We start from the raw sequence: 53,954 nt of genomic DNA, 5'->3' as shown, positions 1-53,954 counted from the left end.
AAAGATCCAAATCAACCAATTCCGTTTTCAGGATTTTGCGCATGTGCAAAATTTCCTCGTCAACTTCTTTGGTTTCTTCTTTGGTTTGTGCTTCCAACATCATGTTTTCATCAGAAAACAACATAAAGTGCTGGATCAAAATTTTTGCAGCTTCTTTTAAGGCATCTTCCGGGTGGATAGAACCATCGGTTGCAATATCCAAAACCAATTTTTCGTAATCGGTTTTTTGTTCAACACGATAGTTTTCGATAACGTATTTTACGTTTTTTATCGGAGTGAAAATTGAATCCACTGCAATAACACCGACAACAGCGTCTGCATTTTTGTTCTCTTCACTTGGAACATAGCCTCTGCCTTTTGCAACTGTAAACTCAATTTCTAAAGTTACAGAAGAATCCATGTTGCAAATCACTAATTCAGGATTTAAAACACTGAAATTATTGGAAAACTTTGTAATGTCTCCTGCTTTAAAAGTGTCCTGGCCGTTGATGATGACAAATATTTTTTCGTTATCGCCAGAATCCCCGGTTTTTTTAAAACGTACTTGTTTTAAGTTTAGGATAATTTCGGTAACATCTTCAACAACACCTTTCATAGTTGAAAACTCATGGGTAACCCCGGAAAAACGAACGGAGGTAATTGCATAACCTTCTAACGAAGAAAGCAAAATACGACGTAAAGCATTACCGATAGTGATACCGAAACCTGGTTCTAAAGGACGAAATTCAAACGTGCCGTCAGAATCATTTGATTTCTGCATGATCACCTTATCTGGTTTTTGAAATGCTAATATGGCCATTATATACTATTAGTTATGTTTAAATGATTAAATTGAAAACGTAAAAACCGGCTAATTGCCGGTTATATTACATGATCATAATATTATTTAGAGTATAGCTCGACAATGAGGTTTTCCTTGATATTTTCAGGAATTTCATCGCGCTGCGGATAGTTGAGGAATTTCCCCGACAGGTTGTTTGGATCCCATTCCAACCAGCTAAACTTGTTTATCCTTCTTCCGGCTACTGTATTGGTAATAGCTTCTAAAGATTTAGATTTTTCGCGAACCGCAATTACATCGCCAGCCCTTAACGAGTAAGAAGGAATATTTACTGTTTCGTTGTTTACAGTGATATGTTTATGGCTAACCAACTGGCGGGCTGCAGAACGTGTTGGCGCAATACCTAAACGAAAAACTGCGTTGTCTAAACGTGCTTCTAATAATTTCAAAAGCATTTCACCGGTAACGCCAACGCTACTTGAAGCTTTGTGAAACAGGTTTTCAAACTGGCGTTCCAATACACCGTAAGTGTATTTAACTTTTTGTTTTTCCATCAACTGTACTGCATACTCGGATTGTTTGCCTCTTCTTTTAGAGGTTCCATGCATGCCAGGAGGATAATTCTTTTTTTCTAATGCTTTGTCAGGGCCAAAAATTGGTTCTCTGAATCTTCTTGCAATTTTGGACTTGGGTCCGGTATATCTGGCCATTTTTTGTTTTTTTAAAGTATCAGTATAAAAACAGTACTGAATCTTAGCTTTAAAATCGATTAATTAAACTCTTCTTCTTTTAGACGGGCGACAGCCGTTATGCGGCATCGGTGTAATGTCGCGGATGGTAGTTACTTCAATACCAGATGTTTGCAAAGTACGAATGGCAGACTCACGCCCTGCACCTGGGCCTTTTACAAAAACCTCTACTTTGCGCAAACCTAAATCATGTGCTGTTTTGGCACAATCTGCGGCTGCTTGTCCGGCTGCGTAAGGAGTATTCTTTTTAGAACCTTTAAAGCCCATCTTTCCTGCCGAAGACCAGGAAATAGCTTGTCCGTTATTGTTGGTTAACGTAACAATAATATTATTAAAAGTAGCATTGATATGCGCTTGGCCTACCGGCTCAATCACAACAATACGCTTTTTGGTAACTTTTTTAGTTTTAGCCATTTTATTGATTGATGATTAACAGCTCGTTCAATTAAACCAAAAAGCTGTTAACAATTAATGATTACTTAGTAACTTTTTTCTTGTTAGCTACAGTCTTACGTTTTCCTTTGCGGGTACGCGAATTGTTTTTGGTACGTTGTCCCCTTAATGGTAAACCTTTACGATGACGCGTTCCTCTGTAGCAGCCAATGTCCATTAAACGTTTGATGTTCAATTGAACTTCAGAACGTAATGAACCTTCAACTTTAATTTGGTCATTGATGATTCCACGAATAGCAGTTAGCTGCTCGTCAGACCAATCCTGAACTTTCACACTAAAATCAATGCCAGCTTGGGTCAAAATATTTTGAGCGGTAGATCTGCCGATTCCAAAAATATAAGTTAAACCAATCTCGCCTCTTTTGTTTCTTGGTAAATCAATACCTGCAATCCTTGCCATATTTTATTTAATATTTAGCCTGTTAAAAGAAGTATCCTTACTATTATTTACAGGAAGTTTAATTTATCCCTGACGTTGTTTAAACTTTGGGTTTTTCTTGTTGATAACGTAAAGCTTTCCTTTACGGCGTATGATCTTGCAATCTGCGCTTCTTTTTTTAATAGACGCCCTAACGTTCATTTTATTTGTATCTATAAGTGATCCTACCTTTTGTTAAATCATAAGGGCTCATTTCCAATTTAACCCGGTCGCCCGGTAAAATTTTGATATAATGCATTCGCATTTTACCAGATATGTGAGCAATTATTTCATGTCCATTCTCTAATTCTACGCGAAACATAGCATTAGATAATGCCTCTTTTATTACACCGTCTTGTTCAATCGAGGCTTGTTTAGCCATATTTTATTGATTTCTACTTCGTTGTCTATTTTTGAAGCGGGATGCAAAATTAACAATTTTTTATTAACTATTAATTTTTTCTTTTAAAACTTCTTCAATGTGTTCAAAAGAGGTTAAAATGTCTGCTTTGCCCTTTTTTACAGCAACTGTATGCTCATAATGGGCAGATGGTTTACCATCGGAAGTAGAAATTGTCCAACCATCGTCCCAAAACCTTACACCGGCACGTCCGGCATTTATCATGGGTTCAATGGCAATTACCATTCCTTCTTCCAGCTTAATTCCCGAACCTCTTTTGCCATAATTAGGAACGTCCGGCTTTTCGTGTAGTTTGGTTCCGACACCATGGCCAACTAATTCTTTTACCACTCCAAAATGAAATTTCTCGGCGTGTTCCTGAACTGCATAACCTACATCACCTATCCGCATTCCGGGTACTGCTTTTGATATACCTAATTCCAAACATTCCATTGTAACCTGCATCAATTTCTTGATCTCTTCACGTGGCTCGCCAACTGCAAAAGTATAAGCGGAATCACCGTAATATTTATTCATTACAACACCGCAATCAATAGAAATGATGTCGCCTGGAACCAACTCATATTTCCCAGGAAAACCATGTACTACTTGATTGTTTGGAGAAATACACAAAGAAAAAGGGAAACCATTGTAGTTTAGAAATGCAGGAACGCCACCGTTGTCTCTAATGAAAGTTTCGGCTCTTTTATTAAGTTCTATCGTTTTAACTCCTGGCTCAATCAGTTTGGCAATTTCTCCAAGCGTTTTAGAAACCAATTGGCAGCTTTGTCTGATTAGCTCAATCTCTTCTGCAGTTCTGTAATTAATCTTAGGCATTATATGCAATAACCAAAATCAAATTGTGGGTGGTGTTGTTCCGGCAGCAACAGGAATAGCAGTACGCCCTTTGATCCTGCCAGTTTTCATTAAGCCATCATAATGTCGCATCAATAAATGACTTTCGATTTGTTGCAAAGTATCTAAAACCACACCAACCAAGATGATCAGAGATGTCCCACCAAAAAATCGTGAAAACTGACTATTAACACCCAATTTTGATGCAATGGCAGGAATGATGGCTACAATGGCGAGAAAAATTGATCCTGGTAAAGTTATCCTTGAAATCACTGCATCAATGTATTCTGAAGTCATTAAACCTGGTTTTACACCTGGAATAAAACCTTGGTTCTTTTTCATGTCATCAGCCATTTGGTTAGGGTTAACCGTAATGGCTGTGTAGAAATAAGTGAAAAGGATAATCAAAATGGCAAAAATAATATTGTGGGTAAAAGAAGTATAGTCAGAAACTGCCATTAAAAAGCCATTAGATGCAGCGTTCGGAAAAAACGAAGCAACCGTAGCCGGAATAAACATCAAAGCTTGCGCAAAAATAATTGGCATAACGCCTGCTGCAGTAACTTTGAGCGGAATGTATTGGCGAACCCCACCATATTGCTTGTTGCCTACAATTCGTTTTGCGTATTGTACAGCAATTTTTCGTGTTCCCTGTACGATAAGGATCGTAAACATCACTACTGCAACCAATGCCACAATTTCAATTAAAAAGGCTATTGGCCCGCCGTTTCCGCTAATGCGGGAAGTAAATTCTGACAATATACCAAAAGGAAGTTGTGCAATAATACCAACCATAATGATCAGTGAAATTCCGTTTCCAATCCCTTTATCTGTAATTTTTTCGCCCAACCACATTACAAATAATGTACCTGCTGTTAATACAAAAACCGAAGAAATGGTAAACAAAGGTTCTCCGAACAGTTTAGCTTCAGGCGGAATCTGTGACTTAACATAACCTATTGCCTGAAGTGCAGTAATAAATATAGTTAAATAACGTGTCCACTGATTGATCTTGTTTCGGCCGCTTTCCCCCTCTTTTTGCAATTTTTGGAAATAAGGAACAGCTATACCCAACAATTGCATTACGATTGATGCAGAAATATAAGGCATTACACCTAAGGCAAAAATAGAAGACCTTGAAAAAGAGCCTCCCGCAAACATATTCAATAAACCTAAAACTCCTTCTCTTGTCTTCTGTGAATCAATTGCATTAGCATCAACCCCTGGAATAGTAATAAAAGAACCGATACGGTATATTAAAAGAAATAAGAGTGTGTTGATAATACGCACTCTTAAATCATCAATTTTCCAAATATTGGAAAGTGTGTTGAAGAATTTCTTCATTGAAATTTATAACTTAACGGTAGATCCACCCGCTGATTCTATTGCTTTTTGTGCTGTCGCTGTAAAAGCGTGTGCTTTCACTTCTAACTTAGCTTTTAACTCACCACGGCCTAAAATTTTTACCAAGTCGTTTCTGGATACTAATCCATGTGTTTTTAATGCATCGAAATCAACTGCAGATAAATTAAATTTTTCTACCAGTTCTTGCAAAACATCTAAGTTGATACCTACATATTCTTTACGGTTAGGATTTTTAAATCCAACTTTCGGAACACGGCGTTGCAAAGGCATCTGTCCGCCTTCGAAACCCACTTTTGATGAAGTACCGGAACGGGAACCTGCACCTTTATGTCCGCGGGTTGAAGTTCCGCCACGGCCAGAACCTGTACCTCTACCAATACGTTTTCTTGTTTTTGTAGAGCCTGTTGCTGGTTTTAAATTACTTAAATTCATTATGTTAAATATTTTCTACGGCTACCAAATGATTTACTGTACGAACCATACCAATGATGGCATCGTTGGCTTCTACCTCAACACTTTGGCTGATTTTTCTTAAACCCAAAGCCTTCATGGTCAGTTTTTGGCGTTCGCTTCTGTCGATAACGCTTTTTACCTGTGTTATTTTTATCTTAGCCATGTTATATTAACCGTTAAAAACTTTTCCTAAATCAATTCCGCGTTGTTGTGCTACCGTGTACGCATCACGTAATTGTGATAATGCCGAAACAGTAGCTTTTACCACGTTGTGTGGGTTTGAAGAACCTTTTGATTTTGCCAAAACGTTGTGCACACCTGCTGATTCTAAAACGGCACGCATGGCACCACCGGCAATTACACCCGTACCAACAGCAGCAGGTTTGATAAACACAAAACCACCGGAAAATTTACCGATTTGCTCATGCGGAATAGTGCTGTTGATGATCGGAACTTTCACCAGGTTCTTTTTAGCATCGTCAATGCCTTTAGCAATTGCTTCGGTTACTTCTTTTGCCTTGCCTAAACCATAACCAACCACACCGTTTTCATCTCCAACCACAACAATAGCCGAAAAACTGAAAGTACGTCCACCTTTGGTTACTTTGGCAACACGTTGGATGCTTACCAAACGATCTTTTAATTCAATCTCGCTTGATTTAACTCTTTTTATATTGATAGATGACATTTTGCTAATTGAATTAAAATATTAAACCGCCTTCACGTGCACCTTCTGCCAAAGATTTGATCCTTCCGTGATATAAATAACCGTTACGGTCAAAAACTACTTCTTTAATACCGGCAGCAATTGCTTTTTCTGCAACCAATTTTCCAACAGCAACTGATTGATCTGATTTTGATCCTTCGGCTGTAAATTCTTTGGACAAAGAGGAAGCAGAAACCAAAGTTTTTCCGGACAAGTCATCAATAACTTGTGCATAAATACCCTTGTTGCTTCTAAAAACAGATAAACGCGGACGTTCTGGAGAACCAGCCAAACGTTTTCTGATGCCTTTTTTTATTCTTTCTCTTCTTGATAATTTACCTAACATAACAATTATTTTTTTGATGCAGATTTACCCGCTTTTCTTCTTAATTGCTCACCAACAAACTTGATACCTTTACCTTTATATGGTTCTGGTGCCCGCAATGAACGTATTTTCGCTGCAACCTGTCCTAATAACTGCTTGTCAATAGATTCAAGTATAATTGTAGGGTTTTTTCCTTTTTCTGCAGTTGTGGTTACTTTAATTTCTTTCGGCAATTCAAACACATAATGGTGAGAGAAACCCAAAACCAAATCCAATGTATTTCCTGTATTGGTTGCTCTGTAACCAACACCAACCAACTCTTGCTCTAACTTGTAGCCTTCGGTAACACCAATGACCATATTATTAACCAAAGAACGGTACAAACCGTGCAATGCTTTATGACGTTTTTGCTCTGAAGGTCTTTTCACAACTAATTTGTCTTCTTCCTGCTCAATCGTGATATCACTGTCAACTTGTTGGGTTAAAGATCCTTTCGGTCCTTTAACGGTAACTAAATTATCTGGTGATACAGAAACGGTAACACTACCTGGTAATGTAACGGGCGCTTTTCCTATTCTCGACATTTTTAATTCCTCCGATTAATAAATGTAACATAAAACTTCGCCACCAATATTTTGCTGCTTTGCTTCTTTATCGGTCATTACACCTTTAGAAGTTGACAATATCGCGATACCTAAACCATTCAATACACGCGGCATGTTTTCTACGCCTGCATATCTACGTAGCCCTGGTCTGCTAATACGTGATAAATTACGGATCGCAGAGATTTTGGTAACTGGATTGTATTTTAAAGCTACTTTGATAATGCCTTGTGTAGCGGTATCGTCAAATTTGTAGTTGGCAATGTAGCCTTTATCAAAAAGTACTTTGGTGATTTCTTTTTTGATGTTTGATGCCGGGATCTCAACAACACGGTGGTTTGCTTTGATCGCGTTTCTTACTCGTGTAAGATAATCTGCAATTGGATCTGTATTCATTTACTGTTATAATTCTGATAATGGTATCGGCCAAGGCCTTCCTGCCGACCTGTTATCAATTCAAATTTTTATGTGGTAAAAGAAGCATTGTGCTCATTAACTTCGTTCCGAAGAATTTATGGTCAACTACCAGCTTGCTTTTTTTACCCCCGGAATTTTTCCGGCCAATGCCATTTCCCGGAAAGAAACCCTGGAAATACCGAACTGACGCATGTAACCACGTGGGCGGCCAGTTAATTTATCCCGATTGTGCTGACGAATAGGTGAAGCATTGCGTGGCAGTTTATCTAAACCTACATAATCACCGGCAGCTTTTAAGGCAGCCCTCTTTTCAGCATATTTGGCAACAGCCTTTGCACGTTTTACATCCCGTGCTTTTACACCTTCTTTAGCCATTATTGTTGTTGGTATTTTGGTTTTTAAATGGTAACCCAAATGATTTTAAAAGTTCTAATGCTTCCACATCATTTTTTGCAGAAGTAACAAAGGTAATATCCATACCCATAATCTTGTTGATCTTATCAATATTGATTTCCGGAAAGATGATTTGCTCGGTAATACCCAAAGTGTAATTACCTTTTCCATCAAAACCTTTATCGTTAATTCCTTTAAAATCGCGGATACGTGGTAAAGCTACGGAAATTAAACGATCTAAAAACTCATACATGTGATTATCACGCAAAGTAACACGCACGCCAACGGGCATACCTTTACGCAATTTAAAGTTAGAGATATCCTTTTTTGATTTGGATGAAACCGCTTGCTGGCCGGTAATCGTGGTCAATTCTGCAATGGCAGTATCAATCAACTTCTTATCTGTAGTAGCAGCGCCAACGCCTTGGTTGATCGCAATTTTTTCCAATTTTGGAACCTGCATCACACTTTTGTATTGGAATTTATCCTTTAACGAAGTGCGGATATCGTCTTTATATTGTGATTTTAATCTTGGTACGTATGCCATTATTTAATTTCCTCCCCAGATTTTTTTGACACCCTTACCAATTTACCCTGCTCGTCTCTTTTTCTTCCTGTACGGGTAGTGTTACCGGTTTTAGGATCAACCAAAGCCAAATTTGAAATATGGATAGGTGCTTCTTTTTTAACTATTCCTCCGTTAGGGTTAGCTGCATTTGGTTTGGTATGTTTGGTAACCATATTTACACCTTCAACCAAAGCCCTGCTTTCGCTCAATATCACCTCGGTTATTTTTCCCTGAGATCCTTTTGAATCACCTGCTATTACTTTTACCAGATCACCTTTGCGGAGTTTAAATTTGATCTGGGAATTACTTTTCTTTTCCATGTTATAATACTTCTGGTGCTAATGATACAATCTTCATGAATTGTTTTTCCCGAAGTTCCCTGGCCACCGGGCCAAATATACGGGTTCCCCTTGGCTCATCCTGATTATTCAGAAGAACAGCAGCATTATCATCGAAACGAATGTAAGAACCGTCTTTTCTTCTTACTTCTTTACTGGTCCTAACCACAACTGCTTTAGAAACTGTACCTTTTTTAACGTTGCCCGATGGCAGAGCGCTTTTTACAGTTACCACAATTTTATCGCCTAAAGAAGCATATCTTTTGCCCGTGCCGCCCAATACCCGAATTACGAGTACCTCTTTGGCCCCGCTGTTATCGGCAACGTTTAATCTTGATTCCTGCTGTACCATTACTTAGCTTTTTCTACAATTTGAACTAATCTCCAATTTTTGTTCTTGCTAAGAGGGCGGGTTTCCATAATGGTAACTGTATCTCCTATACCGCAAGTGTTTGCTTCATCATGAGCCATGAATTTGGTCGTTTTCTTTACAAACTTACCGTAAATCGGGTGTTTCACCTTACGCTCAACGGAAACCACAATTGATTTATCCATCTTGTTGGATACCACCAATCCCGTTCTTGTTTTTCTTAAATTTCTTTCCATTTTAATTCGAATGATTAAATTGTTTCAGAAGTTGGAACCGATTTGCGTTTGGTAATTTCAGTATTTAAACGAGCTATATCTTTCTTGATTTTTGCAATACGGGAAGGATTTTCAATAGCAGAAACGGTGTGCGCAAATTTTAATTTAGTCAGGGTAGATTTTTCTTCTGCCAAACGGGCAGTAAGTTCTTCTGTTGACAGTTCTAAAATTTCTGAATTCTTCATCTTGTTTTTATTTCGCCCGAAGAGCCTGTGCTTTCAGGATTCGGTTTGTTAATTAATTATTCTGCTTCTACGTAATCCCGTCTTACCACAAACTTCGTTTGCACTGGTAATTTTTGTGCGGCAAGGCGCATGGCTTCTTTAGCTGTTTCAAGGGATACACCTTCTGCTTCAAAGATGATCCTTCCTGGGTTAACAACAGCCACCCAATATTCTGGCGCGCCTTTACCTTTACCCATACGTACTTCGGCTGGTTTTTTGGTTACTGGCTTATCAGGGAAAATCCGAATCCAAACCTGTCCTTCACGTTTCATAAAACGGGTAACAGCGATACGGGCAGATTCTATTTGACGACTGGTGATCCAGGCAGGCTCCAAAGACTTGATTCCGAATGAACCGAATGAAAGTTCGGCGCCACGGGTGGCCACACCTTTCATCCTGCCTTTTTGCATTTTCCTAAATTTCGTTCTTTTGGGCTGTAGCATTACTTTAAACTTTTACTGTGATACAAAACTTATCTCGTTTTGAATATAATTATCTTCTTTTTGCGCCAGGTGCACCTCCGCCGCCTCTCTGATTGGAGTTGTTACCACCGCCTCTCGGGCCGTTGTTGTTTCCTCCGCCAGATCTTCTGTCGTTGTTATTGTTGTTTCTACGATCCCCGCCGCCGCCGCCCGCATTCCTTCTGTCGCCACCACGCTCACGGTCGCCATAAGCAGCAGCACCTTCCGGACGTCCTCCTTTGGTATTCGTGTTGGTGTTAGCGCCGATGTTTGGAGATAGATCGCGTTTACCGTAAACCTCGCCTTTGCAAATCCAAACCTTAACCCCTATTTTACCATAAGTAGTCAAAGCTTCTGCCAATGCATAATCAATATCGGCACGGAAAGTATGCAAAGGGATCCTTCCTTCTTTATATTGTTCGGTACGTGCCATTTCAGCACCGCCTAAACGACCGGAACACATAATTTTGATACCTTCTGCCCCCATTCGCATGGTAGAAGCAATGGTAGTTTTCATGGCCCGACGGAAAGAAATACGTGCCTCTAATTGCTTGGCCACACCTTCTGCCACTAATTGTGCATCCAGCTCCGGACGTTTAATTTCAAAAATATTGATTTGGATGTCCTTTTTAGTCAGCTTTTTAAGCTCTTCTTTAATCTTGTCAACTTCCTGTCCGCCTTTACCAATTACGATGCCTGGACGAGCAGTGTGAATAGTAACCGTGATCCGTTTTAAAGTACGCTCGATCACTACTTTGGCTACGCCGCCTTTCGCAATACGTACAGATAAATATTTACGGATTTTTTCATCTTCCACTAATTTGTCGGAGTAATTATTGCCACCGAACCAGTTAGAATCCCATCCTCTGATGATCCCTAACCTGTTGCCTATTGGATGTGCTTTTTGTCCCATTACAAATTATATGTTATCATTTTTAGAATCTACTATTAACGTTACATGGTTAGAACGTTTTCTAATCCGGTAACCTCTGCCTTGAGGTGCCGGGCGCAATCTTTTTAACTGACGACCGCCACCCACTGAAATTTCCTTTACAAAAAGAGCACTGTCCTCAACGCGTTTGCCTTCGTTCTTTAACTCCCAATTTTTGATGGCAGACAACAAAAGTTTCTCAACCCTGATTGCTGCTTCTTTATTGGTATATTTTAAAATGTATAAAGCTTTCTCTACGTTTTCTCCTCTGATCAGGTCAACCACCAAACGCATCTTGCGCGGTGAGGTTGGACAGTTTTGTAGCTTAGCAGCAGAAGCTCCGCCTTGTTGAGCTTTTTCTTGCTCTTTGCGTTGTCTGACTAATACAGACTTTTTAATTTTTGTTGTTGCTTCCATTACCGCTTATTTTTTCTTTTCAGAGTGACCCCTGAAAGTACGTGTGGGAGAAAATTCCCCTAACTTGTGTCCAACCATATTTTCTGTTACATAAACCGGTATAAACTTGTTACCGTTATGTACCGCGAACGTATGACCAACGAAATCCGGAGAAATCATGGAACGACGCGACCAGGTTTTGACTACTGATTTTTTGTTTGAATCATTCAGGGTCAGAACTTTTCTTTCCAGGTTATGATCAATATAAGGTCCTTTTTTAATTGAACGTGCCATTATTTTTTCTTTCTTTCGACGATGTAACGATCAGATGATTTCTTTTTATCACGGGTTTTAAAGCCTTTAGCCAACAAACCTTTACGAGAGCGGGGATGGCCTCCGGAAGCCCTACCTTCACCACCACCCATCGGGTGATCTACCGGGTTCATGGCAACACCACGAACTCTTGGCCTGCGGCCTAACCAACGTTTGCGGCCGGCTTTTCCTAATACTTCGTTTGCCTTCTCAGAATTGGAAACCGTTCCAATAGTGGCTAAACAAGTAGCCAGAATCATCCGTGTTTCTCCCGAAGGCAATTTGATAATTGCATATTTACCATCCCGTGCAGATAATTGTGCATACGTTCCGGCTGACCTTGCAATGATACCGCCCTGGCCAGGGTTCATTTCGATATTGTGAATAATTGAACCTAAAGGAATGCTTTTTAAAGGTAAAGTATTGCCAACTTCTGGTGGAACTGCATCTCCTGAAAGAACAGTTTGTCCAACCTTAATGCCTTCCGGCGCCAGCATGTATCTTTTTTCTCCATCAACATAATTTAGCAAAACAATACGTGCTGATCTATTCGGGTCATATTCGATTGTAGCTACCGTAGCCGGGATATCAAATTTATTACGCTTGAAATCAATTAACCTATATGATTTTTTATGTCCGCCGCCAACATTTCTGATAGTCATTTTACCAGAGTGGTTACGACCACCTGATTTTTTATGTGAAACAACCAATGATTTTTCAGGAACATTCGTAGTAATATCCGAATAATCGCCTCCAACTCTGAATCGGGTACCAGGTGTAACCGGTTTAAATCTTTTAACTGCCATTTTCTTAATTAGATATTAGTACTGTAAAAATCAATTGTTTCGCCATCTTTCAAGGTAACAACAGCTTTTTTATACTTTGAAGGCCTGCCGGAAACAGAACCTGCTTTTGTATTGCGGCTTTTCAGTTTACCCTCGTAACGCATCGTGTTTACAGCTTCTACATTTACGCCGTACATGGCTTCAATTGCTCCTTTTATCTGTATTTTATTGGATTTAGGATCAACAATGAAAGCATAACGGTTTAACTTTTCTGTTAACTTGGTTACTTTTTCCGTAAGCAAAGGTTTCTTTAGGATTTCCATATTACTTAGCTAATGCTTCCTCCAAAGTTTTAACAGAACTCGCAGTCAACAAAAGCCTGCCTGCGTTTAACACATCATAAGTGTTTAACTGATCGGCTGTGATTACTTTTGCTTTTTTGATATTTCTGCTTGATAAATAAATGTTGTTGTTAGCTGACGGAAGAACCAGTAAAGTTTTTTCGTCAGTAAAATTTAAACCGGCAACTAAATTGATGTAGTTTTTGGTCTTGATCGAATCAAAGTTGAAATCTTCCAACACCACAATGTGGTTGTCTTGCGCTTTGTATGACAAAGCAGATTTACGGGCCAGTGATTTTAATTTCTTGTTCAGCTTAAAACTGTAATCGCGCGGCTGCGGACCAAATACACGGCCACCACCATTAAACAAAGGCGATTTGATACTACCGGCACGTGCGCCGCCGGTTCCTTTTTGTTTATGAATTTTACGGGTAGAACCTGCAATTTCGTTGCGCTGTTTAGCTTTATGTGTTCCCTGGCGTTGATTGGCCAGGTATTGTTTTACGTCTAAATAAATGGCATGATCATTAGGTTCAACGCCAAATACCGAATCAGGAAGCTGCACCCGGGCACCAGTTTCTTGTCCTGAAACATTTAATACAACTACTTCCATTATTTGTCGATAATTACAAATGAACCCTTAGCACCAGGTATTGAACCTTTTACCACCAATAAATTCTGTTCGTTATAAACCTTTAATACTTCCAGGTTTTGAACTTTCACACGGCTGTTACCGGTTTGACCCGCCATACGCATGCCTTTAAATACACGTGAAGGCCAAGAAGAAGCACCTAATGAACCAGGAGCCCTCAAACGGTTGTGCTGGCCATGCGTTTGCATACCCACACCACCAAAACCATGACGTTTTACAACCCCTTGAAAACCTTTACCTTTGGATGTTCCTACAACATCTACAAAGTCTCCGGCTGCAAATAGCTCAACAGTAATGGTATCACCTAATGATTTTTGATCCGGAAAAGTTTTGAATTCAACCAGTTTTTTCTTTGGCGTGGTTCCTGCCTTAGAAAAATGGCCTTTTAACGGCCCGGAAGTATTTTTTTCCTTCTTTTCTGCGTATGCCAACTGAACAGCAGCATATCCGTCTGTTTCTACAGACTTAACCTGTGTAACTACACAGGGGCCAGCTTCGATTACGGTACAAGGAATGTTTTTCCCTGTTTCATCGAAAATGCTGGTCATTCCTACTTTTTTACCAATAATTCCTGACATTTTCTTAATTAATTTGTTGTTGTCCATCGAAGCAGTAGGGCTTCGTTCAAGACATTCTTCCCCTTTTCGGGACGGCAAAGATAGGAATGTTTGATTAATTATCAAATAGTTACAAAAGAAATTTTTAAGGGTTTATAAACTTTTTTTAGGACGATAAAAACAGTATCAATTTTAGAGCTTTTTTAAATTTCATCCGACTTATTTTATATGCTTCTTTTATCACCTAAAAATCATTGACACAATGTACTTTTTGTACCAGGACGATATCCAAAAACAAAATTTACAGGCATAAAAGAAGCATCACAAACTTTATGACAGAATCTAAACGTGTCCTCAATCTTTCATTAACCTTTTTATCAATTCTGCACTTTGCTGGCGGCCGTGCTCCAACCTGTCTTTAAAAAAGTTTTGGGTGTGGTTGAAATGCAGTTTGTAACCATCCATGTCGCTGTAATTTACAATGGCCGACCAATCGCGCACGGCAGAATGAAACTCCAAATCATCGCCGCGGATACTTTTATCGTACAAAGCTGTTTCGATGGATTCTTCCAGCAAATCTTCATTCTTAAATAAATATTCGGCAATGCCCAAACGCAAACGAAAAGGCGGCGTTTGGCAAATTAAATTATCGTAAGGGTTTACCTGCAATTTGTTCCAGGCATCAACCATGCTTAACAAACTTAAATGGGAGTTTGGTTTCCGAAGATGGGAATTGACAGACAGCGAAAACTCTTTCATAATGCTGTCGTCCAGTAAAATGGGTGTCTGGCTTTCGTGGAAAACAAAATCGCGCGCTTTATACAAACGCTTACGCAGCTCTTTTTCATCTTCCTGGATCATCAGCTTGAATAACTCGGATTCAGAAACCGCATATTGCTTTACCTGCTGCTTGGCGTAAGGGTTTAAAATGGCTGCGCCGGCATAAACGTGTGCTTTGTAACTGAAAATACGCAGCATGATCAGGATTTTTACATTATCAATCCCGCCAATGTAAGCAGCATTTTCCCAGGGATAGAAACCTGCCGTGGCACAAGCTGTTCCCATACTTTCAAAACCAACATGGGTAACAGCTTGGGTGTCGGCAACGATTTTATCATGCTGATGGTAATCTTCCATTTCTACCAGGTTTACTTCCAAAAGCAGCAGCACATCCACCAATGTTTGATATGTTTTTTGATCACAGCGGTGCGGAATCACGACCAGCTTTTGTCCCTTTGGTATAAAACCCGGCCCATGTAGTGCGTGAATGGTAATAATTTGGGCATCTGAAGGCAAAAACTCTTCAAAAGCAGCAACCTCCGGGTGCTTTACCGATGTTTGGCCTGCTACAATTGCACCAGTTTTTGCATAAGGCGCGTAACGCGCCACCACTTCTTTGATTTTTTCTGCTTCTACAGAAAAGATCAGCAGATCGCTTTTTTGTGCGGTTTCCCTTCCGTCTATAAGCACTTCAATTTGGTGCGGGTTTAATTCTTCGCACAAACGTTCAAAATTGTGCGGCAAATCAGTTCCGCAAACTTCTAAACCCTGCTGTGCAAAAGCTTTTGCATACAATTTGCCCATATCGCCTAAACCTATAAATCCGATTACCATGCGGCTAAGTTAATTACGTTTAAGTTATTTTAATGCCGATGTTAATATTCGTTTGCATTGAATACTATATTTTTGTTATAATGGCATTGTTTAATTTGAAAATGTTTACCCAAACCAAAGCTTCTTTTATGCACTTAAAATCAGGGCTCCGTTTATTGCAGGTAATTCTGTTATCTACTATACTTTCAACTACTTACGCACAAGATTCGGCAAGGGCCAAACCAAAAGTGCCGGTGGCTGCAAAAGCGTATTTGCAAAAAACCAACCCGACAAATCCGGCACAACCTTCTGCCACTGCGCCAATAGGTGTAAGTTTGGACAAAAGTTTAAAAGGGCAATATAATTTTATTTCGGGCAAAGTTTATCGTTATCAGCAACCGATGATTGACGCTTTTTATAAAAGCGTGCAGGATAGTTTGCGCATCCAGCGCAACAGTTTAGCTGCTTTACAACACAAACTATCGGCACAAAGCAAAACTTTGAATGATTTGCAAACGGATGTAAATACTAAAGAACAAAGCCTAAACGCTACCAATGCACAAATCAACAGTATTAGTTTTTTAGGGATGCCGGTTGCCAAAACCACTTACAATACCATTATGTGGGGTTTGGTGATTGCACTTGGCGCTTTGGCGGCTACCGTCATTTTCCTTTCGGCAAGTGCAAGGCGTGAGGCACATTACCGCACCAAATTGTACAACGAACTGGAGGAAGAATACAAAGGCTATAAAACCAAAGCCAACGACAAAGAGAAAAAACTGTCGCGCGATTTGCAAACGGTTAGAAACAAACTGGAAGAAATTACCGGAAACCCGGAATATTGATGATGCTTCTTTTATCGGGTAAAAATTGGTGTTGAAACAAAAAAGATCGCCTCCTTTCGGGAACGATCTTTTTTTATGGATAAAAGAAGTATGAGATGACTTTTTAATAATTTGGTTTGAAAGAAACAATTGCTTCCTGAGAAAGAACACTTCCTGAGAAAAAACAATTGTGTATTCTTTTATTTAGAAATAGATAAGCTTTTCTTAAACTCTTCCAAAGAAACCGTTCGGCCAGCTTTGATATCTTCCTGGCCTCTTTTAATACCTTCTAAAACATGAACTGGTAAAGTATCATCTTTTTCATAGGAGATATTTAAAGATTTGAAAAAGTCCAAAACAAGTTTTTTTTGCTCTTCTGTTGGATGTACAATGTAGGTTTCCATCATAACAAATATATTAAAATCATGACACAAAGTGAATACTTCTTTTATCGGCATAAAATCAGCATAAAACAAAAAAGATCGTTTCCTTTTCGGGAACGATCTTTTTTATGGATAAAAGAAGTACTTATACTTTGATCTCTACTTCAACACCGCTTGGCAATTCTAATTTCATCAACGCATCCACTGTTTTGGAGTTGGAGCTGTAAATATCAAGCAAGCGTTTGTAAGAGCATAATTGAAATTGCTCGCGTGCTTTTTTATTCACGTGTGGCGAACGCAAAACAGTGAAAATTCTTTTTTCAGTTGGCAAAGGCAGCGGTCCGCTTACAACAGCACCGGTTGGCTTTACAGTTTTTACAATTTTCTCGGCAGATTTATCTACCAAGTTGTAATCGTAAGATTTTAATTTGATTCTGATTCTTTGGCTCATTTTTGTTTTTTTGTTTTGAATGATTTCACCGATTTAAGATGATTTCACTGATTTTATTGCCGTCCTAAGAGCTATTTATTAGGAACGGTTGTTTTGATTACTTTTAGAATTACACTGATAATCTGTGAAATCACATAAACTATCAGTGCAATCAGTTTTAATTTTTATGCGTGAACTTTTCCTTTTGATTTGGCAATAACTTCGTCTTGCACGTTGCGCGGCGCTGGTTCGTAGTGGTCAAACTCCATCGTAGAAGTTGCACGGCCGGAAGTGATGGTACGCAATTGCGTTACATAACCAAACATTTCTGAAAGCGGAACAGTTGCTTTGATAACCTGTGCACCTGCACGGGAATCCATACCTAACAGCTGGCCACGACGACGGTTCATATCACCAATTACATCACCCATGTTTTCTTCCGGAGTTAAAATTTCGATCTTCATGATCGGCTCCATCAAAACCGGTTTACATTTTGGCAATGCTTCGCGATAAGCAGAACGTGCACAAATTTCAAACGATAAAGCATCCGAATCAACTGCGTGGAAAGAACCGTCAATTAAACGGACTTTCATATCCTGCAACGGATAACCTGCCAAAACACCATTTGTCATTGCAGCAGCAAAACCTTTTTCTACGGATGGGATAAATTCACGCGGGATAGAACCGCCTGAAATTTCATTCACAAACTGTAAACCTGTTTTACCTTCATCGTTTGGAGAGATGATGATTTGTATATCAGCAAACTTACCACGGCCACCAGTTTGTTTCTTGTAAGTTTCGCGGTGCTGGGTTGTACCCGTGATCGCTTCTTTGTAAGAAACCTGCGGCGCACCTTGGTTAACTTCAACTTTAAACTCGCGTTTTAAACGGTCCATAATGATATCCAAGTGAAGCTCGCCCATTCCTGAAATAACGGTTTGGCCTGTTTCTTCATCGGTATTAACACGGAAAGTCGGATCTTCTTCGGCCAGTTTACCTAAAGCCATACCTAATTTATCTACATCGGCCTGTGTTTTAGGCTCGATAGCTAAACCGATAACCGGCTCAGGGAAGTTCATAGATTCCAGAACGATCGGGTTTTTCTCATCACAAAGTGTATCACCTGTTTTGATATCTTTAAAACCAACAACCGCAGCAATATCACCGGCACCTACGTTCGGGATTGGGTTTTGCTTGTTGGCGTGCATTTGGAAGATACGCGAAATACGCTCTTTATTTTCTGAACGTGCGTTGTACACATACGAACCTGCTTCCAGATTACCTGCGTAAACGCGGATAAAGCACAAACGGCCTACGAAAGGATCGGTTGCAATTTTAAACGCCAAAGCTGCAAAAGGCTCTTTTTCATCTGGTTTTACCAAAACTTCTGCACCTGTGTTTGGATTTGTACCTACAACACCTTTAGAGTCCAAAGGCGAAGGCAACAATTCCATCACATAATCCAGCATTGTTTGTACACCTTTATTTTTGAAAGATGAACCGCAAGTCATCGGAACAATTTTACCAGACAAAGTAGCCTGACGTAAAGCATCTAAAACTTCGCGTTCGGTAATACTTGCCGGATCATCAAAGAATTTCTCCATCAATGTATCGTCGAATTCTGCAACAGCTTCCAGTAATTTCTCTCTCCATTCGGTTGCTTCTTCTACCAAATCAGCCGGGATTGGCACTTCGGTAAAAGTCATTCCTTTATCGTGCTCGTTCCAAACAATACCACGGAAGTTGATCAAATCAACCACACCTTGGAATCCTTCTTCGGCACCAATCGGGATTTGTAAGGGAACTGCGTGGCTGCCCAACATAGTACGAACTTGCTTTACAACTTTTAAGAAGTCGGCACCGGAACGGTCCATTTTGTTAACGAAACCGATACGCGGCACATTGTAATTGTTAGCCAGGCGCCAGTTGGTTTCTGATTGCGGTTCTACACCATCAACAGCAGAAAACAAAAACACCAAACCATCCAATACGCGCAAAGAACGATTTACCTCAACGGTAAAATCTACGTGCCCCGGTGTATCAATGATGTTGATATGGTAAGTGTTGTTGCGGTATTTCCAGTTTACGGTGGTAGCTGCCGAAGTTATGGTGATACCACGCTCCTGCTCTTGTGCCATCCAGTCCATCGTTGCAGCACCTTCATGCACTTCACCGATTTTGTGGCTTACGCCCGAGTAGTACAGGATACGCTCGGTAGTAGTGGTTTTACCGGCATCAATGTGGGCGGCAATCCCAATATTTCTTGTATATTTAAGATCTCTTGACATTTTTTCTATTTGATTTCTCTGATTTTATAAAAGATTACACCGATTATTCTAAATCAAACAATCGGTGTAATCTTTTATCAATCTGTGTAATCTAATTTAATTAAAATCTGAAATGAGAGAACGCTTTGTTGGCTTCGGCCATTTTGTGCGTATCTTCTTTCTTTTTCACGGCTGCGCCTTCGCCTTTTGCAGCAGAAATGATCTCGCCGGCCAGTTTCTCCATCATCGTTTTTTCTCCGCGACGACGGGAATAGCTGATCAGCCATTTCATGCCTAAAGCAATTTTACGCTCCGGGCGAACTTCTGTAGGCACCTGGAAGTTGGCGCCACCAACACGGCGGGATTTCACTTCAACAGCAGGCATTACATTGTTCAATGCTTTTTTCCAAGTATCCAAACCGCTTTCGCTTGTCCGTTTTTCTACCAGTTCTACGGCATCATAAAAAATAGTATAAGCGGTAGATTTTTTACCGTCATACATCATGTTATTTACAAACCTGGTAACCAAAGTATCATTGAACTTTGGATCAGGAAGGATGATTCTCTTTTTTGGTTTTGACTTTCTCATTGCTTAAATCCTCCTATTCTTATTTCTTTTTCTTAGCTGGTGCACCTTTTGCCGCTACCGCTGGCTGACCTGGTTTAGGGCGTTTCGTTCCGTATTTGGAACGACGTTGGTTACGGCCTGCAACACCTGAAGTATCAAGCGCGCCACGGATAATGTGATAACGAACGCCTGGTAAATCTTTTACCCGGCCACCGCGGATCAAAACGATCGAGTGTTCCTGTAAATTGTGGCCTTCGCCGGGGATATACGCATTCACCTCTTTGCCGTTGGTTAAACGGACACGGGCAACTTTACGCATGGCTGAGTTTGGTTTTTTAGGGGTAGTGGTGTACACACGTGTGCACACACCTCTTCGCTGTGGACAGCTGTCCAACGCTGGCGACTTACTCTTGTCAACCATAGCTACTCTACCTTTTCTAACTAATTGCTGAATAGTAGGCATTTTTGCTTTTAAATGTTTACAGTATTTTCCTTATATTAAAAGGACTGCAAAAGTAGCAACTTTAATTTTGATAATCAAGCGGTTGGAGGAAAAAGATTTTTGGGTGGTAAAAGAAGTATGACGATGGCAATCCTTAAAACAATTTATAGTTCGTACTTGACTCTGATATAAATTATAAATCATCCAAGTTTCTTTTTGCATTACATCTAACCAAAAACATTTATAAAACTTCTTGTTTTCATTATAAAAACCAGCACACCAATTTTTAATGGATAAAAACAGCATTACTGATTATTCAAGTCTTTTGAGCATTATCAAACCGTTTAGCAATTTTACTTAGCCTATCCAATTGAACCCAAACTAACAATCAATTAAAGTATAAGTTAAAAGAGTTGGCTAAGACTCAAAACAGGATCAAGTATCATCTTGTTAATAATTTACAAAAGAAAAGAAGCGTTTTACCATAATGCTTCTGTTACCATACAATTTTTGCTAAACCTTATGCTAACCATAATCCCCAACAAAGAAGAATTTGTATTAGAAGTTCACCAGCGTTTATCTGAAGTTTATGGCAGTCAGATCAAATATTTTCACGATTTGGACCCGTTGAGCGAATTGGTATCGGCACTGTTATCGCACCGAACTAAAAATAAGGATTCGGCTTTGGCTTTTAACAACTTGCGCAACATTTTTGGCTCTTGGGAAAACGTACGCGATGCAGCAACCAATGAGGTACAAACTGCCATCAATCCTTGCACCTGGCCGGAGCAAAAGGCACCGCGGTTACAACAAATTTTAAGTTTGATAGCCGAACGTTGCGGTACGCTATCTTTAGATTTTTTGTCGGAAATGGATGTTGCCGCTGCCCGAAAATGGTTGGAAGAGTTGCCCGGCGTTGGCCCGAAAACCAGTGCTGCCGTGATGTCTTTCAGTAATTTGCGTGCGAAAGCTTTGCCGGTTGATTCGCACCATTTCCGTGTTGCCGTGCGTTTGGGAATTATTGATGCCAAAATTGGGGAAGCTAAAGCAAACCGCGTATTAGAAAACTTGTTGCCGCCAGGTTTTACCGCCCAGGAAATGTACGACAACCACCAGGTGATGATGCGGCACGGGCAAAAAACATGCTTCCATTTTAAACCGGATTGCAAGAATTGCGTGTTGTTGGATCTTTGCCCAACCGGACAAAGTTTGGTTCATCAATAAATTGTTTAAGCTTTTGCCATACTTCTTTTACCGGCTAAAAGTTAGTGCGTTAGCATTTAGAAAGGTTTCTATAAAATTCTTTGTAAATTTACTTATCAAATATCAATCAAAATGGATTTAAACCACAATTACACGGTAGAAGAAGTTTTAGAAATTGCACTGACTTTAAAACCAGAAGACAGGAAAAAAGTGCAAGAAGAAATTCAGAAATCGCTGTTAAATGAAAAAGAAATATTAGATAAAATTTCTCCTTTTCATCAAAAATACGAAGCAACTTATAAAACGCTTGCCTAATGCGCTTGCTTACTAAAGAAGAAATAGCTTTCTCAATAAAAACAATATTGCAAGATTTGGAGGAAATTATGTTCCTGCATACAATTATTTGCATGAAAGTTTTTTAGAATATTTGGTTGACATTGTTGATGCAGTACTGTTTGGAGAACCAATGTGCCCGGAAATACATCACAAAGCTGGCTTATATCTTTTCAATATTATATCAAACCATATATTTACAGATGGCAATAAACGCACAGGTCTTGATGCTTGCCTTTTATTTCTTGAATTTAACGGCTATCAATTAAACGATGCTGTTACCAACCAAATCCTGACCGACTTTATAATTTCTGTCGCTTCGGGAGAACATACTTTAGAAACCGTACAAACCTGGCTAATGTTAAATTCTGTTAAAAAATAATTCGGTTATAAAGCGTCAACTTCAATAACAGCTAAACGTACAAACCCTACCAGCTACACAATCAAACATTTTTGTAGTTTAGCAAGTTAAAACATCATTTTAAACACTCAAATTATTAGCCCATGAAATTTAAACGATCAATACCGGCACTGCTTTTGGTTGCCGTACTGGCCCAAAGTTGTGTCAGCACAAAAAAGTACCAGCAACTGCAAACCAGCTACAACCAATTAGACAGCAACACGCGCAACCTGAACGGCAAGTATTTATTAAGCGAACGCAATGTAGCCGTGCTGACCAACCGCGTTGCAAGTTTGGAAGAACAGTTAGCTTCTGAAAGGGCAAATTCCAAATCCCTGCAAGATGCTTTAACCAAAGCCTTAAACGCCAGCAGCCAAGGGAATGTAAACGTTTCTAAATTGGTTGATGAGATCAACAGCTCAAACAAATACATCCAGCAATTGATCAATACCAAAAACAAAAGCGATTCGCTTAATTTGGTTTTGACCAACAATTTAACACGTTCTTTAAGCCAACAGGAAATGAAAGACGTGGATGTGCAGGTGTTGAAAGGCGTGGTTTATATTTCGCTTTCGGACAATATGCTGTACAAATCCGGCAGTTATGAGATTTCGGATAAATCAGGCGAAACCTTGAGCAAGATTGCCAAGATCATTATGGACTACAACAACTATGATGTGTTGATTGAAGGCAATACCGACAATGTGCCAATTACGGCAAAAAACATCCGCAACAATTGGGACTTGAGTACTTTACGCGCTTCTTCTGTTGTGCAGGCTTTGCAAAATACTTACAACGTTGACCCAAAACGTTTGACTGCTGGCGGCCGTGGCCAATACAACCCAATTGCAGACAACAGCACCGAAGCCGGCAGGATTAAAAACAGGCGCACGCAAATTATCATCACACCAAAATTAGACCAGTTTATGGATTTGATTGGCAAAGCGCCGGAGAAAACGAAATAAATTAAACTGAAAATCATATTTTACAAAAGGCTGTTCTTAACCAATGGGCAGCCTTTTTTATAGTTTAATTTTTAGTAGGTTTACTAATCAAACTATCAAAAAATGGAATCACAACATAACTATACTGTAGAAGAAGTTTTGGAGATTGTAAACACAATGGCTCCAAAAGACAGGGAAACCATAAAGACTGCACTTTTGCTGGAAGAAGCTGAATTTGAACGTTTAGTAAAAGAAGATTTTGCTAAATACGAAGCTACTTTTAAAGCTCTCGCGTAATGCTTTATTTAAGTAAAAAGCAAATTACCACAATTAACAGGCTAACACTTTCATCTCATGGTGGCAACTTTGTTCCACCATATAATTTGTTAAACGAACCTGCTCTTGATTATTTAGTTGATGCTGTATTTGCAGAAATATTTGAGCAACCACTTTATCCTTCTATTCATGATAAAGCAGGATTATATATGTTCAATATTATTGCTAATCACATTTTTTCTGATGGAAATAAACGCACCGGCCTTGAAGCCGGTTTACTTTTTTTAAAGCTTAACGGCTATCAACTTAACAGCCAGATAAACGATGAAATTTTAACTGATTTTATTCTTTCGGTAGCTTCGGGAAACCAAGCATTGGAAACCGTGCAAAATTGGTTGAAGCTAAATTCTGTTAAAAAATAAGAAAGTTGTTTTTTCAGCTTAAACATCCGCTACAAAACCAACATTCTCACCTTCTTCAAAAACAACATACGCACGCCTCCAGGGCTCGTCGCCCAGCATTTGCCAGGTATGGCCGCTGCCTTTGGTATCCATTGCAAGCAAAACTTCGCCTGCTTTCAACACAAATTTTTTGCCGCTAAAAACAGTAAATTCTAACGAACCTGTTAAGGTAAGCACGAATTGGGTTTTGGGCGCAGGGTGCCAATCATAATATTGCCTGGCGGCAGTTTCTTTAAAATGAATGGCAATGGCTTTGCTGCTAAAGTTTTCGGCAACATGGCCAGAAACAATATGCGAATGCCCGTCTGCACCAGTTATCAATTGGTAAGCTTTGATCATGTTTTGCTGAATTTATGCCGATAAAAGAAGCATCAACTTATACCCTTTTAAAAGTCATGGTTTTACCGATGAATTTAAAGTGCCAGTAGCCGGTAACTTTCAAAACGCCTTCGTTGGTGATGCTGGCCGCCGAACTCCAGGTCCGCCCGTTTTTGGCATCGTAGATCATGCCGTTTTCCCAAGAATTGGTTTGCGGGTTGTACGCTAAATTGTCCACCACTTCCATTCCGAGCAGTTTCCGGTTTCGTAATGCGGAATTCGGGTTTTTGTAATCAATCCTGGAGTTCATCGGTTTGGATTTATCGTCCGAATCATCAAACCAAATCAATTTGGCCGCGTACTTGTCGCCATTTTTATAAACCTGCACCATTACGTTTTTTTCTTCGGACATCCATTTGCCCAAAATCCTGTCCTGTACAGCAACGCCGGTAGTTAATATTTGTGCCGAAGACTGGTTTGCCATGCCTAAACTCAGCAGCAATATAAAACAGGAAAAAACAACCGGCCGAAGTAAAATTTGCTGTGCTTCTTTTATCATATAAAATTTTGTGTTTCGCACTATAACGAGGTACAGCGTATTACCTTATCCGATATTTTTTATTGGGCAGATAAATTTTGCAGGCCACGCTTTTCGGGCGGCAAGGCCATAAATTTTTTATACGAGTCGTTGAGGTATAAAGTAAGCGAAGAACGAGGCGTTTTCTTCAAAAAAGCAAGCGTTGGGCGGTACAGCGACATAAAATTTTCCAAATCCTGGCCTTTTAGCGGCACCACGCTGCTCACATAAGCGGCATTAAAAATCGAATCTATTTGCCGTTCTTCTGTTTCCCGTTCAAAATAACGTTTCAAACGGCGTGCGTCTTTGGCCTCTTTTCCAAAAATACGCGACGGGGAAAGGGCAAATTTGCTTTTTTCGTACACATCGGGATATTCTTCGCGCGGGTTAAAAGAACGCGATGAAGTAATATTGACCGTATTTAAAGTGATGTTGCGGAACGAAAGTTCGATGTGTTTCGGGCTTAGATCAACCAGGTACAACGTATCCGAAACGTAGCCCGGCGAAGAAAAAATCAGCGTATGGTTGATCACGGTACGGATGCTGAAGTTGCCGGAATTATCGGTCAGCGCAACTTCTTTTGAATTGATGTCGCGCACAAAAACATTTGACAGTTTTCGCGAAGATTTTCCTTCGTAAACCGTTCCCCTTAAAATATTTTGGGCTTGTACGCTTCCGGTAATCACCAAAAACAGGATTAAAAATATGCGGCTGCTCATGTACCAATAACCCAAATTTTTATTAAAAGTTGTGTTAAATTTTATGGTGATAAAAGAAGCATCAACCGGGCATCAAAAAAAAGAAGCTTTGGTTTCCCAATGCTTCTTTTATCAATACTTTTTTATGCCAATTATTTTTTCCAAACGTTATTGTCTTCGTTAAAATCAGGCAAAACTTTATCAGGGTCAGAAGTTACCGATTCAATTTTTTCGGTGGACGGATAACGGAAAGTCCAAGTTGTGTTACGCATCCAAATCTCAACCGGCAGTTTGATGCGGTCGGTTTTGCCGCTTTCGGTTTTCACTTCCAAAATCATTGGCATTGGCATTTTTTCCAGGTTATCAACCGTAATTAATGCGCCTTTTGCCGGGTCGTTGTCCACATATTTTACATCGCGCACGGCCTGGTCTAAACGCCAGTTGTTTTGAAACCAGCCGCGCCAAAACCAGTTCAGGCTTTCGCCTGAAACATTTTCCATCGTCCTGAAAAAATCATCAGGCGTTGGATGTTTAAAAGCCCAGCGGTTGATGTAGGTTTGGAAAGCGCGGTCAAAACGTTCCGGCCCTAAAATCTGTTCGCGCAGCAAAACCAACCCGGCACTTGGCTTAGAATAAAGCAAAATTCCATTGTTTCTTTCTTTTATCCCGTCAACCGGGCTTAAAATTGGCTCCAAGTTTGGCGATGTAAAAATAGCGCCAATGCGGTGCATGTCCGGTGGGTTGGCCGGTTTGTACTCGCCGTTGTTAAAATTAGCGGTAGAAAGCGTGTTGATAAACGTGTTAAAACCTTCGTCCATCCAGCCGTACAAACGCTCGTTCGAGCCAACAATCATCGGGAACCAGTTGTGGCCAAACTCATGGTCGTTTACGCCCCAAAGCGAACGGCCTTTTGCTTTGTACCCGCAAAAAACAATGCCCGGATATTCCATCCCGCCAACAATACCGGCAACGGTTGTGGCCGACGGATAAGTAAACTCGTACCATTTGGCCGAGTTAAACTCGATGGATTTTTTGGTGTATTCGGTTGACCTTCCCCAGGCATCATCGCCCACGCTTTCTACCGGATAAGCAGAAATAGATAGCGCTTTACGGCCGCTTGGCAAATTCATTTTGGCCGCATCCACTATAAAAGCTGCCGAAGATGCCCAGGAAGCATCGCGTGCATTTTTGAGTTTGAAATGCCAGGTTAAGGTTTGTTTTCCGGCCAGGCGGGAGGCTTTGTTGGTTACTTCGTCTGCCGTGCGGATCATTACCGTTTTATCGCTTTTTGCGGCTGCTGCCCAGCGTTTTAACTGCTCGGCCGTATAAACCTGCTGCGGGTTTTGCAACTCGCCCGAAGAAACCACGATATGGTTTGCAGGCGCGGTAATGTTGATATCGAAATCGCCGTATTCTAAGTAAAACTCGCCCGGGCCTGTGTATGGCAGCATATTCCAACCGGAAACATCGTCGTACACATACATCCGCGGGTACCATTGCCCAATGGTATAAATTTTGCCGTTTTTGGTGTCGAGATAACCCGTCCGGTCTGAGCCATAATTGGGTTCGATAAAACTGTATTCGATCTTTAATTTTACCTGGCCGCCGCCTGCATTTAAGTTTTGCGGGAGAAAAACCTGCATCCGCGTATCGTTAATCATAAACTTAACGTCGGTTTCGGTAGCTTTTCCTTTTCCGGCAGATACTGTTTTTACCGACTTAATTTTATACCCGGCGTCAAAAACCTGGCCGCGGCCACCGTTTCGGCTACCCGTTGTCGGGATGATGGCCGAACCGCGCGAATCCTGGCGGAACAAGTTTTGGTCCAACTGCATCCACAGAAAACCCAATTTATCCGGGCTGTTGTTGGTGTAAGTCAAAATTTCCGTTCCGGTGATCTCGTTCGTTTGATCATTTAACGAAGCAGAAAGCTGATAATCAGCGCGGTTTTGCCAGTATTTTGGCCCCGGCTGCCCGCCTGCCGAACGGTATTCGTTGCCGTTTTTCGTGTAGAAAAACGGCGCAAAAGCATCGTGGTAATTGTAGTTGGTTTGGATTTGCGGCTCCTGGATGCGGTTAAAATCAGGCCGGCCGGTTCTTGCGGCAGCGGCAGGTGTTGTTGCCGGTGGCGTGGTTTGTGCCGAAGCCAGGTCAGCAAAAAACAGCAGGCTAAAAGCAAAAGCAGGTAAAAAGTTTAGTTTCATTTGATTAATGGTAATTTCTGTGCCTAAATTAAAGCATAATTCAGCATAAAAACAGAAAAGCAATGGAGAAGTAAGGTGATTGTTACCAAAACCTTGTACAGAAACGAAACCGCACTAACTTTTGCCCGATAAAAGAAGCATCCGATACCGGTCTTCCTCAAAACCCAAAACCAGTTGATGCTGAAATTCCAAAATCGGCCTTTTGATCATACTGTTTTTATCGTGCAAAAGTTGGAGTGCTTCTTTTTCGCCAGTGATGGTGGCTTTGGTTTCCGGAGTTAGTTGTTTCCAGGTTAAACCTTGTTTGTTCAGCAGTTTTTCGTAACCAACTTTGGAGCTCCATTCCTGCAATTTCTCCGCAGCAACGCCTTCCTTTTTAAAATCATGAAAAATAAATCCGATCTGGTTTTCTTTCAGCCAGTCCAATGCTTTTTTTACCGTGTTGCAATTTTTGATACCGTAAATATCCATCGGGCAAAATTAATTATTCCCGCCTGTACTTTTGCCGCCGCCTTTGGTATCATCGTTGTTGATGCTGCGCTGATTCTTTTTGATATCGCCGTTAAGCTTTCCAAACTTGTAACTCAAACTGATGCGGTAATTGCTGTACCGGTTTTGATTGTGCGAAACCTGGTAATAATCTGGCGTAGCGGTATATTGCGTAAATTGGAAACGTTCTTTAAAAGGACTATTTGCCGCAATTGCAAGCGTTAGTTTCTTCTTCAACATTTCTTTGGAAGCACTGTACGAGGTAAAAATAAAACGGCTCGATTTCCCCTGCAAAAGTACATCGCCGCTATAATAACCGGCATCAAAACCAAAACGGTAACCATTGTTTAACTTGTAACCCAAATTGGCAAAAGCATTGCCCGTAACACCTTGGTTTTTATACAATTGCCCGTTGTAACTTCCTTCGAGCCAAATCTGGTTTAGTTGGGAATTGACACTTAATGACAAGTTTTTAAAGAAAGTATAATTTGCGCTTAAATTAAGGCCCAAACTTTTATTAGAACCTAAATTTTGATACGTAGATGTGGTAACGGTATCCTGTTTACCAGCCGTATTGGTTGCCAAACTAATGTTGCTTACGTTTTGAATGGAGTTGTTGGAAAACGCATAACTTGTGCCAATATTGATGGAACCTTTTGCAAAATTACTGTACGTTAGTTCGAAAGTATGGTTCAGTTCGGGCTGCAAGTTGGGGTTGCCGGTGCTGATAAATTTGGGGTTGGATTGATCAACAAAAGGGTTCAACTGCCAAATCCCCGGCCGTTGGATACGTTCGGTAAAGCCAAAGTTTAGGCTGCTGGTTTTGAAACTCCGCAGCAAAGAAACCGACGGGATAAAGTTGTTGTAATCCTGTTTGATGGCGCTCCCGACAGAAGTAAAATCAGCATTAACTGTAGTTCGCTCCAAACGCAAACCCGCTTTGGCCGTCCATTTTATTAATTTTAATTGATAAGAATTGTAAAAGCTATAAACATTTTGCTGATAGCTAAAATCGTTGGTTTGCCGCGGGTTAACTTCGTACAAACCCGTTGTATTATTTAAGTTTTCACTGGTAAAAGCACTGTAATTATCGCGCAAGATGGCTTTTCCGCCTGCTTCAATGTTGAACTTTTTAACCGGATGTACATAATCCAACTGATACGTTTGCACATTGCTGCCCGCATTGTTATGTTGCTGATAATTGGGCAAAGGATAATTGACGGCATCGGAAATATGCACATCGTTAAACTGCGTACTTGGCGAATGGCTGTACTTGTAAGAAAAAGTAAGCAGCCGGTTTTTATCTTTTTTAAAGCCCAATTGATAGTTAAGTGCGGCATCCAAACCCGTCCAGGTGTTGTTGCCATCGTTGATAAAATGGTAAAACTGCGTTAAATCGCCCAAACCATTGCGCTGTGCCGATTGCTGGTCGGCGCCTTGCTTAAACTTGCCTTTGTTATAATCTATCGAGCCGGTAATTAGGTTCAATGTATCAATTTCGTAACTCAGTTCTGCATTCAAATAAGTGTAATTGCCGCCAAAAGTATTGGTTCCGTTTTGGGCCAAAACAGATTGGTCGCGGGTAAAAGTTTGCGTGTTATCAAAAGGGTTAACTTGCCTTTGCTGCTGGCCAATTCCCGCATAACCCGAAACGCCAAATTTGCCTTGCTTAACCGTTCCGTTTAAATTTACGCCCGGCCCCCAAACTGTATTCTCCCGCAAATTGATGCTGCCGTTGTAACCCTGGTCCACATTTTTTTTGGTGATGATGTTGATGATCCCGGCCAAACCTTCGGCATCGTATTTTGCGGGCGGCGTGGTGATGACTTCAATCCGTTCGATATTGGCGGCAGGCATCGCCTTAAAAACATCCGAAGGGTTTTTGGCAACCAGCGACGATTCTTTATTGTTGATCAAAATTTTATAATTCCCGCTGCCTTTCAGTTTGATATTGTCCTGCGCATCCACCGAAAGCATCGGCACTTTGCGCAACATATCCAACGCCGTTAAAACCGTGCTTTCCGGATCGGCCTGCACATCATAAGCAATGCGGTCAACCTCGCGTTTCACAATCGGCCGCGCCGCCACCACCGAAACCTCTTTGAGTTGGTTGCTCGATGCCGATAAAGCGATCCTCCCCGCATCGGCCGTTTCTGATGCTTCTTTTACCGGTATAATTTTAGTGTTATAACCTACGTAAGCAATATTTAACTGGTAGGCCGCAGGTTTTAAGTTGAGGACCTGGAACGAGCCGTCTTCTTTCGTCAGCGTACTTTTAACTGCTTTACCTGCTGCATCTTTTAGGACCACGGTTACAAAACTTAAAGGTGTTTTTTTGGCCGAATCCACCACCATACCTTTTATTTTGTAAGAATTAGTTTGGGCCGATGCTGTAAAATGTAAAAAAATGCCAAGCACAAAGAGTAAAAGTAGAGATGGTTTCATTGGTAGGATTTAGGTTGATGCCGCAAGTTAAAGAAGATGTTTATAAGATAAATTTTTTTAACAAATTTTAACTATTTACTTAGTTAATTCTGTTACAGTTTTCAAACTTGCTCATTTACTGTAAGATGAAAAGTTGCTGTAAATGTTACAATCATTAAAACCTTATATTTTACGGTTTGAATTTGCAGATTAATGTTTATTCAGAACCTGATTACATTTATATCAGATCCTTCAATATACTCAAGGTTAATACCAATGCTTCTTTTACCCTATAAAAATTGGTGTTGCTTCAATTTAAAATCAAATGTTTACTAAATTTTAGGTGGTAAAAGAAGCATGTAAAATAAATAGGGCAAAATTTAAACACGCTCTCAGGCTATTGTTGTAATTTTAAGAAGCATCTTCCCCACTGGCAAAATTATTTTTTGCATGTTAGTAAATACTGTTGTCCGTATTGATTTTATGGTTTGCGGAGATAGATTTTCCCGTAAGTAGAAGTAAAATTATAAGCGGGGCCTTTACCGGGTTCTGCAGTAATGGAGTTAAAGAAATCACGCTCAGTATGATCCGTTAACTTTAGGTCGAGGTTAGAATAAATTTGCCCATAACTGGTGGTTGCCTGCAGCTTTCCGGTAAGGGCTGCCGTGATGGTGGCATCAATACCTCCATAAGTAGCATCAACAGTAAGGGGTGCATGGAAATCGCTCAATTCAACAATACCGTAAACGGACTTCATATTTGTTATGGCACCACGAGGTATCTTAATATCTAAATGAATGTCTAAATCCAGCCCTTCATAACATTGCTGCATACCGCCGCTCTTTTGTGCTTCGAGGTATTGCGCTTTTGTTCTAAAGACTGTCTTTACGCCATTATGAATCACTGTATAACGTCGAGGTAATTTGTCGAAATCTTTAATTTGGTCACTAATAACCAATTCGCCATTGACCATGTGCTCCTCCATAGTAAACGCACTATCATTTTCATCGTCATTAATATTGACTTTTGCGGTGATAGCCACTTCGTTTTTGTCCCAGGTGCTAATATGAATTACCGGATAATCAAATGTAAATTGTAGCGGCTGCCCTGGTTTAACCACGTATGATTTGGTAGTCGTTGTTTGGCCATAAACGCCTACTAAAAAGCCACAGCAAATAAATATGAGGATAATTTTCATAAGAAAGGTTTAAAAAGTAAGTAAAACTGATTAAATAGGTGCTATTCCGTTTTGCGAAGGTAAATTTTGCCGTATTCGGCCGTAATTTTGAATTCTGAACCGCCTCCATTAAGTTTTCCGTTAACAACATTGCCGTAACTTATCATATCATTATCAGTATTTTTATTCATTTCTATTTTCATATCCGAGGCGGCCAGGATGGATCCATGAGAACTGCTCAGGTTAAGGTTGGCCTTGGTATCCAACGGTATGGCAACATCTACGGTAGAATAAACAGAAGCGATGGAAACTGGGCCTTTAACTGGTTTGGTAAATTTCGCATCCACAGAACCATAAATAGCCCGAACACTAACAGGGCCAGTTACGTTTTTGAGTTCAATTTGATTATAATCTGTTGAAATTTCTATTTCATTCTGCACATTGTTGAAATAAACCTTTCCCGCATTTGAAACCCGGTGGCAGGCATAGGACAAGATTATTCCTTTAGGAACCATAATTTTAATGGCCGGGTCTGAAGAAACTTGGTTGACTTCAAGGGTAGTTCCAGATTCAGTAACACTGATGCCTAGGCCCGTGTTATCAGTATAACCGGAGCCATTAATTGCCCGCAGGCCTTTAGCCCTCGGATCGATGTCTGCTTGGTTTCTTAACGAACTGAAAATAATTTCACTGCCACTATAACCTTCTACCGTTACTGAAGGTAAGTTAAGCATCAATTTTCCGCTCGTTTTTTTGACTTTGTAATCCTGCGCCCCGGCTGTACCTATAGTAGCGAGACTAATAATAAGTGTAATGACAAAATAATTTTTCATTTTTTAGATTTTAATAATAGTTATATTAAGATGAACGCAACTGATAAATGCAGGAATAAGCACAATCTTTTACTGCGCGCAGTGTTTTCTCATCATTAACCAGTTTGTCAAGTTCGTTCAGAATACTGGATTCCTTCATCCTGGTCAAAAGCTGGATCAGGACTATTTGTACAACGGGATCCTGTTGTTTTTTTAAGGAAGCTACCAGTTGTTTCCGCACATAAACTTCCTTGTAAAAATGGGCAAGGCCATCAAGTGCTGCCAGCCTAACATTGGGGCTGGGGTCGTGGTTTAATGTCGCTACCAATGCATCTACAACACTATTATCTTTGTTGTTCAATTCGACTGCATCTGATACTGCATTAACCCGGCGAGCCGGAGACTCCATGTTATTAAGTGCGGCAAACATGACCTCTTTTTTTGAATTCCACACTTTGATTTGAACAAACAATTTCTTTTTTCGTACATTTAAATCATCGTCAATTGCGCCAATGCTACGCCGTTTCTTTAAATACAACCTTGGTGTTGCAGCTATCTGTACCGCAGTATCTTGCACTGCTTTGTCAACTTGGCGATGTTTTGTATTTTTCGCTTTTAATTCAATACTATTTTGCACAGGTTTTTGCAGTAAAATGAAAACAAGTGCACAACTTATAAAAACGAGGATTGCAGCGGTCCATTGCAATACCTGAAAAGGAATAAGGATTCCCCTATGCTGTTTTTTATTTATACCGTCCATTTGTTGCAGGACCCTGTTTAAGACATCAGGATTTGGCGTATTGGTATCCAAACCCTCCAGGTTGCTGCGTATAAAGCCCTCCAAATCACTTTTCATAATATCCTTGTTCTTTTAACGTGTTCAATATTTTATGTTTTGCGCGGTGGTATTGGGTTCTTACAGTCGAATTTTCTAAGCCAAGCATTTGTGCAATCTCTGCCTGAGGTATACCTTCAACAACAAATAAGTTAAAAATCGTCCGATAGCCTTCCGGTAAAGCTCCAATTGCCCCTTTAACGGCTTCCATTGTGTATTCAAATGCTAACTCATCGATTGTTCCTTCGTCTTTCATAAACATTGCCGGCTCCATTTCTACAAACCGGATTTTTCTTTTCCTGACCCAATCAACCGATTTATTAACCGCAATCCTTTTCACCCAAGCCCTGAAACCCCCTGTATTTTGATACCCGGCAATCCCATTGAATGCCGCTACAAAACTTTCCTGCAAAATGTCTTCGGCTTCCCCTGTGTGTTCAACAAATCTTAAAATTGTATTATATACTTCCTTGGCATGTAGGGTATAAAGTTCTGTGTAAGCCATCGGTTCCCCACGCTTGCACATAGCTATTAATTCTTCTTGTGTAATCATTAAAAGAATCCCAAATGCATTGGTTATTTATTTTTATTTTATACCCTCTAATCGTAAAGACCTTGCAAATGTTACAGGTTATGTTTCCATTTTCGTGAAATAACTTATGCTAAAGGTTTTTGGTTAATTATTTAACATTAATTAAGAGCTGTTTAAATTTATATCAGAAAAAATGCCAATGCTTCTTTTACCCTGTAAAAATTGGTGTGAGTATCAATTAAAAGCCAAACGCTTTTACCATTTTTTAGGTGATAAAAGAAGCATTGGTATGCGGTAGTAAAAACAAGGTTTATTTTAATAAGGCTTTTAAACAACATAAATTTTGAGGTTGTAGCTTTAATATTTCCCAACTAAAACAAAACCTGAAATTATGGATTTTGACATTCCTTTAGCGTTTAAATCCTTAAATTTGTGCTTCCTTAAAAATAAATCCTATATGCAATATGATGTAATTGTGATCGGTTCGGGCCCTGGCGGTTATGTGGCGGCAATCCGTTGCGCACAGCTTGGTTTAAAAACGGCCTGTATCGAAAAATATTCAACTTTTGGCGGCACCTGCCTCAACGTAGGCTGCATCCCGTCCAAAGCATTGCTTGATTCTACCGAACATTTTTTTAATGCTGCCCATACTTTTGAAACGCACGGCATCCATATCGAAAACCTGAAACCGGATTTGGCGCAAATGATCAAACGTAAAAACGAAGTGGTGGAGCAAACTACAGGCGGCATTGCGTTTCTTTTCAAAAAAAATAAAATTGCTTCGTACCAGGGCGTTGGTTCGTTTGTTGATAAAAATACCATCAACGTTAAAAAAGCCGATGGTTCTGACGAGCAGATTACGGGCAAAAATATCATCATCGCTACCGGTTCCAAGCCTTCTGTTTTGCCTTTTATTAAGGTGGATAAAAAACGCATTGTAACTTCTACCGAAGCTTTAAACCTGCCCGAAATCCCGAAACATATGATTTTGATTGGTGGTGGCGTGATCGGATTGGAGTTGGGTTCGGTTTATGCACGTTTGGGCGCTAAAGTTTCGGTGGTTGAGTTTACCGATGCGATTGTGAACACGTTGGAACGTGCGCTTTCAAAAGAGTTACAAAAAGTACTGGCCAAACAAGGCATGACTTTTTATTTGAACCATAAAGTTACCGGCGCAACCGTTAACGGCGATGAGGTTACGGTTACGGCTGATAGTCCGAAAGGCGAAAAAATAGAGTTAAAAGGCGATTACTGCTTAGTTGCCGTTGGCCGCACGGCTTACACGGAAGGTTTAGGTTTGGAGAAATTAGGCATTGAGCTGCAGCCGCGCGGCAACAAAATCCCGGTGAACGAGCATTTGGAAACTGCTGTTCCGGGCGTTTATGCCATTGGTGATGCCGTAAAAGGCGCGATGCTGGCCCACAAAGCCGAAGATGAAGGCACGTATGTGGCCGAAATTATTGCCGGACAAAAACCGCACATCAACTATAATTTGATTCCGGGCGTGGTTTATACCTGGCCGGAAGTGGCCACTGTTGGTTACAGCGAAGAGCAGTTGAAAGAAAAAGGCGTGAAATACAAAGCCGGTTCGTTCCCTTTTAAAGCCAGCGGCCGTTCGCGCGCCAGTATGGACACGGATGGTTTTGCGAAAGTTTTGGCCGATGCCGAAACCGATGAAGTTTTAGGCGTACACATCATCGGCCCTCGTGCTGCCGACGTGATTGCCGAAGCGGTTGTAGCGATGGAATTTCGTGCTTCTGCGGAGGATATTGCACGGATTTCTCATGCGCACCCAACTTATACCGAAGCGGTTCGTGAGGCTGCGATGGCGGCAACGGAGAACCGGGCGATACATATCTAAATACTGTCTGAACCGGAATTTTCAGGATTCAAGAATTTTTAGAATTCTGAAAATTTATTAATCCTGAAAATTCCGGTCAAGATTTTTACCTGATAAAAGAAGCATCGGCCAAAAACTGATGCTTCTTTTATGCGTTTATTTTGATATTGATTTAACGTGATGACTGTTGTTTTTCCAATTTTGATCATCCTGCTTACCATTGCCGGTATGGAAATGATTTCCTGGGCGATGCACAAATACCTTTTCCACGGGCCGCTTTGGTTCATCCATAAAACACACCACCAGGAACGCCACGGTTTTTTCGAGCTGAACGATATTTTCAGTTTGCTTTTTGGTGCAATTGCGGTTGGTTTGATGTGGTTCGACCGGGAAACGCGCAGTTACCCTTTTTGGATCGGTGCCGGCATCAGCGTTTATGGCATCATTTACTTCATCTTCCACGATTGGTTTATCCACAACCGTTTTAAGGCGTTTAAAAGCCGTAACAAGTATCTGTCCGGCATCCGGCGTGCGCATAAAATCCATCATAAATCAACGGAGAAAAACCCTTCGGAAGAGTTTGGCTTGCTGGTGGCGAGTAGGAAGTATTTTAAGGGTTCTAAGTGATTTCAAAAACGCCTAAATCGGAATCACTTAAAAACAGCTCGATTTCTGCTTCCAAATTAAAAAGATGTAATGCAATTTCAGCCGTTGAACTGTTGCCAAATCTTAACCAAATTATTTTAGGCGGAAATCCATTTAAGCTTTGTATTTCTGTAAAATCTTCATCATAAGTTAAAATATGGTAATGGTTAGCTTTTGCAAACTTCCAAATGGCATGGTCAGAAATCCTTTGATTAGTTAAAATTTGGATTACTGGTAAAATGTCCCACTGCTTTAGATGATTTTTTATACGCCATGAGATATTTTCATCAGCAATTATTCTGATGTTAGGCAATTTTTATTTTCCTTTCTTTATCTGCAGCGTAAGCCAAACAGGCATAAATAGAATTTTCAGTTAATTGCGGAAAATCCTCAAGGATTTGCTGATAACTTAAACCAGATGCAAGCCACCCTAAAACATCAAAAACGCTAATCCGCGTACCGATTATAACAGGTTTCCCAAATCGGATATCCGGATGGATTTCGATAAATTTTTTATAATCAACTAATTCTGCCATAAATCAAATATAAGTAATTGTGGTTAGCTACCATTGGCCTAAATAAAACTTAATTTCCGAAATTCGCGCTTTAGATTTAAATCTCCATGCTCCAAATCCGCGAAAACGTTTCCCTCAAAAATTTTAACACTTTCGGCATTGATGTTTGTGCGCGTTACTTTGTTGAAATTACGCACGAAGATGAACTGACAGAACTTTTCCTCGACCCAAAATGGCTGCAAATGCCACGTTTAGTTTTAGGCGGAGGAAGCAATGTGTTGTTTACCAAAGATTTTGAAGGATTGGTAATCCGGATGAATATCCGCGGGATTGAACACCGCATCAACCATGAAGAAGTTTATGTTGAAGCTGGCGCTGGCGAAAACTGGAACGAACTGGTGAACTATTGCGTGGGCCATAATTTTGCGGGAATGGAAAACCTAAGTTTGATCCCGGGTTCTGTTGGCGCTTCTCCCGTACAAAATATTGGCGCTTATGGTGTTGAGCTGAAAGATGTGTTTGATTCGTGCCGCGCTTTTGAAATTGCGGCCCATCAAATAAAAACCTTTGTAAAAGAAGCATGTGGTTTTGACTACCGCGAAAGTGTGTTTAAAAGTGAACTGAAAAACCAATTCATCATCACTTCCGTCAAGTTTAAACTTTCGCTTCAACCAAAAGTCAATACCACATACGGCGCGATTAAAAATGAATTGCAAAACCGCGGAATCGAAAAGCCAACCATCAGTGATGTTTCAAAAGTAGTTTCGCAAATCCGGGTTTCTAAACTGCCAGACCCTTCTACCATTGGCAACGCGGGCAGCTTTTTTAAAAACCCGATCGTTGATGCTGCACAATTTAACTGGCTAAAAGAAGCATTTCCTGACATCGTTAGTTTTTCTGCGGGAGAAAACCAAATAAAATTGGCAGCCGGCTGGCTCATCGAACAATGCGGCTGGAAGGGAAAAGTGGTTGGCCAAACCGGGACTTATAAAAACCAGGCCTTGGTGCTGGTAAACCATGGCAATGCCAGCGGTGCCGAAATTTTTGCTTTATCGTCGCAAATCATAGACAGCGTGTACAATAAATTTGGCGTTGTGTTGCAAAGAGAAGTCAATGTTTTTTGATTTCTTCCTGCTTAACACAAATTTAATACAGCCCGTAATATTTAATATTGATCTAAGTACGGGTTCTGCCAGATATAGTTTTCAGGTTGATATATTAATCTGTAACTGCTTTAAACACAAGCAATTATTTCTTAAAATTAAACTTTGTAAATACTCCTTTTTACTACAACAATTTAATTTCTATTTAAAATTGGATCAAAAATTTTCACTGTAACAAGTTTTGTTTTCTATACAATCCAAAATTCGGTCTTGAAATTGTATAACTGAAAACACAAACAGTTTTTAAAACCACAGTAAAAATTTGAACAATGACAAAAATAGAATTTAACACCATGGTATTGCGTCAGGCAGGTTCTTTAAGGTCTTATGCCCTTCATTTCACCCATGATGCTGATGATGCAAACGATTTAGTACAAGATACAATGCTCAAAGCCATCACTTATTACAATAAGTTTAAAGAAGGCACCAATTTAAAAGGCTGGTTGTACACCATCATGAAAAACACTTTCATTAACAACTACCGCCGCTTTGTTAAAATGAGCACGTTTGTAACTAAATCCGAAGAAATTTCTTCTGCCAACCTGGTGTTCAGTTCAACCAAAAACCAGGGAGAATCTAAGTTTGTAATGGACGACATCAAACGTTCATTGGATAAATTGCCTGAAGAATATTATGTGCCTTTTACCATGTATTTTGAAGGACACAAATACCACGAAATTGCCGATCATTTGGCTATCCCGATCGGAACGGTAAAAACCCGCATCCATGTTGCACGCAAATTGTTAAAGAAAAACCTGAAATCGTACGACAACGGTGTTAAAAAACCAGTGTACGCAATGGAAGACTAACCATCAAATTTTACTCAACATATATTACAGAAAAAGCCCGATACGTCGGGCTTTTTTCGTTTGCAGGGATTTCTGCTAATGCTTCTTTTATCGGTACTTTTTTAGCCTCACCCCGGCCCTCTCCGCAAGAGAGGGAGTAAACACATACTTCTTTTACCGGTACTTTTTTGATGCTTCTTTTACCGCATTAATTTCATGGCTTCCTGTGCTGCAACCTGGCCGGAAATTAAAGATGGTGGCACGCCCGGACCCGGAACCGTTAACTGGCCGGTAAACAATAAATTCTTGATTTTTTTAGATTTCATGGCCGGTTTAAAAAAAGCGGTTTGGCTTAAAGTGTTGGCCAAACCATAAGCATTGCCTTTAAAAGAATGGTAATCGGTGATGAAATCATGGTGTGCGTAACTTCTTTTTAAAACGATGTTGTCTTTAATTTTTTGGCCCGTAATTTTTTCAAAACGGTTGACCATTAAGTCGAAATAATATTCGCGCGTCGTTTCCTCATCTTTTAAATTGGGCGCAACCGGCATTAAAAAAAACAAGTTCTCGTAACCTTGAGGCGCAACAGAAGCATCAGTTTTTGAAGCACAGGAAACATAAAACAAAGGCTTTTGCGGCCATTTTGGATGGGTGTAGATTTCTTCGGCGTGCAGTTCAAAATCTTCATCAAAAAATAAATTATGATGTTGGATACCTCCTACTTTTTTATTCAAACCAATATAAAACAACAAACTGGATGGCGACATGGTTCGGCTGTCCCAATATTTTCGATCATAATTCTGGCCGGTTTTGTCCAGCAAAGTCTGGTCAACATGTTCATAATCGGCACCGGCAATCACAAAATCAGCATGTACAATTCCTTGGTTGGTGATGACGTATTTTACCTTTCCGCCTTCCGTTTCAATTTTTAAAACTTCATGGTTTAGTTTAATTTCCACGCCTTGTTCCAATGCTGTTTTTACCATGGCTTTTACAATTTCGTGCATTCCGCCCATCGGATACCAGGTTCCTAAAGCCAAATCAGCATAATTCATCATGCTGTACATGGCCGGTGTGTTTTGAGGCGTGGCACCCAAAAACAAAACCGGAAATTCCAGCAGTTTAATCAGTTTCGGGTTTTTAAAATACTTGCGCACATGCTTGCTCATGCTCGTCAGCATTTGGATGCGGAAGCTTTCTTTGATCAACCTAAAATCAATAAACTCGGTGATGGAATGCGAAGGACGAAAAACGTATTCGCCCATGCCAACTTTGTATTTGTAAGCGGCCTGCTTTAAAAATTCTTGTAAGTTTTTGCTGCTTCCGGGTTCTTCCTGTTCAAAAAGCTGCTCCAAAGCTTCCATAGAAGCCGGGATTTCCATCCGGTCATCCTTTCCAAAATAAATCTGGTAGCCCGGATCCAATCTTTTCAAATCGTAAAAATCAGAAACTTTTTTCCCGAACAAGGCAAAATAATTTTCGAAAACATCCGGCATCCAATACCAGCTTGGCCCCATATCAAACTTAAAACCATCTTTTTCCCAAATCCTTGCCCGTCCGCCGGCCTGGTCGTTTTTTTCTAAAACAGTAACTTGGTAACCGCTTTTTGCCAAAACCGAAGCGGCCGATAAGCCGGCAAAACCAGAACCAATCACAATTATATGCTGATCTTTTTTCATCGCAGAGAATAAGCAGCGTTGTAACATTTTGTTTCAGCGCGGGCGCAAAGAAACAAAAGCAACAGGATATTTGTACATTTGAGTATATGCCTTTAACGCAATGAACCTCTACAACGAAACTTGTTTCGAGTGCAGTAAAATTATCACCAACAAATACAGTACTTCTTTTAGCAAAGGGATTAAAACGTTTGCCAAGCGTTTTCAATATCCCATTTATGCGGTTTATGGTTTTGTGCGTTATGCAGATGAAATTGTGGATACGTTTCACGGTTTTAACAAAGCACAACTGATCGGAGAATTTAGAACGGTAACGTTTGAAGCGATTGAACGGAAAATCAGCCTGAACCCGGTTTTGCAATCTTTCCAGGAAGTGGTCAACACATACCAAATTGATTTGCATTTGATTGATGCTTTCCTGAAATCTATGGAAATGGATTTGGAAAATACCAATTACACCAACGACGGCTACAAAGAATACATTTACGGTTCGGCGGAAGTGGTCGGTTTGATGTGTTTGCGTATTTTTTGTGAAGAAGATGAAACCTTGTACAAACATTTGGTGCCAAAAGCAAGAAGCCTGGGCGCGGCTTTCCAAAAGATTAATTTTTTAAGGGATATCAAATCGGATTTTGAAGAACGCGGCCGCACGTATTTTCCGGCGGTTGATTTTACCAAATTTAACGAACAGGAAAAGAAACTGATCGAAGCCGACATCAAAAAAGATTTTGACGATGCGCTGGAAGGGATTTTGCAATTGCCGGTTGGCGCGCAGTTGGGCGTTTACATTGCCTACGTTTATTATCTCGAACTTTTCAAAAAGATCAGGGAAACACCTGCCGAAGTGATCATGCAAAAGCGCATCCGCGTTTCAGATAGTCAAAAAATGTTCCTGTATTTTCAGGCTTATGTGCAGCAAAAATTTAAAGTGATTTCATGAAAGCCTGCTGTCTGTTTTTCCTTGCAACGATTTTGTTTATGACGAATTCTTTTTCGGCTTATAGTCAGAAAACAGATGTATTGGAAATCAGGAAAGCGATGCTGCGCGCTATCAAAAGCCCAATAGTTACCGACTCTTTATACAACGAATTACAAAAAATCAATAAAAAGCCGCCTTTAATTTTAGGTTATTTTGGTTCGTTGCAGGCTTTAAAAGCGAAAGACAGTTGGAACCCATACAAGAAAGTAAAAATGCTTACTTCATCGCACAAAACGATGGAGCAGGCAGTTAACGCGAGTCCAAATGATTTGGAGATCAGGTTTTTACGGTTTTCAATCGAGTTTTATTTACCGGGCTTTTTGGGTTTAAGCAAAGATATGGTTAGCGACAAAAACATGATCATCCATCAACTTAAACTTAAAAATTATGGTTTGGCCGATAAAGATTATTTAAAGAACATCATCAAATTTATGGTTGATTCTAAACAATGCACGGCGCAAGAAGTTGCTTTTTTACACGAACAATTGGCCGCAATAAAGTGAAATACACTTACCTGTTGATCAACTTTTTGAGTGTTGTTTTCCCGCTGCTGCTTTCATTTGATAAGCGCGTCCGGTTTTACAAAAGCTGGAAATATATTTGGCCCGGCTTGTTCATCACTGGTTTGCTTTTTTTGGTTTGGGATGTTTTTTTTACGGTAAAAGAAGTATGGTCTTTCAACCCAAATTATATTCTGGGCATCAACTTTTTCAGGCTTCCGTTGGAAGAAATTTTGTTCTTTTTAACCATTCCGTTTTCCTGCATTTTCATTTGCGCCTGTTTAAATTATTATGTAAAATGGCAAATCCCGAATCGCGTTGTCCGGATTTTAAACAACGTACTCATCCTTGCTTCGGCAGTAATCCTTGTTTTTTTTCATGACCGGCTTTACACCTTAATCAATTTCGGGACACTGTTTTTACTGTTGCTGATCTTGGTTTACGGCCTAAAAGTGCAATGGCTTAACCGTTTTTACCTGGCTTATTTTGTTTCGTTAGTTCCGTTTTATATCGTTAATGGCATCCTCACGTCGGTGCCGATTGTAAGTTATAACAATGCCGAAAATTTGGCGGTCCGGGTTGGAACGATTCCGGTGGAAGACCATTTCTACCTCTTATCGTTACTGCTGATGAACGTGGCTTTTTTTGAATATTTTAAAAAGCGGGATGCTTCTTTTATCGCCTAAAAATGAGTGAACTTCCTGAATTTACCAAAAACCAGCTTGCCTTGCGCAACGGGCAGGACAAGCCGGAGATTTGGGTGGCGTATCAAAACACAATTTATGATGTAACCGAAAGCGGCTTATGGAAAAACGGCAAGCATTACGAGCATTGGGCCGGCCAGGATTTGACCGAAGAACTGGAAGACGCGCCGCACACCTATGCTGTTTTTAGCAGGCTAAAAGTGGTGGGGACTTTAAAAGTGGTTTAAATTTGAAAACTGCTCAATTGCACAAACTCTTCTACCCTGGCCGCAATTTCTTCCTGCGTTAAATTTCTCAGTTTTTCTGTCCCGAATTTTTCTACACAAAAAGAAGCCAAGGCCGAACCGAAGATGACGGCGTTTTTCATGTTGGCGAAATTTATGGTGCCAACTTTTGCCAGGTAACCGATAAAACCGCCGGCAAAAGTATCGCCCGCGCCCGTTGGGTCAAAAACATCGGCTAAAGGTAAAGCAGGTGCCGAAAAGATTTTTCCTTCACCAAAGAGTAAAGCGCCGTGTTCGCCTTTTTTGATGATCAAATATTTTGGGCCCATTTGCAAAATTTTAGATGCTGCTTTTACTAAGGAAAATTCGCCGGATAATTGTCGCGCTTCGGCATCGTTTATCGTTAAAACATCTATGGATTTCAAGTTGAACAACAAATCATCCAAAGCAATATCCATCCAAAAATTCATCGTGTCTAAAACAATTAATTTTGGGCGATTGGTTAAGCGGTCAATAACTGTTTGCTGTACTTTTGGCGTTAAATTGCCCAGCAACAAGTATTCGCAATCCTGGTAAGAATCCGGGATGATCGGATCAAAACCGGCCAGCACATTTAATTCGGTAATCAACGTGTCGCGGCTGTTCATGTCGCTGTGGTATCTGCCCGACCAGAAAAACGACTTCTCACCTTGCTTAATTTGCAGACCTTCGGTATCAATTTTCCGGCTTTGCAGATATTGGATTTCTTCCTGCGGGAAATCATCGCCCACAACCGCCACAATTTTTACTTTATTATAAAAATAAGAAGCCGCCAGACTGGCGAAAGTAGCCGCGCCGCCAACAATTTTATCTGTTTTACCAAAAGGGGTTTCAATTGCATCAAAAGCAACCGAACCAATTACTACTAAGCTCATCAAAAAATATTTTAAAATTTTCGCACAAATATTGTGATTTTAAACCGGAAATTATACTTTTGCACCACTCTAACAAACCGTAACACTCCCGAATAGCTCAGCTGGTTAGAGCATCTGACTGTTAATCAGAGGGTCGCTGGTTCGAGCCCAGCTTCGGGAGCAAAAAGCCTTTAACGAAAGCGTTAAGGGCTTTTTCATTTTTGATTATTTTGGATGCCTTTTTTTTAATAAAAACACAATTGGTTCCTGCTTGGTAAATTGATAATTACCTTTTTAAATACTTTGAACAGACAGGCCATGTGCTTCATTTATTTGGTCATGGCTTCGGTTTCAAAACCGTGATGCTTCTTTTACCACCTAAAAATCAGTGTTTGCGTTTCTTCAATTTAAAAATAAAAAAGACACCAATTTTTAGGTGGTAAAAGAAGCATCGCTTATAAAAACCTACTGCTGCTCGGCTTTTAGAAAATGAAAACTGGAAGGATCAACCACCAATTGAAAAACATTGGAACTATCCTTAACAAACTTTACGCCAACCAAAGCCGTTGCCCTGGGTGAAACTTGGGCGTTGGAATGGTGTGTGTGAAAAACGTATTGTAGGTTTCCTTTTTTATCGGTAAACAAATCGCCGTGCCCGGTCCCGTTGATTTTTAAGAGGTTTTTGCTGATGATCGGGTTTTTATCAAATTTTTTCCACGGCCCAAAAGGCGATTTGGAAGTGGCATAACCAACTGCATAATCCGGGTTACGGAAATCATTGGCCGAATAGATCAAGTAATACAAATTCCCTTTTTTTATCACCGTTGGCCCTTCGGTAACCGGCCAATTTGTTTTGGCGGTGTTTTCCCAACCCTGCGTTGCCGTGATACATTCTTTAACTGTTTCGGGCAAAATATCCGACAGGTCGTCTTTCATGCGGGCCACAAAAATGCGGTTACCTTCCGTTAAGCGCACATGGTACAAGTAAAATTTGCCGCCATTGTCCCGAAACACAAAAGGGTCAATTTGCTTTCCAACTCCGGATAGTGCTTTGATTTCTTTTTGTTTAAAAGGCCCGAGCGGGCTGTCGCTTTGTGCAATGGCAATGTGCTCATCCGCCGTGTAGGCCATGTAATACGTTTTGCCGATTTTGAACACTTGCGGTGCCCAAAAACCTTTGCTGCCGTAAGCATCGCCTTTGGCCAATGCAAAACCATTGGCTTTTCCGGCCGGGCCGCTCCAGGTTTTTAAATCCTGGGATTTATAAACCAAAAAGCCCTGCTCGCTGCTTGTTCCGTACAAATAATAAATTCCTTTATCCAAAAAGATGGCTGGGTCTGCCAGGTAAATGGTATCGGTTTGAGGTTTGGATACTTTACCCGCTATAAAACCTTTTGAATTTGCAAAAACCTGCTGTTGAAATATTCCACAGATAAATATTAGAAAGCATATACATTTCAGTTTGATCATCATTAAAAATATTAAAAATCAATCGGATAGTTTGGGTTGGGATAAATGTAAAGATTGAAATTTAATTGGCAGGTTGGTTTAAACTTTATCCAACCTATTTTCAATGCTTCTTTTATCACCTAAAAATTCGTACATACTTGGTTTTGAGGTTTTTTCGCAGATGTAAATACCAATTTTTATAGGGTAAAAGAAGTATCAACATATTTTCTTGTAGAAATTTAACAGGCTTTAAAATTGATGGATAAATATATTTAAAAATAATTTGTAAGGTTTATAAGCGGGCTGCGACTAAGCCAGTACAATTAATCAAAAAACTAAAAAACGATCAAATGAAAAATTTAAAAGCTGTTGTATTAAAAAGTCTTGTTGCTGCTGTTGCAGTTGTTTGTTTAACTGTTAATGCACAGGCACAGGACGCAAAGATGTCTAAAATGGAACACAAAAAGATGTCAAAAATGGATCACAAAAAAGGTAAAATGAGCAAAATGTCTCATGATAAAATGGCTAAAGACTCTTCTGGTAAAATGTAATTATTCAATTTGTTTTAAGGGGAACCACACTTCCCCTTAAAGCAAATTTTAATTTTTCGCCATTTTTTATTTTTACAAACAACAAAAGCAAATTTTATAATTTGTTAATCAATCTTGTGCTTTAAAGTACAGGACAAATTCGTTTTAATCAAAATAATTTAAATAAAACAAACCATGATAAAAGTATTCACCAAAACAATGCTTGTCGCCGTTTTTAGCTTGTTCATAATTACCGGGGCAAAAGCAAACACGATAACGACAGATTCTACTGCCAAAAACCAATTGCTTGGCAACGATATACCGGCAAAGCCTACGGATATCAGCCCGCTTTTAATTGGAGAAACTATCCCTGCTGTTAATTTGCCCGATGCGGCCGGCAAAATGTTTAATTTAAACGAGGAAGTTGCCAAAAAACCAACGATCCTTATTTTTTACCGCGGCGGCTGGTGCCCCTATTGCAATAAAGAATTGGCTGGTATGCAGAGCATTGAAGGAAACCTGCGGAAAATGGGCTATCAAATTATTGCCATCAGTACAGACAGCCCAGAGAACCTGTCTAAAACTTTGGGGAAAGACCAGCTTACTTACACATTGCTTTCGGATAGCGAACTATCTGTTTCTAAACAATTCGGACTGGCTTATGTGGCACCAAAAAATTACGAAAAGCTATTGGTTACTGCTTCAAACGGCAAAAATGTGGACAAGCTGTTGCCTGTTCCTTCCGTTTTTATCCTGGATACAAAAGGTATTATCCAATTTGAATACATCAACCCGGATTATAAACAACGGATCAGTTCAAGTTTGTTGGAAGCAGTTGCTGGTGCTTTGCAAAATGAAGCCAAGGCAAAAAGTTAATTGGTTTTTATTGTATTAAAACAGTTGTTTAGGAAACGAATGGCTGTTTTATTTTATGTTATTACCAAACAAAAACCTTTTGGTTGGTTGATAATTGTAGATTGGATATAACTTCTTAACTATCCCTGGTATTCAAACCGCAGATTATATGAAACTTCAGTTCATTAAGGTAACCATCATTGTTGCTTTTCTGGCCTTTCCGATAAAAGGAATTGGCCAGAGCAAAATGGCAGCAAACAGCAAAATTAATTTTATTGAAAATTCATGGCCTGAAGCTTTAAAAAAAGCGGAAGCAGAACATAAAAATATTTTTGTAGATGCTTATGCCGTTTGGTGTGCGCCTTGCAAACAACTCAGTGCAACTACTTTTACCGACAAAAAAGTTGCGGCTTTTTTTAACAGCAACTTTGTTAACTTAAGCATTGATACCGAAAAAGGCCATGGCATTGAACTGGCAAACAAATGGGGCCTGGAATCATATCCCACATTGTATATATTTGACAGTAAGGGCAAATTGCTTTCAACAAGCGAAGGCCTGATTAATGCGGATGCTTTGATGAAATTTGGAAAAGGTGCAGTAAAATAAAATCTTTTACTTGCATAATCCCTGAGACAAATTTGTTCGGCATTTTAATTTTGATCTCCACCCAATTTTATCAATTGTTGTAATGCTTCTTTTACCGAATAAAAACCATCCAAAACTTTTGTGCGATAAAAGAAGCATCCAAAGTTATTTTAACAAAAATCAGATAATTTAAAAAGGCTACTTTTAGGTAGCTTTTTTGTGCAAGAAAAAAAAATAAATGCTTGGTTTGAACCTGCTTAGCCTTGTTCTTTCAAAAATTAAACATCGTTTATAATTTATATAATCTTTAAAAAAACCACAAGTTTATCAGCAAAACAGTAAACTTTTCAAGCTTTTTTGCCGTAAGTAAATTTCATGCAAAAACCTGTTTTTTATCTTTTCCTGATGCTGCTTTTACCGGCACATTTTTGTGTTTTTGCACAATCAAAAGCTCCAGGTAAAACTGATTTTATCCGCACTTCGCAAAATTTTTTGTATGCAGCCAAATCCGGCGAAAACACTTCAGCCTATTTAGATACGTTAAAAAATGCCGATGAAAATTCGCTTTCCAACCAGTTAAAAAACGATCAAAAACGCTTGGCTTTTTGGCTAAACTTGTACAATGGTTTTACACAAGTACTTTTAAAAAAAACCCCCGATCAATACAAAACCCGGAACAGTTTTTTCTCTTCCAAACAAATTAATATTGCCGGCGAATTAATAAGTTTGGATTTAATAGAACATGGCATTTTGCGGCATTCAAAAATAAAATGGAGCTTAGGTTATTTGGGGAAAATTTTTCCTTCGGCTTTTGAAAAGAAATTCCGGGTCGAAAAATTAGATTACCGCATCCATTTCGCTTTAAATTGTGGTGCAAAAAGTTGTCCTCCCATTGCATTTTACGATCCGAACAAAATAGACAAACAGTTAAACGTAGCGGTCAAAACTTACTTAAAAGGTGAATGCGCATACGATCAATCAAAAAATGTGATGCAAGTTCCGGCTTTAATGGGTTGGTTTCGTCATGATTTTGGCGAAAAAAAACACCTACTCGAAATCTTAAAGCAAAACCAAATCATTCCTGCCAACAGCAATCCAAAAATTCAATTTAAAAAATACGATTGGAGTTTGTACCTTAACAATTATAAAACTGAAAACAATGGCTAACCACTATTACAATGCTGAAGACTTGGCCAAATTTGGCAACATCGGCGAATACCAAAAAGAAATGGCCGATAAATTTTTTTCGTATTACGGAGAAGTTTTTAAAGACGGCGCTTTAACGGCGAAGGAAAAATTGTTGATTGCTTTGGCTGTTTCGCACGCCGTGCAATGCCCCTATTGTATTGATGCGTACAGCAGCGATGCTTACGAAAAAGGTTTTAGCGAAGCGCAAATGATGGAAGCGGTGCACGTTGCATCGGCCATAAAAGGCGGCGCAGTTTTGGTTCATGGCGTGCAAATGATGAACAAAGTAGAAGAAATAAGCATGTAATTTTCCAGCTTTCTTTTTACTTGTAATGCTTCTTTTATCACCTCAAAACCATCAGGCTTTTTAAAGTTTGTTTATGAAATCACTCAAAGTATTACAGCACCATTTAGCGGATTCTAACAACCAACTGGCTATTTTAGAAGATAAGTTAGAGCATCATCATGCTTCTTTTACGGATAAACTTTTGGGTTTAAATCTATTTCCGCTGCAAGCTTCGGGCGTTGATATTTTTCAAATTAACGTAGGCAAAATGTGCAACCAGGTTTGTAAACATTGCCATGTTGACGCCGGGCCAGACCGAAAAGAAATTATGATGCGGGAGACGATGCAATTGTGTTTGCATGTTCTGGCAAATTCGAACATTAAAATTGTTGACCTTACCGGCGGCGCCCCGGAGTTAAATCCTAATTTTAGATGGTTTGTAGAAGAGATTAAAAAGTTAGGCAAACATATTATTGTCCGTTGCAACCTCACCATTATTTTGGCCAACAAACGTTTTTATGATTTGCCCGAATTTTTCCGAAAGCATCAAATTGAAGTTGTTTCTTCTTTGCCAAGTTTTACACAAGATAGGACCGACCGGCAACGCGGCGAGGGTGTTTTTGAAGATTCGATCAAAGCTTTGCAAATGCTCAATGCTGTTGGTTACGGGCACGAAGGCAGCGGTTTGATTTTAAATTTGGTGTACAATCCTGCAGGCGCTTTTTTGCCGCCATCGCAACAAGCTTTGGAAAAAGAATACAAATTGGAGCTGGCCAAAAAGTTTAATATTGTTTTTAACAACTTGTTCGCCATTACCAATATGCCCATTAGCCGATACTTGGATTATTTGCTGCAAACCGGCAATTATGATAAATATATGGAAAAGTTGGTTTCGGCTTTTAATTCAAGTGCCGTAAAAAATGTAATGTGCCGCAATACAATTTCGGTAAGTTGGGACGGCTTTTTGTACGATTGTGATTTTAACCAAATGCTGGATCTAAAAGTTGCGCCTCCAACTTCGCAACATTTATCAAAATTTGATCTTTCATTATTGAACAACCGGAACATTGTTTTAAAGCAGCATTGCTACGGATGCACAGCCGGCGCAGGTTCCAGTTGTGGGGGCGAAGTGGCCAATTAACTTTTTATGGATGCAACAACTCCGTTAAATACGGCATTGATTATTTTTGTAAGGCACCCAAAATTGGGCCAAGTAAAGACCAGGCTGGCAAGTGTTATTGGCGATGAAAAAGCGTTAAAAGTTTATCAGCTTTTATTAGAACATACCAAAAATATCACCGCAGAATTAAACTGCCGAAAGTTTGTTTATTACAGCGAACAAGTGGAAGAGTACGACTTGTGGAACTCGCCGGGCTATACCAAAAGGCAGCAAACCGGAAATGATTTGGGCGAAAGGATGTTGAATGCTTTTAAAGAATTGTTTGAACAAGGTTTTAAAAACATCATTATTATTGGAAGCGATTGTTATCAGCTTAAAAATACAATGATAAAAGAAGCATTTGAATTGTTGGATAGTTGTGAGGTTGTGATCGGCCCAACTTTTGATGGCGGTTATTATTTGTTGGGAATGAACCATTTGATACCCAATCTTTTTTATGATAAAGCCTGGAGCACCGATCACGTTTTTGAGAAAACTCTGCAAGACTTGGAACTTTTAAACTTGCAATTTGCAAAGTTACAGCAATTGCATGATGTAGATGTTGTTGCAGACTTGGAATTGAATGGAATCGAAATTTAACACGGTTGCAGCATTTGCTTGTACCGGTCAATCATAGTTTGTTGCGATGCGCCTTTTCGATACATTTTTATAATTGTATAATTCGCAATTTGAACTTTTAGCCAACTATTGGTTTCATATTTTCGGGCAGATATCAAAACCGGCTTTTTGATGATCTTGTATTTTCCATTTTTTCTGGCGCGCGCACAAAATTCAAACTCTTCCATAATTTTCATATCGGTATTAAATCCGCCGATTTGTTGATACAATTCTTTGATTATGAATAAAGTTTGGTCGCCGCCCATTCCTGCAAAAACATCCAAACGGCTCAATGCGGCATTCAATTTTAACAACCAACTTTTACTATCATACTTGGATAAATACCTGCCCAAATCGTAGCCTTGCAGCAATGCTTCTTTTATGTCCTCAAAATAAGCAACAGGAGGTTTGGTATCTGCATGAACAAAATACAACACATTTCCTTTGGCTTGTGAAGCGGCAAAATCCATTTGTGCTGCACGGCCTTTTTGCGGCGAAAGGAGTGTTTTTGCACCGGCAGTTGCTGCAATGGCTAAAGTTGCATCCGTACTTCCTCCATCCGAAACAATAATTTCAATTGCTGTTTTGTGTTGATTTTGAGACAGGTGCTCAATTAACTTCCCGATATTCTTGGCTTCATTAAAAGTTGGAATGATAACGCTAATCATTTGCTGATTGAACTTTTGATCCGAATAAATCAACTAACTTGTACATTTAGCCAGGCCAGTGCTTTTGCAATACCTTCTTTTATCGGTGTAATTTTGTAACCCAATTCTTTTTCTGCTTTTACCGAACTGACGATCCAATGTTTGTTATATTTTCGTACAAAAGCCGGCGTGATCAATGGTTTGATACCAAAATTTTTTGCCAGTAAAAGAAGTATGTGCGAAATAAAAAGCATGACTGGCAGCGGCAGATTGTACAATTTTCGCTTTGTATTGGTTATCTCATCAACCAAATTAAAAAAATCCTGGTAATTGCTATTGGTTCCCCCAAGCAAATAACGTTCTCCGGGTTTGGCTTTTTCCATCGCCAAAATCATCCCTTCAACAACATCATCAATGTAAACATAATTACCGATGCTTTTGCCGTTGCCGGGTTTTATTTTCCATTTGTTGTTGATGTACATTTTTAGCAAACGCGTAATGCCGTTACTTTCGGTTAATAAACCCGGCCCATAGACCCGACTTGGATTAACAATGATACCGCGCACACCTTTTTGGTTGTACTGTTTCAGCAAAAGTTCGGCCTCAACTTTGCTCTTTTCGTACAAAGTTTCTAATTGCGGATTGGGGTTTGTTGTTTCGGATACAGGCCGCCCATCCAAAGAATGACCAACTACGCCGGCGGTTGAAGCAAACAACACATCTTTGATATTTTGTGCCAATGCGCAATCCAACACGTTTTGCAATCCTTTTACATTAACCGTATAAAATAAGGTTGGATTTGGATGCCAAACCGAAGCCAAAGCAGCTAAATGATAAATTTGATGGCAACCAATCATGGCAGTTTGAATACTTTCCTGATCTAAAATATCCCCTGCAAAAAAACGTATATTTTTATGTTCAATCAGTGCCCAAGCTTTTTGAGGGTTACGGACCAAAGCATGAATGCTGTGTCCGCTTTCGGCCAGTTTTAACGCCAATTTCTGGCCGATAAAACCAGTAGCACCGGTAATAAAAATCGTCATTATGCAACAATTTTAGCAGCAGCCGCCACCGTCATAAAACCAAGTAGAAGTGGAAATAAAAATATCATTTCGGTTTAAGGCAACTAAGTTTGCAGCCGTTTTATCGCATACCGCTAAAGGTTGGTTTGGAAGGAGGACGTGCCCTTTGTGATCGTCAAAATATTCCTGATCGCCGTAATAAATAGCAGCTTTGCCTGTAAAAACACAAGGCCCGTCGGCAGGCACAGCATCTTTTATCGCACAAACTTCAACACTTTCGATATAAATCAGTTCATCGGTTGCATACTGTTTTGGCGCTAAAATGCGGTAAGGCCGTTTTGCCCGAATTTCGATTGTGCCGAAACCAATGTCAGTAATGGCTTTGATATAATCTTGCAGCGAAAGCGAACCGGTAAGGCACAAAGCGCGCAAACGCTCATCATTTCGCAACGCCTCATTGATTTTTTGATTGCAAATTGGGTCTGACATTACCAAGCGGCCTCCTGGTTTCAACACCCGGTAAATTTCTTGTAATGCTGTTTTTAGGTCGCTTTCTTTAAAGATGTTGAACAAACAATTTTGCCCGGCCACATCAATCGTATTATCATCAACCGGAAGCGCCAATGCCGAACCTTTGCGCAATTCTATAAATTCTTTTTCAAACCACGGATTTACTATTTCCGCTTGTGATAAATTAGCGGCACACGTGGTTAACATTTCATCAACCACATCAACCCCAATTACACCGCCTGCATTTCTGTTAAAATAAGAAAACTGAAGTAGCTCCATGCCGCCGCCAACACCTACATACAGTATTTTAGGATTGTTTGCCAAATCCCTTGCACTTACTATCGAACCACAACCATAGTTCATCTCCTTCATGATAGCCGGGATTTCAAGGCCGGGAAGGGCACTCATCGGAGAAGTAGTGCAGCACAAACCAACATCAGGTTTTAAAGCAGCATCACGGTAAACGTTTATGGTTGTATTCAGATAGTGATCCATTTATTAAAAGTTATTGTACGGAAATATACAATAATATTAATTGCAAACAGATTATTACACGGTTTATTTTATGATGTAGAGTGAGGCTTAATGCTTCTTTTAGCCCATATTTTTTTAAGTTGAGATTAAGATAGATTTTTCAGTATTAGAAGAAGTACGTCTAATGTTTGGATTAAAGAAGATAACCACAATTTTTAAGACAACTTTTTTTACTAAGTCAATGTTTCCCTGCCCCCTCTTTAAACGCAAAAAACCCCTTGATCTTTATTAGAAGAAGGGGTATTTTGTTTAAGGTTTTGGCGCCGACCTACTCTCCCGCCTGTTACGGCAGTACCATTGGCTCTGGCGGGCTTAACTTCTCTGTT

The 53,954-nt window shown here is 39.9% G+C and carries 74 protein-coding genes and 1 tRNA gene (1 of these 75 running past the window's edge); 23 read left to right on the top strand and 52 right to left on the bottom strand.

Annotated elements, in window-relative coordinates; genetic code table 11:
- From V5804_RS02270 to V5804_RS02130, 29 genes are all read right to left on the bottom strand, one after another.
- Positions 1–799 carry the 5' portion of a DNA-directed RNA polymerase subunit alpha gene (locus V5804_RS02270; RefSeq protein ID WP_369589746.1) on the bottom strand. It extends 194 nt beyond the left edge of the window, so 799 of the gene's 993 nt are visible here — the first part of the coding sequence; its start codon is at positions 797–799; the stop codon falls past the left edge of the window.
- A gap of 83 nt (positions 800–882) precedes the next feature.
- Entirely contained in the window at positions 883–1,491 is a 609-nt protein-coding gene (rpsD, locus tag V5804_RS02265; RefSeq protein WP_369589745.1) for a 30S ribosomal protein S4, read from the bottom strand.
- Positions 1,492–1,554: 63 nt separating this feature from the next.
- Complete coding sequence (rpsK, locus tag V5804_RS02260; protein WP_369589744.1) at positions 1,555–1,944, bottom strand: 30S ribosomal protein S11; 390 nt, start codon at positions 1,942–1,944, stop codon at positions 1,555–1,557.
- Positions 1,945–2,005: 61 nt separating this feature from the next.
- The gene (rpsM, locus tag V5804_RS02255) at positions 2,006–2,383 is read right to left on the bottom strand and encodes a 30S ribosomal protein S13 (RefSeq protein ID WP_299289815.1); all 378 of its coding nucleotides are present in this window, start codon (positions 2,381–2,383) and stop codon (positions 2,006–2,008) included.
- Positions 2,384–2,446: 63 nt separating this feature from the next.
- The gene (rpmJ, locus tag V5804_RS02250) at positions 2,447–2,563 is read right to left on the bottom strand and encodes a 50S ribosomal protein L36 (RefSeq protein ID WP_369589743.1); all 117 of its coding nucleotides are present in this window, start codon (positions 2,561–2,563) and stop codon (positions 2,447–2,449) included.
- A 1-nt stretch (position 2,564) separates the two neighbouring features.
- The gene (gene infA, locus V5804_RS02245; protein ID WP_013665023.1) at positions 2,565–2,783 is read right to left on the bottom strand and encodes a translation initiation factor IF-1; all 219 of its coding nucleotides are present in this window, start codon (positions 2,781–2,783) and stop codon (positions 2,565–2,567) included.
- A 63-nt stretch (positions 2,784–2,846) separates the two neighbouring features.
- On the bottom strand, positions 2,847–3,638 hold the full coding sequence (gene map / locus V5804_RS02240; protein WP_369589742.1) for a type I methionyl aminopeptidase: 792 nt from the start codon (positions 3,636–3,638) through the stop codon (positions 2,847–2,849).
- Between the two features lie 18 nt (positions 3,639–3,656).
- Positions 3,657–5,000, bottom strand: a complete 1,344-nt coding sequence (gene secY, locus V5804_RS02235; protein WP_369589741.1) for a preprotein translocase subunit SecY — start codon at positions 4,998–5,000, stop codon at positions 3,657–3,659.
- 6 nt (positions 5,001–5,006) lie between these two features.
- Positions 5,007–5,453 (bottom strand): 50S ribosomal protein L15, encoded by a 447-nt coding sequence (gene rplO, locus V5804_RS02230; RefSeq protein WP_369589740.1) that lies wholly within the window; start codon positions 5,451–5,453, stop codon positions 5,007–5,009.
- Positions 5,454–5,457: 4 nt separating this feature from the next.
- Positions 5,458–5,637, bottom strand: a complete 180-nt coding sequence (rpmD, locus tag V5804_RS02225; protein ID WP_369589739.1) for a 50S ribosomal protein L30 — start codon at positions 5,635–5,637, stop codon at positions 5,458–5,460.
- Between the two features lie 6 nt (positions 5,638–5,643).
- Positions 5,644–6,162 (bottom strand): 30S ribosomal protein S5, encoded by a 519-nt coding sequence (gene rpsE, locus V5804_RS02220; RefSeq protein ID WP_369589738.1) that lies wholly within the window; start codon positions 6,160–6,162, stop codon positions 5,644–5,646.
- A 13-nt stretch (positions 6,163–6,175) separates the two neighbouring features.
- A complete protein-coding gene (rplR, locus tag V5804_RS02215; RefSeq protein WP_369589737.1) occupies positions 6,176–6,526 on the bottom strand; it encodes a 50S ribosomal protein L18 in 351 nt (116 codons plus the stop codon).
- A 5-nt stretch (positions 6,527–6,531) separates the two neighbouring features.
- The gene (gene rplF / locus V5804_RS02210; RefSeq protein ID WP_369589736.1) at positions 6,532–7,089 is read right to left on the bottom strand and encodes a 50S ribosomal protein L6; all 558 of its coding nucleotides are present in this window, start codon (positions 7,087–7,089) and stop codon (positions 6,532–6,534) included.
- A gap of 15 nt (positions 7,090–7,104) precedes the next feature.
- The gene (gene rpsH / locus V5804_RS02205) at positions 7,105–7,503 is read right to left on the bottom strand and encodes a 30S ribosomal protein S8 (RefSeq protein ID WP_369589735.1); all 399 of its coding nucleotides are present in this window, start codon (positions 7,501–7,503) and stop codon (positions 7,105–7,107) included.
- A 126-nt stretch (positions 7,504–7,629) separates the two neighbouring features.
- A complete protein-coding gene (gene rpsN / locus V5804_RS02200) occupies positions 7,630–7,899 on the bottom strand; it encodes a 30S ribosomal protein S14 (RefSeq protein WP_369589734.1) in 270 nt (89 codons plus the stop codon).
- Positions 7,892–8,464 carry a 50S ribosomal protein L5 gene (gene rplE, locus V5804_RS02195; RefSeq protein WP_299289824.1) on the bottom strand — a complete coding sequence of 191 codons (573 nt, stop codon included), beginning with the start codon at positions 8,462–8,464 and terminating at the stop codon, positions 7,892–7,894. The genes rpsN and rplE overlap by 8 nt, the downstream gene beginning before the upstream one ends.
- Entirely contained in the window at positions 8,464–8,805 is a 342-nt protein-coding gene (gene rplX, locus V5804_RS02190; RefSeq protein ID WP_369589733.1) for a 50S ribosomal protein L24, read from the bottom strand. The genes rplE and rplX overlap by 1 nt, the downstream gene beginning before the upstream one ends.
- Before the next feature lies 1 nt (position 8,806).
- On the bottom strand, positions 8,807–9,175 hold the full coding sequence (gene rplN, locus V5804_RS02185) for a 50S ribosomal protein L14 (protein WP_157566169.1): 369 nt from the start codon (positions 9,173–9,175) through the stop codon (positions 8,807–8,809).
- A complete protein-coding gene (gene rpsQ, locus V5804_RS02180; RefSeq protein ID WP_157566166.1) occupies positions 9,175–9,429 on the bottom strand; it encodes a 30S ribosomal protein S17 in 255 nt (84 codons plus the stop codon). Before rpsQ ends, rplN begins: the two co-directional genes overlap by 1 nt.
- A 14-nt stretch (positions 9,430–9,443) precedes the next feature.
- On the bottom strand, positions 9,444–9,653 hold the full coding sequence (gene rpmC / locus V5804_RS02175) for a 50S ribosomal protein L29 (protein ID WP_369589732.1): 210 nt from the start codon (positions 9,651–9,653) through the stop codon (positions 9,444–9,446).
- A 56-nt stretch (positions 9,654–9,709) separates the two neighbouring features.
- Positions 9,710–10,135 (bottom strand): 50S ribosomal protein L16, encoded by a 426-nt coding sequence (gene rplP, locus V5804_RS02170; RefSeq protein WP_369589731.1) that lies wholly within the window; start codon positions 10,133–10,135, stop codon positions 9,710–9,712.
- 49 nt (positions 10,136–10,184) lie between these two features.
- On the bottom strand, positions 10,185–11,066 hold the full coding sequence (gene rpsC / locus V5804_RS02165) for a 30S ribosomal protein S3 (protein ID WP_369589730.1): 882 nt from the start codon (positions 11,064–11,066) through the stop codon (positions 10,185–10,187).
- 6 nt (positions 11,067–11,072) lie between these two features.
- Positions 11,073–11,501, bottom strand: coding sequence for a 50S ribosomal protein L22 (rplV, locus tag V5804_RS02160; protein ID WP_369589729.1), 429 nt, complete (start codon positions 11,499–11,501; stop codon positions 11,073–11,075).
- 6 nt (positions 11,502–11,507) lie between these two features.
- Positions 11,508–11,774, bottom strand: coding sequence for a 30S ribosomal protein S19 (gene rpsS / locus V5804_RS02155; protein WP_174290448.1), 267 nt, complete (start codon positions 11,772–11,774; stop codon positions 11,508–11,510).
- Positions 11,774–12,598 (bottom strand): 50S ribosomal protein L2, encoded by an 825-nt coding sequence (gene rplB, locus V5804_RS02150; RefSeq protein WP_369589728.1) that lies wholly within the window; start codon positions 12,596–12,598, stop codon positions 11,774–11,776. The genes rpsS and rplB overlap by 1 nt, the downstream gene beginning before the upstream one ends.
- Positions 12,599–12,606: 8 nt before the next feature.
- The gene (rplW, locus tag V5804_RS02145) at positions 12,607–12,900 is read right to left on the bottom strand and encodes a 50S ribosomal protein L23 (RefSeq protein ID WP_369589727.1); all 294 of its coding nucleotides are present in this window, start codon (positions 12,898–12,900) and stop codon (positions 12,607–12,609) included.
- Between the two features lies 1 nt (position 12,901).
- The gene (rplD, locus tag V5804_RS02140; protein ID WP_369589726.1) at positions 12,902–13,531 is read right to left on the bottom strand and encodes a 50S ribosomal protein L4; all 630 of its coding nucleotides are present in this window, start codon (positions 13,529–13,531) and stop codon (positions 12,902–12,904) included.
- Complete coding sequence (rplC, locus tag V5804_RS02135; protein WP_369589834.1) at positions 13,531–14,148, bottom strand: 50S ribosomal protein L3; 618 nt, start codon at positions 14,146–14,148, stop codon at positions 13,531–13,533. Before rplC ends, rplD begins: the two co-directional genes overlap by 1 nt.
- A 333-nt stretch (positions 14,149–14,481) precedes the next feature.
- Positions 14,482–15,741: an NAD(P)-binding domain-containing protein gene (locus V5804_RS02130; RefSeq protein ID WP_369589725.1), complete on the bottom strand. Its 1,260-nt coding sequence runs from the start codon at positions 15,739–15,741 to the stop codon at positions 14,482–14,484.
- An 80-nt stretch (positions 15,742–15,821) separates the two neighbouring features.
- Here V5804_RS02130 and V5804_RS02125 point away from each other — a divergent pair, with 80 nt between their 5' ends.
- The gene (locus tag V5804_RS02125; RefSeq protein ID WP_369589724.1) at positions 15,822–16,565 is read left to right on the top strand and encodes a hypothetical protein; all 744 of its coding nucleotides are present in this window, start codon (positions 15,822–15,824) and stop codon (positions 16,563–16,565) included.
- A gap of 179 nt (positions 16,566–16,744) precedes the next feature.
- Here V5804_RS02125 and V5804_RS02120 read toward each other — a convergent pair whose 3' ends face one another.
- The 5 genes from V5804_RS02120 to rpsL all read right to left on the bottom strand — a co-directional run bounded on the left by V5804_RS02120 (position 16,745) and on the right by rpsL (position 20,655).
- Entirely contained in the window at positions 16,745–17,002 is a 258-nt protein-coding gene (locus V5804_RS02120) for a hypothetical protein (RefSeq protein WP_369589723.1), read from the bottom strand.
- Positions 17,003–17,072: 70 nt separating this feature from the next.
- A complete protein-coding gene (gene rpsJ, locus V5804_RS02115) occupies positions 17,073–17,378 on the bottom strand; it encodes a 30S ribosomal protein S10 (RefSeq protein WP_157566118.1) in 306 nt (101 codons plus the stop codon).
- 164 nt (positions 17,379–17,542) lie between these two features.
- Entirely contained in the window at positions 17,543–19,645 is a 2,103-nt protein-coding gene (gene fusA, locus V5804_RS02110) for an elongation factor G (protein ID WP_369589722.1), read from the bottom strand.
- 100 nt (positions 19,646–19,745) lie between these two features.
- Positions 19,746–20,213: a 30S ribosomal protein S7 gene (gene rpsG, locus V5804_RS02105; protein ID WP_299289840.1), complete on the bottom strand. Its 468-nt coding sequence runs from the start codon at positions 20,211–20,213 to the stop codon at positions 19,746–19,748.
- Between the two features lie 19 nt (positions 20,214–20,232).
- Positions 20,233–20,655 carry a 30S ribosomal protein S12 gene (gene rpsL / locus V5804_RS02100; protein WP_299289841.1) on the bottom strand — a complete coding sequence of 141 codons (423 nt, stop codon included), beginning with the start codon at positions 20,653–20,655 and terminating at the stop codon, positions 20,233–20,235.
- Positions 20,656–21,156: 501 nt separating this feature from the next.
- Between rpsL and nth the strand changes: the two genes are divergently transcribed.
- From nth to V5804_RS02070, 6 genes are all read left to right on the top strand, one after another.
- Positions 21,157–21,858, top strand: coding sequence for an endonuclease III (gene nth / locus V5804_RS02095; protein WP_369589721.1), 702 nt, complete (start codon positions 21,157–21,159; stop codon positions 21,856–21,858).
- A gap of 111 nt (positions 21,859–21,969) precedes the next feature.
- Entirely contained in the window at positions 21,970–22,152 is a 183-nt protein-coding gene (locus V5804_RS02090; RefSeq protein ID WP_369589720.1) for a hypothetical protein, read from the top strand.
- A gap of 88 nt (positions 22,153–22,240) precedes the next feature.
- Positions 22,241–22,552 (top strand): type II toxin-antitoxin system death-on-curing family toxin, encoded by a 312-nt coding sequence (locus tag V5804_RS02085; protein WP_369589719.1) that lies wholly within the window; start codon positions 22,241–22,243, stop codon positions 22,550–22,552.
- A 122-nt stretch (positions 22,553–22,674) separates the two neighbouring features.
- Complete coding sequence (locus V5804_RS02080) at positions 22,675–23,535, top strand: flagellar motor protein MotB (protein ID WP_369589718.1); 861 nt, start codon at positions 22,675–22,677, stop codon at positions 23,533–23,535.
- A gap of 102 nt (positions 23,536–23,637) precedes the next feature.
- Positions 23,638–23,811: a hypothetical protein gene (locus V5804_RS02075; RefSeq protein WP_369589717.1), complete on the top strand. Its 174-nt coding sequence runs from the start codon at positions 23,638–23,640 to the stop codon at positions 23,809–23,811.
- On the top strand, positions 23,811–24,212 hold the full coding sequence (locus tag V5804_RS02070; RefSeq protein ID WP_369589716.1) for a type II toxin-antitoxin system death-on-curing family toxin: 402 nt from the start codon (positions 23,811–23,813) through the stop codon (positions 24,210–24,212). Before V5804_RS02075 ends, V5804_RS02070 begins: the two co-directional genes overlap by 1 nt.
- Before the next feature lie 18 nt (positions 24,213–24,230).
- Here V5804_RS02070 and V5804_RS02065 read toward each other — a convergent pair whose 3' ends face one another.
- The 10 genes from V5804_RS02065 to V5804_RS02020 form a co-directional block, all read right to left on the bottom strand.
- Positions 24,231–24,590, bottom strand: coding sequence for a hypothetical protein (locus V5804_RS02065; protein WP_369589715.1), 360 nt, complete (start codon positions 24,588–24,590; stop codon positions 24,231–24,233).
- A gap of 37 nt (positions 24,591–24,627) precedes the next feature.
- On the bottom strand, positions 24,628–25,128 hold the full coding sequence (locus tag V5804_RS02060; protein ID WP_369589714.1) for a DUF2147 domain-containing protein: 501 nt from the start codon (positions 25,126–25,128) through the stop codon (positions 24,628–24,630).
- Positions 25,129–25,187: 59 nt separating this feature from the next.
- Entirely contained in the window at positions 25,188–25,865 is a 678-nt protein-coding gene (locus V5804_RS02055; protein ID WP_369589713.1) for a hypothetical protein, read from the bottom strand.
- Positions 25,866–25,996: 131 nt separating this feature from the next.
- Positions 25,997–28,048: a M1 family metallopeptidase gene (locus tag V5804_RS02050; protein ID WP_369589712.1), complete on the bottom strand. Its 2,052-nt coding sequence runs from the start codon at positions 28,046–28,048 to the stop codon at positions 25,997–25,999.
- A gap of 114 nt (positions 28,049–28,162) precedes the next feature.
- The gene (locus V5804_RS02045) at positions 28,163–28,519 is read right to left on the bottom strand and encodes a Spx/MgsR family RNA polymerase-binding regulatory protein (RefSeq protein ID WP_369589711.1); all 357 of its coding nucleotides are present in this window, start codon (positions 28,517–28,519) and stop codon (positions 28,163–28,165) included.
- Between the two features lie 9 nt (positions 28,520–28,528).
- Complete coding sequence (locus V5804_RS02040) at positions 28,529–30,982, bottom strand: TonB-dependent receptor (protein ID WP_369589710.1); 2,454 nt, start codon at positions 30,980–30,982, stop codon at positions 28,529–28,531.
- A gap of 460 nt (positions 30,983–31,442) precedes the next feature.
- Complete coding sequence (locus V5804_RS02035) at positions 31,443–32,159, bottom strand: hypothetical protein (RefSeq protein ID WP_369589709.1); 717 nt, start codon at positions 32,157–32,159, stop codon at positions 31,443–31,445.
- A gap of 41 nt (positions 32,160–32,200) precedes the next feature.
- A complete protein-coding gene (locus V5804_RS02030; protein WP_369589708.1) occupies positions 32,201–32,971 on the bottom strand; it encodes a hypothetical protein in 771 nt (256 codons plus the stop codon).
- A gap of 25 nt (positions 32,972–32,996) precedes the next feature.
- The gene (locus tag V5804_RS02025; RefSeq protein WP_369589707.1) at positions 32,997–33,806 is read right to left on the bottom strand and encodes a HEAT repeat domain-containing protein; all 810 of its coding nucleotides are present in this window, start codon (positions 33,804–33,806) and stop codon (positions 32,997–32,999) included.
- Positions 33,796–34,290 carry an RNA polymerase sigma factor gene (locus V5804_RS02020; protein ID WP_369589706.1) on the bottom strand — a complete coding sequence of 165 codons (495 nt, stop codon included), beginning with the start codon at positions 34,288–34,290 and terminating at the stop codon, positions 33,796–33,798. The genes V5804_RS02025 and V5804_RS02020 overlap by 11 nt, the downstream gene beginning before the upstream one ends.
- A gap of 484 nt (positions 34,291–34,774) precedes the next feature.
- On the opposite strand from V5804_RS02020, the gene lpdA reads away from it, so the two are divergent.
- Together lpdA and V5804_RS02010 are read left to right on the top strand one after the other, a co-directional pair.
- Positions 34,775–36,178, top strand: a complete 1,404-nt coding sequence (gene lpdA, locus V5804_RS02015) for a dihydrolipoyl dehydrogenase (RefSeq protein ID WP_369589833.1) — start codon at positions 34,775–34,777, stop codon at positions 36,176–36,178.
- A gap of 159 nt (positions 36,179–36,337) precedes the next feature.
- Positions 36,338–36,784 carry a sterol desaturase family protein gene (locus tag V5804_RS02010; protein WP_369589705.1) on the top strand — a complete coding sequence of 149 codons (447 nt, stop codon included), beginning with the start codon at positions 36,338–36,340 and terminating at the stop codon, positions 36,782–36,784.
- Here the strand turns inward: V5804_RS02010 and V5804_RS02005 are convergent.
- Positions 36,777–37,115, bottom strand: a complete 339-nt coding sequence (locus V5804_RS02005; protein WP_369589704.1) for a DUF5615 family PIN-like protein — start codon at positions 37,113–37,115, stop codon at positions 36,777–36,779. The genes V5804_RS02010 and V5804_RS02005 overlap by 8 nt on opposite strands.
- The gene (locus tag V5804_RS02000; protein ID WP_369589703.1) at positions 37,108–37,338 is read right to left on the bottom strand and encodes a DUF433 domain-containing protein; all 231 of its coding nucleotides are present in this window, start codon (positions 37,336–37,338) and stop codon (positions 37,108–37,110) included. The genes V5804_RS02005 and V5804_RS02000 overlap by 8 nt, the downstream gene beginning before the upstream one ends.
- A gap of 86 nt (positions 37,339–37,424) precedes the next feature.
- Here V5804_RS02000 and murB point away from each other — a divergent pair, with 86 nt between their 5' ends.
- Together murB and V5804_RS01990 are read left to right on the top strand one after the other, a co-directional pair.
- Entirely contained in the window at positions 37,425–38,441 is a 1,017-nt protein-coding gene (gene murB / locus V5804_RS01995) for a UDP-N-acetylmuramate dehydrogenase (RefSeq protein ID WP_369589702.1), read from the top strand.
- A 308-nt stretch (positions 38,442–38,749) separates the two neighbouring features.
- Entirely contained in the window at positions 38,750–39,289 is a 540-nt protein-coding gene (locus V5804_RS01990; RefSeq protein ID WP_299285082.1) for an RNA polymerase sigma factor, read from the top strand.
- A gap of 179 nt (positions 39,290–39,468) precedes the next feature.
- Here V5804_RS01990 and V5804_RS01985 read toward each other — a convergent pair whose 3' ends face one another.
- A complete protein-coding gene (locus tag V5804_RS01985) occupies positions 39,469–40,947 on the bottom strand; it encodes a phytoene desaturase family protein (RefSeq protein ID WP_369589701.1) in 1,479 nt (492 codons plus the stop codon).
- A 100-nt stretch (positions 40,948–41,047) separates the two neighbouring features.
- Between V5804_RS01985 and V5804_RS01980 the strand changes: the two genes are divergently transcribed.
- From V5804_RS01980 to V5804_RS01965, 4 genes are read left to right on the top strand one after another with little or no spacing between them, the layout of a single operon-like run.
- Positions 41,048–41,884 carry a phytoene/squalene synthase family protein gene (locus V5804_RS01980; protein ID WP_369589700.1) on the top strand — a complete coding sequence of 279 codons (837 nt, stop codon included), beginning with the start codon at positions 41,048–41,050 and terminating at the stop codon, positions 41,882–41,884.
- 38 nt (positions 41,885–41,922) lie between these two features.
- Entirely contained in the window at positions 41,923–42,426 is a 504-nt protein-coding gene (locus V5804_RS01975; RefSeq protein ID WP_369589699.1) for a hypothetical protein, read from the top strand.
- Positions 42,423–43,109 (top strand): lycopene cyclase domain-containing protein, encoded by a 687-nt coding sequence (locus V5804_RS01970; protein WP_369589698.1) that lies wholly within the window; start codon positions 42,423–42,425, stop codon positions 43,107–43,109. Before V5804_RS01975 ends, V5804_RS01970 begins: the two co-directional genes overlap by 4 nt.
- A gap of 2 nt (positions 43,110–43,111) precedes the next feature.
- Positions 43,112–43,354 (top strand): cytochrome b5 domain-containing protein, encoded by a 243-nt coding sequence (locus tag V5804_RS01965; protein WP_369589697.1) that lies wholly within the window; start codon positions 43,112–43,114, stop codon positions 43,352–43,354.
- Here V5804_RS01965 and V5804_RS01960 read toward each other — a convergent pair.
- Positions 43,351–44,265: a PfkB family carbohydrate kinase gene (locus V5804_RS01960; protein ID WP_369589696.1), complete on the bottom strand. Its 915-nt coding sequence runs from the start codon at positions 44,263–44,265 to the stop codon at positions 43,351–43,353. The genes V5804_RS01965 and V5804_RS01960 overlap by 4 nt on opposite strands.
- A gap of 86 nt (positions 44,266–44,351) precedes the next feature.
- On the opposite strand from V5804_RS01960, the gene V5804_RS01955 reads away from it, so the two are divergent.
- Positions 44,352–44,425: transfer RNA gene (locus V5804_RS01955), tRNA-Asn, on the top strand.
- A 284-nt stretch (positions 44,426–44,709) separates the two neighbouring features.
- On the opposite strand, the gene V5804_RS01950 is transcribed toward V5804_RS01955, so the two are convergent.
- Positions 44,710–45,717 (bottom strand): glycoside hydrolase family 43 protein, encoded by a 1,008-nt coding sequence (locus tag V5804_RS01950; RefSeq protein WP_369589695.1) that lies wholly within the window; start codon positions 45,715–45,717, stop codon positions 44,710–44,712.
- A gap of 326 nt (positions 45,718–46,043) precedes the next feature.
- On the opposite strand from V5804_RS01950, the gene V5804_RS01945 reads away from it, so the two are divergent.
- From V5804_RS01945 to V5804_RS01915, 7 genes are all read left to right on the top strand, one after another.
- Entirely contained in the window at positions 46,044–46,244 is a 201-nt protein-coding gene (locus V5804_RS01945) for a hypothetical protein (RefSeq protein ID WP_369589694.1), read from the top strand.
- A gap of 174 nt (positions 46,245–46,418) precedes the next feature.
- A complete protein-coding gene (locus V5804_RS01940; RefSeq protein ID WP_369589693.1) occupies positions 46,419–47,099 on the top strand; it encodes a peroxiredoxin family protein in 681 nt (226 codons plus the stop codon).
- Between the two features lie 148 nt (positions 47,100–47,247).
- Positions 47,248–47,685 carry a thioredoxin family protein gene (locus V5804_RS01935; RefSeq protein WP_369589692.1) on the top strand — a complete coding sequence of 146 codons (438 nt, stop codon included), beginning with the start codon at positions 47,248–47,250 and terminating at the stop codon, positions 47,683–47,685.
- A 354-nt stretch (positions 47,686–48,039) separates the two neighbouring features.
- Entirely contained in the window at positions 48,040–48,831 is a 792-nt protein-coding gene (locus V5804_RS01930) for a DUF547 domain-containing protein (protein WP_369589691.1), read from the top strand.
- Positions 48,824–49,159 (top strand): arsenosugar biosynthesis-associated peroxidase-like protein, encoded by a 336-nt coding sequence (locus V5804_RS01925; protein WP_369589690.1) that lies wholly within the window; start codon positions 48,824–48,826, stop codon positions 49,157–49,159. Before V5804_RS01930 ends, V5804_RS01925 begins: the two co-directional genes overlap by 8 nt.
- A gap of 73 nt (positions 49,160–49,232) precedes the next feature.
- A complete protein-coding gene (gene arsS, locus V5804_RS01920) occupies positions 49,233–50,279 on the top strand; it encodes an arsenosugar biosynthesis radical SAM (seleno)protein ArsS (protein WP_369589689.1) in 1,047 nt (348 codons plus the stop codon).
- A 6-nt stretch (positions 50,280–50,285) separates the two neighbouring features.
- Positions 50,286–50,897 carry a TIGR04282 family arsenosugar biosynthesis glycosyltransferase gene (locus V5804_RS01915; protein ID WP_369589688.1) on the top strand — a complete coding sequence of 204 codons (612 nt, stop codon included), beginning with the start codon at positions 50,286–50,288 and terminating at the stop codon, positions 50,895–50,897.
- On the opposite strand, the gene V5804_RS01910 is transcribed toward V5804_RS01915, so the two are convergent.
- Genes V5804_RS01910 through arsM form a run of 3 tightly spaced genes read right to left on the bottom strand, consistent with a single transcriptional unit; the run spans position 50,894 to position 53,589 of the window.
- Positions 50,894–51,583: a TIGR04283 family arsenosugar biosynthesis glycosyltransferase gene (locus V5804_RS01910; protein ID WP_369589687.1), complete on the bottom strand. Its 690-nt coding sequence runs from the start codon at positions 51,581–51,583 to the stop codon at positions 50,894–50,896. The genes V5804_RS01915 and V5804_RS01910 overlap by 4 nt on opposite strands.
- A 29-nt stretch (positions 51,584–51,612) precedes the next feature.
- Positions 51,613–52,605, bottom strand: a complete 993-nt coding sequence (locus tag V5804_RS01905) for an NAD-dependent epimerase/dehydratase family protein (protein WP_369589686.1) — start codon at positions 52,603–52,605, stop codon at positions 51,613–51,615.
- A gap of 12 nt (positions 52,606–52,617) precedes the next feature.
- Positions 52,618–53,589, bottom strand: a complete 972-nt coding sequence (gene arsM / locus V5804_RS01900; RefSeq protein ID WP_369589685.1) for an arsenosugar biosynthesis arsenite methyltransferase ArsM — start codon at positions 53,587–53,589, stop codon at positions 52,618–52,620.
- Positions 53,590–53,954 lie beyond the last annotated feature (365 nt).

This window comes from Mucilaginibacter sp. (genome assembly GCF_041088075.1).
Classification (GTDB): Bacteria; Bacteroidota; Bacteroidia; order Sphingobacteriales; family Sphingobacteriaceae; genus Mucilaginibacter_A.
The sequence above is the reverse complement of the archived record's forward strand: the minus strand, read 5'-3'. Positions and strand labels throughout refer to the sequence as shown.

Bases quoted from the DNA above. Each gene is read 5' to 3' on its own strand.
- V5804_RS02045 (WP_369589711.1), bottom strand. From the start codon at position 28,519: ATGGATATTTACGGTATCAAAAATTGCAACACGGTAAAAAAAGCATTG.
- rplP (WP_369589731.1), bottom strand. From the start codon at position 10,135: ATGCTACAGCCCAAAAGAACGAAATTTAGGAAAATGCAAAAAGGCAGG.
- V5804_RS02090 (WP_369589720.1), top strand. From the start codon at position 21,970: ATGGATTTAAACCACAATTACACGGTAGAAGAAGTTTTAGAAATTGCA.
- murB (WP_369589702.1), top strand. From the start codon at position 37,425: ATGCTCCAAATCCGCGAAAACGTTTCCCTCAAAAATTTTAACACTTTC.
- rpsJ (WP_157566118.1), bottom strand. From the start codon at position 17,378: ATGAGCCAAAGAATCAGAATCAAATTAAAATCTTACGATTACAACTTG.
- V5804_RS02000 (WP_369589703.1), bottom strand. From the start codon at position 37,338: ATGGCAGAATTAGTTGATTATAAAAAATTTATCGAAATCCATCCGGAT.
- V5804_RS02020 (WP_369589706.1), bottom strand. From the start codon at position 34,290: ATGGCTTACACAGAACTTTATACCCTACATGCCAAGGAAGTATATAAT.
- map (WP_369589742.1), bottom strand. From the start codon at position 3,638: ATGCCTAAGATTAATTACAGAACTGCAGAAGAGATTGAGCTAATCAGA.
- V5804_RS01950 (WP_369589695.1), bottom strand. From the start codon at position 45,717: ATGATGATCAAACTGAAATGTATATGCTTTCTAATATTTATCTGTGGA.
- secY (WP_369589741.1), bottom strand. From the start codon at position 5,000: ATGAAGAAATTCTTCAACACACTTTCCAATATTTGGAAAATTGATGAT.
- rplX (WP_369589733.1), bottom strand. From the start codon at position 8,805: ATGGAAAAGAAAAGTAATTCCCAGATCAAATTTAAACTCCGCAAAGGT.
- V5804_RS02055 (WP_369589713.1), bottom strand. From the start codon at position 25,865: ATGAGCAGCCGCATATTTTTAATCCTGTTTTTGGTGATTACCGGAAGC.
- rplF (WP_369589736.1), bottom strand. From the start codon at position 7,089: ATGTCGAGAATAGGAAAAGCGCCCGTTACATTACCAGGTAGTGTTACC.
- rplC (WP_369589834.1), bottom strand. From the start codon at position 14,148: ATGTCAGGAATTATTGGTAAAAAAGTAGGAATGACCAGCATTTTCGAT.
- V5804_RS02075 (WP_369589717.1), top strand. From the start codon at position 23,638: ATGGAATCACAACATAACTATACTGTAGAAGAAGTTTTGGAGATTGTA.
- rplV (WP_369589729.1), bottom strand. From the start codon at position 11,501: ATGGAAGCAACAACAAAAATTAAAAAGTCTGTATTAGTCAGACAACGC.
- rplR (WP_369589737.1), bottom strand. From the start codon at position 6,526: ATGTTAGGTAAATTATCAAGAAGAGAAAGAATAAAAAAAGGCATCAGA.
- rplD (WP_369589726.1), bottom strand. From the start codon at position 13,531: ATGGAAGTAGTTGTATTAAATGTTTCAGGACAAGAAACTGGTGCCCGG.
- V5804_RS01915 (WP_369589688.1), top strand. From the start codon at position 50,286: ATGGATGCAACAACTCCGTTAAATACGGCATTGATTATTTTTGTAAGG.
- V5804_RS01975 (WP_369589699.1), top strand. From the start codon at position 41,923: ATGACGAATTCTTTTTCGGCTTATAGTCAGAAAACAGATGTATTGGAA.
- V5804_RS02130 (WP_369589725.1), bottom strand. From the start codon at position 15,741: ATGGTAATCGGATTTATAGGTTTAGGCGATATGGGCAAATTGTATGCA.
- rpmD (WP_369589739.1), bottom strand. From the start codon at position 5,637: ATGGCTAAGATAAAAATAACACAGGTAAAAAGCGTTATCGACAGAAGC.
- rplW (WP_369589727.1), bottom strand. From the start codon at position 12,900: ATGGAAATCCTAAAGAAACCTTTGCTTACGGAAAAAGTAACCAAGTTA.
- rpsE (WP_369589738.1), bottom strand. From the start codon at position 6,162: ATGTCATCTATCAATATAAAAAGAGTTAAATCAAGCGAGATTGAATTA.
- V5804_RS02040 (WP_369589710.1), bottom strand. From the start codon at position 30,982: ATGAAACCATCTCTACTTTTACTCTTTGTGCTTGGCATTTTTTTACAT.
- rpsN (WP_369589734.1), bottom strand. From the start codon at position 7,899: ATGGCTAAAGAAGGTGTAAAAGCACGGGATGTAAAACGTGCAAAGGCT.
- V5804_RS02050 (WP_369589712.1), bottom strand. From the start codon at position 28,048: ATGAAACTAAACTTTTTACCTGCTTTTGCTTTTAGCCTGCTGTTTTTT.
- V5804_RS01940 (WP_369589693.1), top strand. From the start codon at position 46,419: ATGATAAAAGTATTCACCAAAACAATGCTTGTCGCCGTTTTTAGCTTG.
- V5804_RS02070 (WP_369589716.1), top strand. From the start codon at position 23,811: ATGCTTTATTTAAGTAAAAAGCAAATTACCACAATTAACAGGCTAACA.
- rplE (WP_299289824.1), bottom strand. From the start codon at position 8,464: ATGGCATACGTACCAAGATTAAAATCACAATATAAAGACGATATCCGC.
- infA (WP_013665023.1), bottom strand. From the start codon at position 2,783: ATGGCTAAACAAGCCTCGATTGAACAAGACGGTGTAATAAAAGAGGCA.
- rpsK (WP_369589744.1), bottom strand. From the start codon at position 1,944: ATGGCTAAAACTAAAAAAGTTACCAAAAAGCGTATTGTTGTGATTGAG.
- V5804_RS02010 (WP_369589705.1), top strand. From the start codon at position 36,338: ATGACTGTTGTTTTTCCAATTTTGATCATCCTGCTTACCATTGCCGGT.
- rpsS (WP_174290448.1), bottom strand. From the start codon at position 11,774: ATGGCACGTTCAATTAAAAAAGGACCTTATATTGATCATAACCTGGAA.
- V5804_RS01990 (WP_299285082.1), top strand. From the start codon at position 38,750: ATGACAAAAATAGAATTTAACACCATGGTATTGCGTCAGGCAGGTTCT.
- V5804_RS01910 (WP_369589687.1), bottom strand. From the start codon at position 51,583: ATGATTAGCGTTATCATTCCAACTTTTAATGAAGCCAAGAATATCGGG.
- rpsD (WP_369589745.1), bottom strand. From the start codon at position 1,491: ATGGCCAGATATACCGGACCCAAGTCCAAAATTGCAAGAAGATTCAGA.
- rpmC (WP_369589732.1), bottom strand. From the start codon at position 9,653: ATGAAGAATTCAGAAATTTTAGAACTGTCAACAGAAGAACTTACTGCC.
- arsS (WP_369589689.1), top strand. From the start codon at position 49,233: ATGAAATCACTCAAAGTATTACAGCACCATTTAGCGGATTCTAACAAC.
- V5804_RS01965 (WP_369589697.1), top strand. From the start codon at position 43,112: ATGAGTGAACTTCCTGAATTTACCAAAAACCAGCTTGCCTTGCGCAAC.
- V5804_RS02030 (WP_369589708.1), bottom strand. From the start codon at position 32,971: ATGAAAAATTATTTTGTCATTACACTTATTATTAGTCTCGCTACTATA.
- V5804_RS02080 (WP_369589718.1), top strand. From the start codon at position 22,675: ATGAAATTTAAACGATCAATACCGGCACTGCTTTTGGTTGCCGTACTG.
- V5804_RS01960 (WP_369589696.1), bottom strand. From the start codon at position 44,265: ATGAGCTTAGTAGTAATTGGTTCGGTTGCTTTTGATGCAATTGAAACC.
- V5804_RS02025 (WP_369589707.1), bottom strand. From the start codon at position 33,806: ATGAAAAGTGATTTGGAGGGCTTTATACGCAGCAACCTGGAGGGTTTG.
- V5804_RS01925 (WP_369589690.1), top strand. From the start codon at position 48,824: ATGGCTAACCACTATTACAATGCTGAAGACTTGGCCAAATTTGGCAAC.
- nth (WP_369589721.1), top strand. From the start codon at position 21,157: ATGCTAACCATAATCCCCAACAAAGAAGAATTTGTATTAGAAGTTCAC.
- V5804_RS01945 (WP_369589694.1), top strand. From the start codon at position 46,044: ATGAAAAATTTAAAAGCTGTTGTATTAAAAAGTCTTGTTGCTGCTGTT.
- lpdA (WP_369589833.1), top strand. From the start codon at position 34,775: ATGCAATATGATGTAATTGTGATCGGTTCGGGCCCTGGCGGTTATGTG.
- fusA (WP_369589722.1), bottom strand. From the start codon at position 19,645: ATGTCAAGAGATCTTAAATATACAAGAAATATTGGGATTGCCGCCCAC.
- V5804_RS01980 (WP_369589700.1), top strand. From the start codon at position 41,048: ATGAACCTCTACAACGAAACTTGTTTCGAGTGCAGTAAAATTATCACC.
- V5804_RS02120 (WP_369589723.1), bottom strand. From the start codon at position 17,002: ATGCCGATAAAAGAAGTATTCACTTTGTGTCATGATTTTAATATATTT.
- V5804_RS01985 (WP_369589701.1), bottom strand. From the start codon at position 40,947: ATGAAAAAAGATCAGCATATAATTGTGATTGGTTCTGGTTTTGCCGGC.
- V5804_RS02060 (WP_369589714.1), bottom strand. From the start codon at position 25,128: ATGATAAAAGAAGCACAGCAAATTTTACTTCGGCCGGTTGTTTTTTCC.
- rplO (WP_369589740.1), bottom strand. From the start codon at position 5,453: ATGAATTTAAGTAATTTAAAACCAGCAACAGGCTCTACAAAAACAAGA.
- rpsG (WP_299289840.1), bottom strand. From the start codon at position 20,213: ATGAGAAAGTCAAAACCAAAAAAGAGAATCATCCTTCCTGATCCAAAG.
- V5804_RS02125 (WP_369589724.1), top strand. From the start codon at position 15,822: ATGGCATTGTTTAATTTGAAAATGTTTACCCAAACCAAAGCTTCTTTT.
- rpsH (WP_369589735.1), bottom strand. From the start codon at position 7,503: ATGAATACAGATCCAATTGCAGATTATCTTACACGAGTAAGAAACGCG.
- rplN (WP_157566169.1), bottom strand. From the start codon at position 9,175: ATGGTACAGCAGGAATCAAGATTAAACGTTGCCGATAACAGCGGGGCC.
- arsM (WP_369589685.1), bottom strand. From the start codon at position 53,589: ATGGATCACTATCTGAATACAACCATAAACGTTTACCGTGATGCTGCT.
- rpmJ (WP_369589743.1), bottom strand. From the start codon at position 2,563: ATGAACGTTAGGGCGTCTATTAAAAAAAGAAGCGCAGATTGCAAGATC.
- V5804_RS01930 (WP_369589691.1), top strand. From the start codon at position 48,040: ATGCAAAAACCTGTTTTTTATCTTTTCCTGATGCTGCTTTTACCGGCA.
- rpsQ (WP_157566166.1), bottom strand. From the start codon at position 9,429: ATGGAAAGAAATTTAAGAAAAACAAGAACGGGATTGGTGGTATCCAAC.
- rplB (WP_369589728.1), bottom strand. From the start codon at position 12,598: ATGGCAGTTAAAAGATTTAAACCGGTTACACCTGGTACCCGATTCAGA.
- rpsC (WP_369589730.1), bottom strand. From the start codon at position 11,066: ATGGGACAAAAAGCACATCCAATAGGCAACAGGTTAGGGATCATCAGA.
- V5804_RS02065 (WP_369589715.1), bottom strand. From the start codon at position 24,590: ATGATCAAAGCTTACCAATTGATAACTGGTGCAGACGGGCATTCGCAT.
- V5804_RS01935 (WP_369589692.1), top strand. From the start codon at position 47,248: ATGAAACTTCAGTTCATTAAGGTAACCATCATTGTTGCTTTTCTGGCC.
- V5804_RS02035 (WP_369589709.1), bottom strand. From the start codon at position 32,159: ATGAAAATTATCCTCATATTTATTTGCTGTGGCTTTTTAGTAGGCGTT.
- rpsL (WP_299289841.1), bottom strand. From the start codon at position 20,655: ATGCCTACTATTCAGCAATTAGTTAGAAAAGGTAGAGTAGCTATGGTT.
- rpsM (WP_299289815.1), bottom strand. From the start codon at position 2,383: ATGGCAAGGATTGCAGGTATTGATTTACCAAGAAACAAAAGAGGCGAG.
- V5804_RS01905 (WP_369589686.1), bottom strand. From the start codon at position 52,605: ATGACGATTTTTATTACCGGTGCTACTGGTTTTATCGGCCAGAAATTG.